The sequence below is a fragment of the Streptomyces sp. NPDC060035 genome, assembly GCF_042736635.1.
Taxonomy (GTDB): Bacteria; Actinomycetota; Actinomycetes; order Streptomycetales; family Streptomycetaceae; genus Streptomyces.
On the sequence record NZ_JBHWVO010000008.1, the window covers coordinates 1 to 56,503 of the forward strand.

Below are 56,503 nucleotides of genomic sequence, written 5' to 3' on the forward strand. Positions count from 1 at the left end.
GGGCGCGCGCATCGGGAGGTTCGGCAGTGGGGTTCTAAGCCAGAGCAGACGCAGGGCGGGCGACGGGGCTGGCTGTCGAAGGGTGGCGCTGTGACAGGCCACAGAGCAGTACGCAGGAGAGCAGAGCAGTACCTCGGTGAAGGCGTCGGCTGCAGGGCGCGCGCATCGGGAGGTTCGGCAGTGGGGTTCTAAGCCAGAGCAGACGCAGGGCGGGCGACGGGGCTGGCTGTCGAAGGGTGGCGCTGTGACAGGCCACAGGGCAGTACGCAGGAGAGCAGAGCAGTACCTCGGTGAAGGCGTCGGCTGCAGGGCGCGCGCATCGGGAGGTTCGGCAGTGGGGTTCTAAGCCAGAGCAGACGCAGGACGGGCGACGGGGCTGGCTGTCGAAGAGTGGCGCTGAGACAGGCCACAGAGCAGTACGCAGGAGAGCAGTACTAGCAGTAGGTAAGTGATTGATCCCAGAGGGAAGAACGGAGGAACCAGGCGCCATCAGGATCGCCCGGGCGGAATAACTGGGCCCGGGTACCGCAGGACATCGATAGTGAGGTGGTCTCCGGTCAAGCAACCGCGATCCCCGTACCCCCGACAGTCTTCAGGTCGGGTCTGCGGAAACAGAGGGCCGACGCAGTATCAGGGTCGGCAGATGGTGTAGCAGTTCCTTCGGGGCCCGGGTGCCATATGGCACCCGGGCCCCTCCACGCGTTCCACAGAGAGGTGCAAATGACAGCAGATGATTCGTTCGGCCGTCTCGACGACGACGACTACCCCGCCTACACCATGGGCCGGGCCGCCGAGATGCTCCACACCACCCAGGGCTTCCTCCGCGCCATCGGTGAAGCCCGCCTGATCACCCCGCTGCGCTCCGCCGGCGGCCACCGCCGCTACTCCCGCTACCAGCTGCGCATCGCCGCCCGCGCCCGCGAACTCGTCGACCAGGGCACCCCGATCGAGGCCGCCTGCCGCATCGTCATTCTCGAAGACCAGCTCGAAGAAGCTCAGCGCATCAACGCCGAATACCGCCATGCCGCCGAATCGGAGAACCCGACGACCACGGGCTGAGGGGGTGCGTGCCCGCCCCTACCTGACCTTTCCCAGCCACGCTCGGAGCGTATAGCTGCCCCGGGCAGGCTGCCCTCCGACGGGTTCGCCACGAACAGTCTCAAGGACCTCATCGACCGGGGCGACTGCCGGCTGGACCAGGTCGCGATCACCGTCCTGGACGAGGCCGACCAGATGGCCGACATGGGCTTCATGCCCCAGGTCACCGCACTCCTGGACCAGGTCCGGCCCGAGGGCCAGCGCATGCTGTTCTCCGCCACCCTCGACCGCAACGTCGACCTCCTGGTCCGCCGCTACCTCACTGACCCGGTCGTCCACTCCGTCGACCCGTCCGCAGGCGCGGTCACCACGATGGAACACCACGTCCTGCATGTCCACGGCGCCGACAAGCACCGGACGACGACCGAGATCGCGGCCCGCGAAGGCCGGGTAATCATGTTCCTGGACACCAAGCACGCCGTCGACCGGCTGACGCAGGACCTGCTGAACAGCGGGGTGCGGGCCGCCGCCCTGCACGGCGGGAAGTCGCAGCCGCAGCGCACCCGGACCCTGGCCCAGTTCAAGACCGGGCACGTCACTGTGCTTGTCGCGACGAACGTCGCGGCGCGCGGCATCCACGTCGACAACCTCGACCTCGTCGTCAACGTCGACCCGCCGACCGACCACAAGGACTACCTCCACCGCGGCGGCCGCACCGCGCGCGCCGGCGAGTCCGGCAGCGTCGTCACCCTGGTCACCCCCAACCAGCGCCGCGACATGACCCGCCTCATGGCAGCCGCCGGCATCATCCCCCAGACCACCCAGGTCCGCTCCGGCGAAGAGGCACTCAGCCGGATCACCGGCGCCCAGGCCCCCTCAGGCATTCCCGTGACGATCTCTGCGCCGGTGGCCGAGCGGCGTCCGCGCAGCCGCAGCGCGGCTTCCCGCGGCCGACGCAGCCCCGCATCAGCGGCCCGGCGCGTAACCGTGCGGCAGTCCTCCTTCGACGCGGCGGCCTAGAACGTTCATGATCAGGAAGCTGACCCGTCTCTGCAGGAGGCACATTTTGACGCTCGTTCAGATGCAACCCCGCCCGGAGAGTGCCGCTCCCGTGCACGGGACGGTGGCCGACACCATGGACGCGGCCGGACCGCAGGTCTGCGACGACATGACCATCGAGGTGGCCCTGTCCGTCATGGCCAGTGCCCGCACCGAGCACCTGCTCGTCTGCGACAACGACGGCCTGTGTACCGGTTTGGTCACCCAGGCCCAGCTCACCGCCATCCGTGGCAGCTCCGTGTATACGGACCGGGTCCAGCTGCGCAGCATCCTCGAGAACCACAGGCCGTTCACCTCGCCCGTGACCACGATGGCTGAAGCCAAGCTTGCAATGCGCCACCGCCGGCTCGGTGCCCTGCCGGTCGTCGACGAACAGGGCAGGGCTCTGGGCGTCCTCGCCCTTGCTCACTGAGCCGCCTCACCGCGGCAGAACCATCCCCTTCTTCTCCCTGTGAGGCTTCATGCGCTGTGTCATCGCCCGCTTCCCGTTCGACCTCACCAAGAGCGGCGTCCTGGAATCCATGAAGGGCGTCAAGCCCGAACAGGTCATCGGCGAGTCCGTGATCATCGGCCGCCGCACCTACCCGATCAAGCAGGTCGGGCAGGTCATCACACGCCAGGACCGCCGCGATTTCAGCGCCGGTGAAGTTCTCCGGGCCATGAGCCGACTCGGCTTCACCTGCCCCGGTGCTCTCCGCACCGTGGCGCCCAGGCGTGTCCTCAGCCCGTTCCAAAAGGCTTCCGCGATGCTCGGCGTCGCTGCTGCCGTCTGACCGACGGGCAGGCGCGAGCCGCCACCAAAGCAACAGTGAGGGTCCGACCGGCAGGTGCCGTTCGGACCCTCACCGCGTGCCGAGAGGTTCCTCAGCGCGCAGCGGTAAATTCAGAGGTCGGAGTAGCTGAAAGTCGCCCATGGTCCAAGCGCTGACGTCACGGATCGCCACGCGGTCCTACCGCCCGTCTCCGGGATTCCCACCGCGCCTTGCAGATTCCGCGCCACATGGTGCACTGAGAACGCAGGCCGAGGGCGCCATCGCTCGTCGTCTGGGTATGCCGATCGCAGAGTTGCTGACGGGCGTTAACGGTGCCCTGGCTGCACGTTCCCAGGTAGCGGGCCGTAGCCTCCTTCGGCCATGACTGACACACTGACGCCGCCCGATGACGCCTGGCCGATGCGCAGCTGTTCGCTTCCCGCGGCCCGAGCAGCGCTGCTGCCGTCGCAGGATGCAACCGACAGTAACCAGGTGCGCGTCATCGGGAGGGCCAGGTCAGAGCCGGACGACGATCAGGGCGATGTCGTCGCGTCCGCCGCTGGAGACGTCGAGGTGTGCCAGGACGGTGTCGGCGAGCTGTTCGGTGCCGAGTCGGCGGAACTCGCTGAGCACGTCGGTCAGACGGCCCAGGCCGGCGTCGATGTCCTCGCCTCGGCGCTCGATCAGTCCGTCGGTGTACAGCACCAGGGTGTCTTCGGGCTTGTAGGGCAGGGTCGCCTGCGGGCGGGCGACATGCTGCGGGCGGGCGCCGAGCGGTGGGTCGGTGGCCTGGTCCAGCAGTTCGCAGCTGCCGTCGCGGTGGACGAGCACCGGTGGGGGGTGCCCCGCGTTGCTGTAGCTGATCAGACGGCTGCGGGTGTCGACGATCGCTTGAAACGTGGTGGTGCCCAGAGCCGCCTCGACGGACCGGGCGTACAGGCCGAGGACCTCCAGGGCCTGGGCTGGGCGCTCCAGGGCGCGGATGGAGGCGGACAGGGCGCTGCGGAGCATGCCCATGACGGCTGCGGCCTCGAGGCCGTGGCCGATGACGTCGCCGACCGCGACGGCGAGCTGGTCGGGCGGGATGTCGACGACGTCGTACCAGTCGCCGCACACGTTGAGGGAGCCGGTGGCGGGCAGGTAGCGCACCGCGACATTGCCGTGATGGGCCAGGTCGGGGGCGTGCAGCATGGCTTCCTGCAGGGTGACGGCGACCTCGCGTTCGCGGGTGTGCGCGTGCCGCAGTTCCTCGTTCAGCCGCTGTAGCTCCCGCGCCCGTGCGTACAGCTCGGCCTCCAGTGCCTGGGCCTTCTCCAGGCGCTGGCCCACCTGGACGCTGGCGGGGTGGGCGGCCTGATGGGCTTTGACGAAGGCGGTGACGTCCTCGACCCGGTGGATGATGTAGGACACCTGCCCGTCCGGACCCGTGACCGGGGTGTTCACCGGGGACCACCAGCGCTCCTCGAACGCCCCTGGCCGGCCCATGACGGGGATGTCGTACTTCTGCAGAGCCATGGTGTCGGGTCTGCGGCTGGACAGGACCCGGTGCAGGGAAGTCTTGAGGTTGTGGACCCCGTCGGCCTCCGGGTCGGCGGGGTTGTTCGGGAACGCGGTGAAGATGTGCTCGCCGAGCAGGTCCTCCCGGGTGCGTCCGGTGGCCTCCAGATAAGCCCGGTTCACATCGACGATCACCAGGTCCGGGCCGAGCACCAGGTAAGGGCTCGGCGTAGCGGCGAACAGTGCCGCGTGGTCAACCCGTGATGCCACCGTGCCACTTCCCTTCACGCCCCCAAAGGCTTCCCCTCTTTCAAGCTACGGGCCACCCTCCGACTGCGCCCGCCGTCACGCCCTGTTGTCGGCATGTGAGACGCCGGTCACAGTCTGGAGCACCCTCGACGATGAGGAGCAGACCGATCGCCACCAGGACCAGCGCGGTGACGGTGCTGTTATGGGTCTCCAACCACGTCTTTGCCCTGCCCCGCGGAGTGAGGACGCGCTCCCCCGCCGCGACGTGAAGCAGCAGGGGAAGCGCAACGGTGAAGGTGGCGATCGCGGTGAGCACCGCCTCGTGGATCGGCCGCGGGCGGCCCGGGGCTGCACGGACGGAGGCGACACCGTCGCCGACGCGGTGTGAAGGGAGTCGGCCGCTTCGCGTAGGGCCGTGTCCGCCCTACCGAGCGCGCCGTCCATCACACGCACGGCCGCCTGCCGATCATCCTGGGCGTCGGGCTGGTCGCGGAGATGCGGTCCCTCCGCCACCCACCGTGTGGGCCGCGCCGGGTCGAGGCCGGCGGCCGCCAGTGCCGGGGACAGTGACCGGTCAGGTCGACCGGCACCTCCCGCCGCTCTCACCCCGGTGCGTAGCCGTCGCCGAGAAGACGCGCCTTGACGGCCAGCAACTCGGCGTGGTCGACCTCGTACAGGATCGTGCCCTGGGGCCGGGGAAGACGTGCCGTCCGGGTGTCCATCCCGGCCGCGACCACCACCTGCCCCACTTCGCGGCGTTTCCAGGGCGCGGAAGTTGTTGTCGGGGCTGATTCGTTCGCGGACTTTCAGCTCGCCGAGATCGCCGGGCAGGCCGGATCCGCCCGTACGCGATACCGGTACTGTGCGGTACGCGGCGAGCCCCCAGCCGTGCCCGTGACCAGGCGTTGGGGGGCTCGTCCCGGAGAAGACTGCAGGTGTCAGTCGCCGGCCTTCACCTTGGCGGCGGTGGCACCCGCGGCCGTCGGGGGCTTGAGCTGGACCCAGCCGGCCTTGCTCGGTGCGCCCTCCTCGTTGAGGAGGAAGAGCATGTAGTGGCCGGGCGGGGCCGCGGCGGCGGTCGGCGGGGCCTGAAGCTCCAGGAAGTTGCCGCTGCGGCTCTTGATACGCAGTTCGAGGTGACGCTGGCTGGTGTTGATCGAGTGGGTCGCGGTGGTCGGGGCCAGCAGCACGGCGCGGGTGACGTCGCCGGGCGTACTGGTGCTCACCGTGATCTTCTCGTTGTAGCCGACGCTGGGGTTGAAGATCAGACCGAGCGCGGGGCGGCTGCCCTGGTGGAGGTAGGCCGGTTCGTAGATCTCGATGCTGCCGTTGTTGTTGTCGGTGACGTCGGGGTCGTTGGCGAGCTGCTGGAGCTCGTCACCCGTGATCATGACTCGGCCGTCCGGCAGGACCACGCCGTTGGAGTGGTAGCCGCGTGGCAGCCGCTGGGCGGGGCCGAGCTTCCAGTCGCCGTTCTCGTCGCGCAGTTCGATCTGGCGGTACTTCAGGTCGGCGTTGGGGTTGTACGGTCCGTTGCCGTAGTCGCGGATGTCGAAGGCGCCGTTGACGGTGAGCAGGTTGCCGTTCGGCAGGAGCAGGGTGTCGTCCTGGGTACGGCCGAAGGCGCGGGGCTTCTCGGTGTTCCACTTGCCGCCGGCCAGACGGTAGGTGTTCGGGTCGTTGCGGTCGCCGCCGAGGACCAGGACCGAGTCGGGGCCTCTGAAGCCGGCCGGCAGGGGGACCGCGGAGCCGTAGTTGCGCCTCCACTCCCCGCCGTCCGGGCCGGGCTTGTCCTTGTTGGTGTCCGGGCGGTTCGGCAGGTCGGTCTTGGTGTCGGCGACGGTGTCGAAGAGCCATTGCTGGTCCGTGGAGCGGCCGAGACCGTAGATCTTCCCGTCGCGCAGCGAGAACAATTGCGGATAGTCCCACTTGAACGGAGCTTCGGTCTTGAGCGTGTCCACCCCCCAGCCGATCGGCTTGACCGACTTGTCGAAGGGCACCGGGTGGTTCGCGGCGGGGAAGCGCTCGACGATCGGGGTGGGGGTGCCCCAGCCGAGCTCCGACTGACCGGACATGATCACCTGGCGTCCGTCGGCGCCGGTGACCACGCTCGGGTACCACCGGCCGACGGACATGTCCTTGTTCAGGTACCACTCCTCCGCCCAGGGGTCGAAGACCAGGGACAGCTTGGCGCCGGAGCCTCCGTTGCCGCCGAGGTTGCCGCCGAACACGCCGAGCATGCCGTTGGGCAGGTAGGAGTGGCCGGCGCAGAAGAACGGTGCCGGGCGGGGCTCGTTCTTGCCGTCGGGCATGTTGATGACCGGCGGCTTCTTCTCGGAGAACGCGCTGGAGTCTGTCCCCTTGGCGGGGTCCCAGATCCAGGCGCGGCCGGCGTTCTCCTTGCCGATGGTGTCGGTGGGGGCGGGTTCCTTCTGCGGGTTGGTCTCGATCCGCTCGAAGGAGAACAGCAGGACCTTGCCGGTGGGCAGCAGTGCGATATGGGCCGCGAAGTCGGGGGACTGGAAGTACTCCCGGAATCGGCCGAACTCGGCGGCGTCGAAGGCTGCGTTGATCTTCTCCTGGGAGGTGGTCAGCGACTTGAGCCGCTCCGTACGGGTGGTCTGCGGGTACTCGCCGACGGCGGCCAGTGCTTTCCGGGTACGGGCGTGCTCCTCGGCGTGCTCCTTGCCGAGCGTCGCCGCCTCTGCCGGGTCGGCGATGACCGGTGCGGCCGCCGCCCGGGAGGCGGGGGCGTACGGAAACGCACCGTCCTGGTCTCCGTCACCGGTGTGGGCGAGTACGGGGCCTGCCGACGCCAGAACCACGGACGCGGCCATCGCGGTGGCGGCGCAGAGCGAGATCGCCGTGGCGAGCCTCCGGCGGGCGGGCAGGGGTGGATTACTGCGGGTCATGGGACTCCTTGCAGCAGAGAGGAGGGCGCAGCGGCGCCGACTGGGGATGCGTTGGGGGACGGGCTGCGCCGGGACTGCCACGCGTTCACACACGGTGACGAGATTCAGTGTTCCCGCGTGTCATGTGGCTGTCGCCCTGAGACATGCACGCGGGTGATCCGCCCCCGAAGGGCCCCTCGACGTGCCCCGTATGCCGCCGACCAGCAAAGTTGTGGACGATGATCGAGTGATGGTCGGACTCGTCGGCCAGTCGGCCAGTGAAAGGGTATGCGAACGCTGCATATTTTATTGACTACTCTGCGCAACATTGGCGTGGAGGTGTCGATCTTCTGGAGAGAACATGGTGGACGATCTCAAGCTGCGTGAGAGCGACGACATCCAGGGTGATGTGATCGCCGGCTTCAAGAAGGATCAGATGACCCTGCTGTTCCTCAAGTTCGAGGACCCGGCAAGGGCGCGCACCTGGGTCAAGGCCCTGGAACCGCAGATCTCCACGACGAGGCAGGTGGCGACCTTCAACGCCGCCTTCAGCCAGGCCAGGAAGGCGTCGGTCGGCGACGACCCGAAGGCGCTCAAGGCCACCTGGATCAACGTCGGGTTCACCTGCGCGGGCCTGCGGGAGCTGACCGGAAAGGACCCGCTGCCCTCCGTCGAGCCCGGCAGCGGCCTGGAAGCCTTCAAACAGGGCTCGGACAAGCGGGCGCTCGGGGACACCGGCGACAGCTCGCCGGAGATGTGGCTCTTCGGCAACGGCAAGGGCCAGGTCGTCCACGCTGTGCTCACCGTCGCCTCCGATACCGTCCAGGACCTCCAGGCGACGGTCAGACAGCAGCGCGAGGCGTGCGCCGCGGCCAAGATCGTGATCGTGTTCCAGCAGGACGCCGCCACACTCTCCGGCAGCCGGAGGGGCAAGGAGCACTTCGGCTTCAAGGACGGCGTCAGCGAGCCCGGCGTGATCGGCTTCGACGAGCCGGACCCCTTCAAGCCCGAGTACGTCAAGGGTCACCACGGCACCCGGCTGATCCCGCCCGGCGAGTTCGTCGTCGGCCACGACCGCGTCGGCGGCGTGCCGCACGAGACGCCCGACTGGGCCGACAACGGCACCTTCCAGGTGGTACGGCGGCTCGGCCAGGACGTCCCGGGCTTCTGGTCCCAGGTCGCCGGGCAGCTGAAGGTGCTCAAGGAGGCCAAGGTGGTGCCAGGCGAGGCCACCTCGGAGTGGCTGGCGGCCCGCCTCGTCGGCCGGTGGCGCTCGGGCACCCCCGTCGCCACGTGCCCCAACGCCGACAGGCCCTCCAACGCGCTGGCCGGCGACGACAACGACTTCGGCTACCGAAACGACCCCGAGGGCTTCATCACCCCGCTCTTCTCGCATCTGCGCAAGACCAACCCCCGGGACGGCCTGCAGGAGAAGCCCGGCGATCCGCCGTTCGACGAGAATCCGGTGATGGACCGCCGCCGGATCATCCGCCGCGGCGCCCCGTACGGTGCACCCTTCGACCCCGCCGCGGAGGGACCCGGCGGGCCCGACGAGAAGCGCGGCCTGCTCTTCGTCTGCTACCAGTCGGACCTTGTGCGGCAGTTCGAGTTCATCCAGAAGGCGTGGATCGACAGCCCGGAATTTCCGCCCAACCGGCCTGACAAGCCCGGCCCCGACGGAATGGTCGGCGCCGCCGGAAAGCTCAGCTACGAGACCCCCGGCAAGACCACTCAGCTGAGCCTGAGTCAGTTCGTCGTCACCGAGGGGTCCGTCTACGCCTTCGTACCCTCGCTGACCCTGCTGCGGCTGCTCGGTGACGGCCGCCTCACCGACAAGCCGCCCGCCGCCGTGCGGCCGACCGACGCCTTCCTGCCCATCCCCGACATGCAGCAGGACAAGGGCAAGAGCTGGTACTGGGCGTACGGGACAGGCAGCGACGGCGCCGTCTGCCGGACCGTCTCCATCGCCGACGGGGACGAGCACAAGGACGTCCGTGAACGCCCCGACCGACCGCTGACCACCTGGCCGTGCTACGTCGGGGTGAAGAAGGTCGACGCGATCCTGCCCGTCGCGGACGAGCAGCGGATCGACGGCCGCAGCCGGTTCTGGCTGTTCCACACCGTCGAAGGCCGGCAGGTCTACCGGAAGATCGCGATCGCCGACGGCGCCGAGTCCGGACTCCCGCCCGAGCAGACCGCCGCGATCGACCTCCCGGACCGCTCGCTCTCCGCCTGGGTCTCGTTCAACGGCATCGAGAGGGTGGACGCCTTCCTGCCCGTCCCCGACATGCAGCGGGTCGACGGCAAGAGCTGGTACTGGGTGTTCCATACCTTGATGGACCGTCAGATCTACCGTCTCGTCTCGGTCGCCGATGGCAGGATGCACCGGGACAACCTCGAACGCGGCGACCGCGGCCTCGACCTGTGGCGATCGCTGGACGGGCTCACGCGGGTCGACGAATTCCTCGCGGTACCGGACATGCAGCGGATCAACGGCATGAGTCTGTTCTGGGTGTTCCACCAGAACACGTACCGGATCATCGTGATCCGCGACGGCCATGGCCACGAGGACCAGGTCACGGTCGAGGACCGTCCGCTGACGATGTGGAGGTCCCTGACGGGCTGACCGCCCCTGACTCCGGCTTCGGCTTCGAGAGCAGCCAGTGGTGCTCGCCGCGGCCGCCCCCGGGGGGCCCGCCCGGCCGTAGCAGGGCCGGAGGGGCCGGCGTGGTCGCGGCGGGGGCCGACTCCGGCCCCGACACCCCTTCCGTTACGGAAGGTACCGCGCACGGCGGGAAGGGATGGGCCGGGACTTGTGAAGCCCATCGCAACCCAGGGGTGGACGATTCCGGCGGAGGCGGTGCGGGCAGCCGCAGGCATGTTGCCGAAGGGCCGGCGCCCTGGAGCCGGCAGGGAGCCGCCAGGCGCCGTGGCAGTTGCTCGCGATGCGCCAGGGGTCAGGGAATCTGCCGCCTGTGCGGAAGGAAGCGAGGAAGCTCGGCCGGGTGGAGTCCAGCCCGTTCCGGGCGGCGTCGCGTCACAGCGCTTCGGGGCAGCGGATGCTGCACCCACCGGCGAGGAGCTGACCCCCCACCGACGGCGAGGTCACCGACAGGCCGCCGACTGCTCGACCGCCTTGGTGTAGTCGGTGATCAGACTCTTCATGGCCGCCTGGTCGTCGATGCCGGAGCCCAGGACCTGGACCACCGCGTAGAGGTTCTGCTCCGGGTGCTCCGCCGACGTGCAGGAAGCAGTCCTGCCGACGCCGGCTTTCCCGGCGTAGACGAAGCGGCCGTCGTCCGACACCGTCCCGTCGTCCGTGTCGGCGTATCCCTGCGCGACCGTCGTCGCGGTCTGCCCCGCACTCCACCATGCCTGGGCGAGGCGCAGGGCCGCCTTGCCGTCCACGGACACGTCGCAGCGAGTCGTCCCGCCGTTCGGCTTCGAGAGTGCCGACGAGACGGAATCCCCGCCGGGCAGCGCGGCTTTCACCAGCGCGGGGTCGACGGCGACCCCGCACAGCGACGCGGGCACGGTGTACTTCTTCTCGGCCGAGTCGTCGCCGTCGCCGGAGCACGCCGACAGGCTGGAGGCGAGGACGACGGTGGCCGACAGGGAGACGGCCGCGCCGATGAACCGGTGACGCCGGAGAGATCCACGGACAGACAACGCAAGAAGCCTTTCGAGGTTCGGACGGGGACGGCGCGGCGGGCGCCGTCCCCGGACATTCGATCAGATGTCCGTCTTCAAGTGCGGGGACATGAAGTCGGTGTTCGTACCCGCGGCCCGGAACCCCTCCTGGGCGGCCGCGCGCGCCTTCTCGTCGATGCTGGCGTCCATCAGGTCGTCACGGTGGTGCGCCTTCGCCGCGTTCTCCACGGCCTTCTCGGTGTACCCCGCGTTCTGGTCGAGGCCGCTCTCCCACTTCTCGCCCATGACGGCGCCCGCGTCGTCCTTGGCGTGCCCCTCGGCGTCCTTGAAGAGGGCTTCGAGGACCATGCTGCTCGCCGTCCCCGCCACGCCGCCGGCCACCGCGCCGCCGACCGGGCTGGCGATGAACGACGTACCGACGCCGATACCCGTGCCGATGCCTCCGGAGACGGCGTTCTTCCACTGCCCCACGGACTGGTCGAACTTCTTGTCGGCTTCCTCGGCGGGGCCGGCGACCGCCTCCTGGCGGCCGATGGCCAGCGTGCCGGACACCTCGCCCGAACCGTGGGCGATCTGCTCGATGGTGAACTGCGTGTCCTTCGAGTAGCGCTCGTCGGCCGGCAGGTCCGGATTCATGTGGTAGTCCATGAGGTTGGCCATGTACGCCTTGTTGGCCACCTCCACGGCCGCGTACCCCTCGGGATTCTGTCCGACGGTCACCAACAGGGCGTTCACATCACGGTGGTTGAGCGTGGCGGAGCTGCCGGCGACGGGGAACAGGTTGTTCGTGTCCTGGTCCTCGTCGTCGGTCATGGCCCGGTTGATGTCCGGCAGGTACTCCGAGGTGATCTGTCCGATGCTGTCGGACATGTAACTGTGATCCGTGAGTCGTTCGTTGTCGTCCGAGACGGAGGACACGATGGACTCGAAGAGCTTGGTCTGCTCGTCGTTGTGGGCCGGAGTGTCCGCGGTCGGCAACTCGCCCGCCGGGTGCCCTGTCGTGGCGGCCTCCAGGGCGAGGGCGAGGTTGTTGCGGCCGGTGTTGTCGTCGTCGCCCTTGAGATTGCTCTCCTGCGGCCAGTCCCGCTCCTCGAACAGGTACTGGAAGTTGGAGAGCGGGACCTTCCCGTTCTTGCCGTTGCCGTCCGTGTCGCGCTCGAAGGGGGAGTCGTCCTTGGAGACGTACTCCTCGTTGAAGAAGTCGGTCGCCGCGTCCGGGCTGTTGGACAGACCCTTGAGGTAACCGGTCAGCGGGTCGTCGCCGCTGTCGTCACCGATCCGGTTGAGCCACGGGTCCATGCCCATGTGCTGCCACGCCATGTTGGCGTGCTCGCCGTCGCCGGTGAGCCTGCGTTCGGTCTCCATGAGCTTGGTGCCGTAGCTCTTGAGGAACTGGTCGTCGTAGTCGCCGGTCCGCATCAGGTTGCTCATGACCTGGAAGCCCATGGGGCCGCCGCCGTCCCGGCCGATGGGCTGGTCGCCGAGCTTGATCATGTTGCCCTTCCAACTCGTCATGTCGGCGGAGTCGCTCTGCGTGGCAGTGGCGAGCGTCAGACCGAGATTGCGCTGGAGGTCGTCGAGCTTGTCGAGCCGTTCGCGGCCCACGTTCGGGTTCACGGCCGGGTCGTTGATGCCCTGCCAGAACTCGAGGGTCTTCTTGGGCCCGAGCTGCGTGGCGAACCGCTCGGCGAACAGCGGGTCGTCCTTGTACTTGGTCAGACCGTCGTTGATCTTGTCGAAGTCGGCGGGTGTGAGGTCCTTGGGGTTCTTCGCCGCGATCTTGGCGAGGTCCTCCGCCGCCTGGACGGCCTCTGCCGCGGAGTCGCGATCCTTGTAGTTGGCGTCCGAGAAGCCCATCCTGGCCTGATCGGCTATCGCGGTCAGCACCTTGTTCGCCGAATCGTCGCTCTCCGAGGCCTTCTTGAGGATTCCCTGCACCTCGTCGCGCAGCGCGGTGACATCGCTCTCGCTGTGCTCCGGAACGGACGTGCCCTTCGCTGCCCGGTCCGGGTGGATGTTCATGGTGACGGTGAAACCGCCGTCGCCGTTGCTGGTGACGGTCAGATTCTTCTTGTTCCCGCGGCTGATGGCGGCCTCGAGATCCTTCTTGTACTGCCGCAGCTCGTCCCGGGTGTCGCCGAGGATCTTGTGAATGGTGTTGGCCTGCGTGTGGGCATCGGTGAACTCGCCGGCAGTCTTGCCGACGAACTTCTTGGTGACCTGAGCGTTCATGCCCGCCCAGTCGGCCGTGTTGGCGGCCTTGTGCAGCCCGTCCTCGGCCTGCTTCTTCAGATCCACGAGGTGTCGTACGAGCAGGTCCCAGTCGGAGACAGCTTCGTCGAGTGTCGTGAAGTTGGCGAAGCGCAGCGCGTCGAGATCCATGAGTTGTCGTTTCTCCTGTACGTCTGTGGTCGCGCCGCTACTTCTTCGGCTCGTACGCCGGGTTCTTCTTGCCCGGCTCGCCGACCCGCTCGTCGAATCCGGCATCCAGGGCGTCGATGCTGCTCACCTGCCGCTGGATGTAGTGCTCGTCACCGGCGTGCACCTTCTTGGTGACCTGCATGTGGTTGGAGATATGGGCGCACGCGTCCATGAGCGACTTCAGCTGTTCGTCCCACCGGTTCGACACGTGCTTGAGCCCGCCGCCCAGCGCGAAGCCCTGACCGCTCAGGTCACCGGCGGCCTTGTCGCTGCTGGGAATGGCCACCCGGGCCTTGTTCCAGAGGTCGTCGTAGAGGGTGTGCGCCTGGCTGCCGATTTTCGCCAGATCGCTGTGGTTCACCTTGAGATCGCCCGTCTGCCCGGGCAGAGCCGCGGAGCCGCCGCCCCCGGGTTCGAGCTGGTTCAACCGCATCCCGGTCGACTGCCGATCGGCGGCGTCCGCCTTCAGCTGCTCCCACTCGTCCCATGCCATGGACAACCCTTCCCCCGCGTACCTGTCCCGTCCCGCCGCGCCCGGTGGACGCCTCGGCTCCAGGCCAAGCTAGCAACTCGCCAAGATGTTCACATGAGGCGGAGTCCGGATCCTTGAACAGTGGTTGTGCACATCTCGTGGAGACTCCAGGAGCGACGCGGCTCGAATGTCTGAATTCATCCGGACGGGGTCGGTCTGTTCACTGGCGACCCACAGGATGGGGTGGTGAGCCGATCGACATTCGGCCGCGCGGAACTCTTCCGATTCGCACCAGAATTGTCACTCCATCGATCGCGTTCCACGCGGGCACGTCGTCGAAGGTGCGCGACCGTCCCGGCGTCACGTTCTCGCGAACCGGCAGCGGCCGCTGCGCGAAGATCTGCGGCACCAGGCCGGCGCAGCTCCGGCGGACGCTGCCCGACTCACGCCGGTCCACGTGGACCGGCAGGAACAGCCCGCCCATGGTGCGTAGGGGAGAAGCGGTCCGAGCGCACGGCGCAGCTTCCGTCGAGCAACGGGTGTCGCACGTGCGGCGGGTGGCTCGAGCCGAGCCGTCGCGAAAGATCGAGTCCGGCCGGCACTGCAGGGGTCGGTGTACGCCTCAAGTTCGAGAGAAGCCCCCGTCTCTCACGGTATTCGCCTCTAGCAGAGCCACTCGTGTTGAGGCAAGCGCGTGTATCAATTTTCACGGGGGGTAGCCGAAACTCTAGCTAGATTTTTACAGGAGGTGACCAATGGACACGCGAGCAGGCACGCAGATGCCGAGTGAGCAAAAGCGCCCCGACGGCGCGGTGCAAACGCATCAGCCGGCCCGAACAGCGATGCATCCGTCCCCCGAAGCCGAGGCGAGTATGGACGGACGGGGCGAGACCAACATCGTGCGAGGCGAGGACTGAGCGATTCGCGCACATGGCGGATCCGCTCGACGAAACCGGGCACGCGACGGCGGAGTGCTGTCGCCGTGGCCACAATGACCGGACGGAACGAGTTGTACCGCTGCGCGACGAAGCGTCTCGCGGATGGGCGGGGCCCATGCCGATCGGACATCATCAGTCATGTGTGCCCGCTGCCGTGGCCGACGGCCCGTCCGTCGGCGGCCCGTCCGCCGGCGCCGAGAAGTCCCGTAGGCGTGAGCGTGGTCCCTTGCTCGAGCCGGGGCAGTTCGCGCTGTGCGAACGACGTGACGACCGGGGGCATGGCAGCGCGGACCAGCTGCACGGCGCGTAGCCACGCCGGCACGTAGACGGCGGCGCTGCGGCGCTCCACGGCACGTGCGACGTGCGCTGCGACCGTCTTTGCCGGGTACACCTTTCGTGCCGGCTTCGGCATATGGGCCCGCAGTTCCCGAAGCACGACGTGCTCGTCCGCATCGCGAATCATGTCGGTGTCGATCCAGTTCAGATACGCGATGCCGACTCCGATGCGCTCGTGCGCGACCTCGGCGCGCAGCGAATGAGCGAACGACTCGACGCCGCTCTTGGAAGCGCAGTAGGCGCTCATCATGGGGGCCGCTCCGAAGGAGGCCAGTGAGGCGATCTGCAGGTAGTACCCGCGGTTCTCCCGCAGGTCCGGCAGGAAAGAACGTGCCGTGACAGCGCTGCCGATGAGGTTCACCTCGATCACACGACGCCAGAGCACCGGGTCGGACTCCGCAAAGGGACCGCCTTCGGCCACCCCTGCATTTGCCACCACGACAGAAACAGGCCCGAGGCGTCCCCGGATCTCCGTGGCCACCTCTTTCATCCGGGCGTCGTCGGTGACATCGACCTCCCAGGACCGGGCTCGACCTGAGAGCGTGTCTCTCACGTCGGCCAGTACCGGCCCCTCCAAGCCGAGCAATGCCACCGTGGCGCCGCGCCTGTCCAGTTCCCGTGCCGTTGCCGCTCCCAGCCCCCGAGCGGCCCCTGTGACCACAGCGACCCGGCCGTGCAGCGGATGTGCTGAGCCCGTCACGTTTCCTCCTCGGTCGAACGAGCGCTGCTCAAGGCCGTCCACTCCGTCGGTGCCCCTGGCGGCCTCCTCCTTCAACCATAGGCACCGCATGCAGCAGCCGCGCGGGGTCCGTTACGTAGTGCGCTTCCGCCTCTTCCGCGCCACCGCCGAGCCCCCGGGCCTCTGAGCTTGCGCGACACAGCTGCAATTCACTTCATGCGTACATGCGCTGAAGCCTCCCGGCGCGAATGCGGCTGCCCAGTCATGACCAAGTCGACCGCTGAGCGTATACGGGGCCATTGACGTACTGGCTCGCGTGCCGGCACGGAAACAGCGTCAAGCCTGACAGTCAAGGTTCAGGGGAGTGGGGTGCCGCCCGTCGCGTTCATGATTTCCCCGGTGATGAAGGAGGCGTTCGCGGAGGCCAGGAACACGTAAGCGGGCGCCATTTCGGCTGGTTGAGCGGGGCGGCCGAGTGGGCTCTGCTTCCCGAACTCCCTGGTGTCAGGCATCGTCGCAGGGATGAGAGGCGTCCACACTGGACCCGGCGCCACGGCGTTGACGCGAATTCCATCTGCCGCAAGCATCTGGGCCAGGCCTTGGGTGAAGGTCACGATGGCACCCTTGGTCATGGCGTAATCGAGCAGATGAGGACTCGGTTTGTATGCCTGGACCGAGGTGGTGTTGATGATTGAACCGCCCGCCGGGATGTGCGGGAGGGCCATTTTGCAGAGCCAGAACATTCCGTAGAGGTTGGTGCGCATCACCCGGTCGAACTGGTCGGTCGAGATCGCGGCGATGCCGTCGGGCTGCGACATCTGGTACGCAGCGTTGTTGATGAGGATGTCGATCCGGCCGAATTCCGAAACCGCCCTCTCGATCAGTGCGCGACACTGCTTCTCGTCGCGAATGTCGCACGTGACGGTTACCGCGTGCCTGCCTGCTTCCTCGACCAGGCGGGCGGTCTCCTGGGCCTCGTTCGCTTCAGGCTCCAGATGGGTGAGCAGGACGTCGGCGCCTTCACGGGCGTAGGCGATGGCAATCGCCCGGCCGATGCCGGAGTCCCCTCCGGTCACGATGGTTTTGCGGTCCAGGAGGAGCCCGCTGCCTTGGTAGGAGTCCTCACCGTGGTCCGGCGGGGGATCCATGGGCCCCGTCCATCCGGGATGCTCCTGCTCCTGCTGCGGAAAGTCAGGCTGCGGATATCGGCGTGTGGGGTTCTGCGGACCGTCGGCTTCAGCCATGGTTCATCTGCCCTCCGTTCGGACACCCTGACGATTCAGGGTCTGAACAGGACCTTGACGCTGCCGTCCTGCTTCTTCTGGAACATCTCGTATGCCTCTGGTGCCCTGTCCAGAGGCATACGATGAGTGGCGAAGTTGTCCACGCCCAACGGGTCCGCGTCGGTCAGGAGTGGCAGAAGATCGTCGACCCAGCGCCATACGTTGGCCTGGCCCATGCGAAGCTGTACCTGCTTGTCGAACATGGTCAGCAGCGGCAGGGGATCGGTCATCCCGCCGTAGACGCCGGACAGTGAGATCGTGCCGCCGCGGCGGACCAGGTCGATGGCCAGATACAGAGCGGAGAGCCGGTCCACGCCGGCCCGTAGCATCAGTTTGGCGGCCAGTGCGTCCGGTAGCAGCGTGGCCATGTGCTGCATTCCCTTGGCCACCGGTGCGCCGTGGGCTTCCATGCCGACGGCGTCGATGACCGAGTCGGGGCCACGGCCGTCGGTGAGGTCACGGACGGCATCACCGATCTGTTTGCCGTGTTCGTCGAGGTCGAGGGTGTGGACCCCGTGAGCCTGAGCCCGCCGCAGTCGCTCCGGCACCAGATCGATGCCGATGACTTTTTCCGCGCCGCGGTGAGCGGCAATGCGGGTGCACATGTCTCCGATCGGTCCGAGCCCCAGCACGGCCACGGTGCCCCCTGTAGGAACGGCCGCGTATGCGACTGCCTGCCATGCGGTCGGCAGGACATCCGAGAGGTAGACGAACCGGTCGTCTGCAGGCCCGGGCGGCACCGCAATGGGGAGGGTGTTCCCGAAAGGCACACGCAGGTACTCGGCCTGACCGCCGGGAACCTGACCATAGAGTTTGGTGTAGCCGAAAAGTGCTGCGCCATTGCCGTGTTCGCGGACCTGGGTGGTCTCACACTGGGAGTGCAAGCCCTGCCCGCAGGTGAAACACGTACCGCACGACACGTTGAAGGGGACAACGACTCGGTCGCCCGGCCGCGCAGCAGTCACCTCTGCGCCGATTTCTTCCACGATACCCATCGGTTCGTGGCCCAGAATGTCCCCGACATCGAGGAACGGCCCGAACATTTCGTACAGGTGCAGGTCCGATCCGCACAGTCCCGTCGTGGTCACCTTGATGATCACGTCCGTCGGGTCCTGAATTCTGGGGTCCGGCACGGTATCGACCCGTACATCACGCTTGCCGTGCCAGGTCAGTGCTCTCATGCTGCCTCCCTTGGTCGGTGCGCTCGTGTGCACTCGATCCGGGCTCGGTCACCTTCCGGTGGGCCTTGGCCGTGGGCAGAGCACATGCGAGCAAGCGCGATCAAGTGCACTGCACCGGGGCTCTGCGTGGGCTCAAAAAGGCGGTGTGTGCCTAGTCCGGCCAAAGGGCGGGTGGGGATCCATGGGAAGTCACCGAATCCCAGCAGAGCGGCCTCGGCCTTTCGGCAATCGCACCTGCCTTCTCAACCGTACCGAAAAGTGCGTCGATGGCACGATCAACCGTTTTGCCGGTGACTTCAGGTCCCGTCTCGGCACCCTAAGGGCTGTCCCGTAATCCCTGGCGGGCGCACGACGACAGCTACGGCACCTCGCCGCGTTGTCGGAACGCCCGAATACATCCAGTATGCGGACGTCCCTCCGCCTTGCGATGCACCGCATCCGACGCCGTGCGCTGATCCACCAGGGATTACGGGACAGCCCTTAGGTCAGGAGTTGCCCTCACCGGCTCACTCATATCCATCGACCGGGCGGCGTCCCTCGTGAAGTTCGATCTCGGCTCCCAGATGGTGACGGAGCTGTCGAGCCTGGCCGGAATCATGGCCAAGGAGTACGCGGCACGGGGAGGCGAGACCCCCGAAGTAGCCAGGGCGATCTTCGAGACGGAGCTTCCTCGGGCAGCGGGTGACGAACTGCCGACGTCCACAGCCGGGGTGCTGCTGGCCCTCGCGGACCGGTTCGACCTGCTCGCCGGGCTGTTCGCGATCGGCGCCGAGCCGACGGGCAGCTCCGATCCGTTCGGTCTGCGCCGCTCGGCAGTCGGGCTGCTCAACATTCTCCGGACCTCCCGGGCGGTGTCCGGGATCACCCTGGAGACGGGTCTCGCGCTCGCGGCCTCCCACCAGCGGGTGCCTGTTGAAGCGGCGGCGCTCGACAAGGCGTTGCAGTTCGTCGTGCGCCGCTTCGAGCAGCAACTGCTGGAGGCAGGGCACCCGGTGTCCGCCGTTCGCGCGGTGCTTGTGCTGAGTGGCACGCCGCAGCTCGCCGAGCAGACGCTCGGGGAACTGCTGGTGCTTCAGGAACAGCCTCACTTCGCTGCCCTGCTGGCCGCGGTTCAGCGGGTGCGGCGCATCGTCCCCGCAGACGTCACCGCCGGTTTCGATGTCGCACTCTTCACCGAAGCGGCCGAGGAAGAGCTCGCGGCCTCCGTGGCCAAGTTCCGTGAGCTGCTCGGTGACGAGCGCGGGCCCGCCCAGGTGGCGGCTCATTCGCCTGTTCTCGTCGCCTCGGTGAACAGGTTCTTCGACGAGGTGCTCGTGATGGACAAGGACCCGAAGATCAAGGCCAACAGGCTCGGCCTGCTGGCCTCAGCCAAATCGACGACGGACGGGGTCGTGGACTGGGACGCACTGGACTGACAGCCCGTCCTGCGGAGTCTCTGTGCAAGCCCCAGGTCCCCCCCGCCGGGCCTGGGGCTTCCCCCGTGATCCGGCGGGCCGTTTCGGTCGCTACCATCCCCTGTGACCGAAACGGCCGAACAACCTGTACCCCGCACGCGCATACTCGCCGACCTGACCCCCCTGCGGAGCTCGCCCGACTACCGGCGGCTCCTGTTCGGGAACACCGTCTCCTGGATCGGGCAGGGCATGACGGCGCTGGCCGTCTCGCTCCAGGTCTACGACATCACCGGGTCCGCGTTCTCCGTCGGACTCATCGGCCTCTGCTCGTTCGTCCCGCTGGTGCTGCTCGGGCTGTACAGCGGAGCCGTCGCGGACACCGTCGACCGGCGCAAGCTGGGCCTCTTCAGCGCGGCCGGGTCGTTCGTGCTCTCCGTAGGACTGGCCGCCGTCACCCTTGCCGGAGTGGAACACGTAGGGCTGCTGTACTTGGTCGTCGCCCTCCAGGCCGTGTGCTTCGCGCTCAACTCCCCGGCCCGCAGCTCCATGATCGCCCGGCTGCTGCCCGCCGAGCAGCTGCCCGCCGCCAACGCGCTCAGCGCCATGACCTCCACCACGGGCGGCCTGGTCGGGCCGATGCTCGGCGGCCTCATCGTCGGCTGGTGGGGCTACCGCGCCGCGTACACCGTCGACGCCGTCACCTTCACCGCCTCGCTGTACGCGATGTGGCGGCTGCCCTCGATGCTTCCCGACCGGGCGGAAGGCGACACGAGCACCAAGCGGGCCTCCGTCGCGGACGGGCTCCGCTTCCTCGGTACCCGGCCCAATCTGCGGATGACCTTCTTCACCGACCTGAGCGCCATGGTGCTCGCCCATCCGCGTGCTCTGTTCCCGGTGGTCGCCGTGGTCTGGTTCGGCGGCGACGCGAAGACCACCGGCTTGCTGGTCGCCGCCCCGGCGCTGGGGGCGCTCCTGGGGAGTGTGTTCTCCGGGTGGCTGGGGCGGGTCCACCGGCACGGGCTCGCGGTGCTCGTCGCGGTGGCCTGCTGGGGCAGCGCCATCGCCGTGTTCGGGCTGACCCGGCAGCTCTGGCTCGGGCTGGTCTTCCTGGCGCTCGCCGGGTGCGCGGACTCCATTTCGATGGTCTTCCGCAACACCATGCTCCAGACGGCGGTTCCGGACGAGATGCGGGGACGGCTGCAGGGCGTGTTCATCGTGGTCGTGGCGGGCGGGCCACGACTCGGCGACCTCGTGGCCGGCTCCGTCGCCGACCTGAGCTCACCGGCCGTTGCGGTGACCGGCGGGGGGATCGCGTGTGTGCTGGTGGTCTGCGTGCTGGGGCTGCGGTGGCGCGCGTTCGCGAGATACGACGCCCGGGACCCGCAGCCTTAGGGGCCTTCGTTCGGATCACGCAAACGAAAGCCCCCTCGGCTCTACTGCTCTGTGGGGCCGGAGCCCACGATCGAGCGGGCCATGCCCAGCTCCACCAGGTCCTGCGGGCGCAGCCGGAGCTGGTCGGCGGTGGAACGTACCTGTTCAGGGCCGCGCTTCAGGATCGCCGCCGCCAACTCCGGGGCGATCACCGAGAAGTAGCTGTCCGCGGTGACATGGGTGTTGTCCGGCGCGGCCAGGGCGAGCGCACCGCCCGAGCCGCCCTCGCCGATCACGAGGGTCGTCACCGGGACCCGGGCGGAGGCGATCGCCGCGAACGTGTCGGCGATGGCCGCGCCCGCACCCGTCCGTTCCGCCTCCGCGTCGTTGGCCGCGCCGGGGGTGTCGATCAGGGTCAGTACGGGAAGGCCGAGGCGGTCCGCGAGCCGGATCACCCGCGCAGCCGTGCGGTAGCCGGCCGGACGGGTCGCGGTGCCGCACTGGGCGACGTACGCCACGGGTTGCCCGCCGCGCTGCCCCACACCGCTGAGCAGCCCCGGATCCGTACCGCCGCAGCGGTCGCCGTTCAGCGGCAGCCGGTGGTCGAAGTACGCGTCCAGATACGCCTCGGCCCGTGGCCGCGCCGCCGAGCGGGCCTGCTCCACCGCATCCCAGCCGGTCTCCGGCAGCCCCGTGGCCGAGAGCGCGGCCGGTACCGGAGCCGCCTGCGCCGGGCCGGAGGCCGCCAGTGCCCGCAGCCAGCGGCTCAGGGTCCGGGGCAGTTCCTCGGGGGGCACGATCGCGTCGATCTGGCCCGCGTCCAGCTGGCCCTCGGCGGTGTACGCGTACGGGTCGGCGTCGGCGGGCCGCACCCGGGACCCGGCGAAACCGATCTGCGCGCCGGGCAGCGCCAGCACCACATCGGCGCCCGCACCCACCGTCGCCCAGCCGCCTCCGGTCGTCGGATCCCGCAGGACCGCGATCTGCGGCAGTCCGGCCGCCCGCAACAGAGCCGAGGCGCCGGCCACCCGCTGGAGCTGGACCAGCGCGACCATGCCCTCCTGCATCCGGCTGCCACCGGTCGCGACGAGCGAGACGAGCGGCAGCCGCTGTTCACCGGCCAGCGTGTACGCGGCCTCCAGCCGGTCACCGGTGCGTGCGCCCAACGAGCCGCCCAGAAAACCGAATTCGAAGGAGACCAGGACACAGGAGAGGCCCTCGACGGTGGCCACCCCGTAGAGAACCGATTCCTCCTCGCCGGTCCGGTCCGTGGCACGGGCCCTGGAGTCCGCGTAACCGGTCCAGCCGAGCGGGCCGTCCGAAGGCGCCGGGTCCATCGGCAGGTGGTGTTCGGTGAAGCTTCCGGTGACGGCGGCGATGGCCTCCCGCGCCGACATACGGCTTCCGCCGTGGGCGCTAGACACCGAGCGACCTCTTCATGATCTTGCCCAGCTCGTTGCGGGGCAGGACGTCCAGGTAGCGGACGACGCGCGGGCGCTTGTGCGGAGCGAGCAGGTCCGACACATGGTCGGCCAGCTCTCTCCCGCCGGGCGGTGACTCCGGGTCGGCCGGCACGACCCAGGCGACGATCCGCTCGCCGAGATCGTCGTCCGGTTCACCGGTGACGGCCGCCTCGCGCACACCGGGGTGCTCCAGCAGGGCGTTCTCGATCTCGCCCGCTCCGATCTTGTAGCCGCCGCTCTTGATCAGGTCGGTGGCCTTGCGCCCGACGATCCGCACATAGCCGTCGGGATCGATCGTGGCCATGTCGCCCGTACGGAACCAGCCGTCCTCGGTGAAGGCGCCGGCCGTCGCTTCGGGGCGGTTGAGATAGCCGGTGAAGAGGTTCGGGCCGCGCACCTGGATCTCGCCGATCGATGTGCTGTCCTCGAGTACGGTGCCGTCCTCCTCGACGAGCCTGAGGTCCACACCGGACAACGGCGGCCCGACCGTTCCGGGGCGCGGCTCACCGTCGGCGCGCACCCCCGTGTTCATCAGGGTCTCCGTCATTCCGTACCGCTCGATGACCCTGCGGCCGGTGGCCGCCGCGATCCGCTCGTGGTCGTTAACCGGCAGCGCCGCCGAACCCGAAACCAGCAGACGGGCGCCCGCCAGGGCCTTCGTGAGGCTCCCGGAGCCGGCGGGATCCCCCAGGGCCCCGGCCAGCCGGTGGTACATCGTGGGGACGCCGAACAGCATCGTGCCCCCGGAGAGCAGCTCCCGGGCCACCCCCTCGGTGGTGAACCGGCCGAGGTGGCGTACCGAACCGCCCCGGCGCAGCGGGCCGAGGACACCCAGGATCAGTCCGTGCACATGGAACAGCGGCAGGGCGTGCACGAGGACGTCGTCAGCGGTCCACTGCCAGGCGTCCTCCAGTGCGTCCAGCGACGCGGCGATCGCCCTGCGGGGCAGGACGGCGCCCTTGGGCGGGCCCGTGGTGCCGGAGGTGTAGACGATCAGGGCGGGCGACTCGGGGGAGGGCTCGGGCCGAGGTGCGTCCGTGGCCGCCGCGGCCGTATCGACGTCCAGCCGCTCCAGGCCGCCCAGGGCGGGCGGAAGGGCATCGTCCGCCCCGGCCAGCACCACCGAGGGCGCACTGTCGGCGACGATGTGCGCCAGCTCCCGCTCGCCCGTCTTCGGGTTGAGCGGTACGGCGGGCACCCCCGCCCGCAGCGCCGCCACCACCGCGACCACCGTCTCCGGGGTGGACGTGGCCCAGACGGCGACCCGCGTCGCCCCCGCGATCCGGCGCGCGAGAGCGGCGGATGCGCCGGCCAGCTGTGCGTAGGTCAGGACGTGTTCGCCGAACCGGACGGCTTCCCGGGAAGCCGTGGGGCCGGGCGTCTCGTACAGCGCAGGCAGAAGAGGGATCACGTTCCGAGCCTAGGGCCAACCTGCTCCGGCGCCGGGGGAATCGGAGTGGAGATGGCTGCACGGGGCACAGGGGCGGGATTCTGGGACGACCTTGCAGAGGTCGCACTTCGGCGGCATCGACACCTACGACGGCATCGCGGGTGCCACCGCGCCCGGCCGGCGCGGCGCGCGGCCGCACGCCGAGCGGGTGGACGGCTGGGCGCCGCCGTCCTCTTCCCCGAGCGCTCATTCCGTCGGCCGCAGGGTCCGCATCCGTCCGTACGCGTACACACAGCCGGCCAGCGCCAGGTCGGACAGCAGCATGAAGCCGATCGAGTACGAGCCCTTCGCGCTGTAGATCGCGCCCATCACCAGCGGCGGTACGAAACCGCCGAGACCGCCCATCGCACCGACGATGCCCGTCACGCTGCCCACCTTGGCCTGCGGTGTCACCTGCGAGACCAGGGCGAACACACTGCCGCTCGCGGTGCCGAGCCCCGCCGCCATGCAGAGCAGCGCGATCGTGCCGACCGGATCCAGGCCGGGGTCGAAGGCCTGGACGATCGCCATGAGGGCCGCGGTGAGCAGTGCCGCCGCCGTGACCAGGGCCGGGTGGATCCGGTCCGAGAGCCAGCCGCCGACCGGCCGGAAGATCACCGTGACCAGCGCGAACCCGGCCGCCTTGGTGCCCGCCTCGGTCGGCGACATGTCGTACCAGGTCTTCAGATACGTCGGCAGGTACACCCCGAACGCGACGATGCCGCCGAAGCCGATCGCGTACAGCGCGGACAGCTCCCAGGTGACCCGCAGCCGGCCCGCCTGCCCCAGCCTGTGGGCGAGCGAGTCCGTCGGCACCTGCCGGTCCGGGCGGTCCGTGATCAGGACGGCGGCGAGCAGCGAATACACCACGAGCGCCCCGGCGACGATCAGGAACGGCAGATTGTCACTGTGCTTCGCGATGCGCGGCGTGAAGTAGCCGGACAGTGCGACGCCGCCCATGCCCATCCCGAACACACCGAGGGCGAGCCCCCGCTTCGCGGGCGGGAACCACGAGTTGACCAGCGGGATACCGATCGCGAACGTCGTACCGCCCAGACCGAGCAGGAAGCCCACGGCGAGCATCGCCCCGTAGGAGTTCTTCGCCGGGATCAGCAGCAGTACGGGGATGATCGTCAGCGCCGACACCACGGGGAACATCAGCCGGGCGCCGAATCTGTCGGTCAGCGCGCCCACCGGGATCCGGCCCAGCGAACCCACGAGCACGGGCACCGCGACGAGGAACGATTGCTGGAACGAATCGAGCCCGAGCCGTTCCTTGTAGTCCCCGGACATCGGGGCGATCAGGTTCCACGCCCAGAAGGTGAGGGTGAAGCCGACGGTGGCCACGATCAGATTGCGGTACGCAGACGCGGACTGTTTCCGGTCCGGGGCGGGGGCCTGCTTGCCAGCTGTATCCACACGGTAAGTCAAGTGCGCACGGGCGGGGAGGGCCCGTGGGACTGCTCCATACGAGGAGACCTTCTCCCGGTAGGCGCCCCTTGGTGATGCGGCACTCCCGGGGCACTGCCCGGCACCGCTCGGCCGCCGCTTCCGGGCCGGTGCTGCGACAATCGCTGGTATGGACCGGCTGGACAGAGAGATCCTCGGCATCCTCCAGGAGGACGCCCGGATCTCGTACCGCGATCTGGGTGTACGCGTGGGGCTCAGCGCCAACGCTGCGGGCGACCGCGTACGCCACATGCGCCGTGACGGGGTGATCCGCGGCTTCACCGTCATCGTCGACCCGGCCGCCGACACCCGTTCGGGCCTCGTCGTCTTCATCGATGTGACCCTGCGCCTCGACACGACGAACGAGGAGTTCGAACGCTCCGTGCTCATGCTGCCCGGCATCACCGAGGTGGTGCACGTGACGGGCACCCACGACTATCTCGTACGGGCCACGGCCGCCGACCCCGGCTCCCTGGACGCGCTGCTGCGCCGGCTCAAACGGGACGCGGGTGTCGCCCACTCCAACACCCGGATCGCGCTCAGAGCGGCGCCTGCCAAATGACGGTCGGCGACCGCGTGCCGTCCTCGGCGCGCCCGTCGTCGGCCACCACCAGACGCACCGCCGCGCGCCCGTCGGGCTCCCGCGCCGTCGCATCCACCTCGACCTCGATGGCCGACACCCCCGCGCGCCGGTGCGCGGTGGCCAGCGCTCCGCGCAGCACGGTGAGCAGCTGCTGATCCACCGGTGCCGGCACCAGGGCGTCCACCGGCCCCGCGAAGTGCACCGACGGCTGGAAGCCGAGCACCGCCGCCGCACCTCCGGTCTCGCGCAGCACCTTGCCGCGAAAGGTGGTGGGGGCGTCGGCAGGCGGCTGCTGGAGCGCGAAGATCGCGGTCCTGACCTCCTGGATGGTGGAGTCCAGCTCGTCGACGGCCCTGCTGAGCAGCTCATCGGTCTCGCTGTCCCCCGACACGTTCTTGCGGCGGGTCGACTCCAGCATCATCTCGGTCGCGAACAGACGTTGTACGACGAGATCGTGGAGATCGCGGGCGATCCGGTCACGGTCCTCGTAGACCGCGAGCTGCTCCCGGTAGTGCTGGGCGTCCGCCATGACCAGGGCCAGCGCCGCCTGGGAGGCGAACTGTGAGGCCAACAACCGGTCCACCGCCGTGTACGGGCGGTCGCCGCGCCGCCGGGGGAGGGCCAGGGTGCCGATCAGCCGGCCGCCGCTCTGCAGCGGCAGCATCATGCTGGGTCCGAACCGGGAGCGTACGTGTGTCGTCATCCGCGGGTCGGTGGCCGAGTCCTCGATGAAGACCTCCTCGCCGCCCAGCAGCTGGACGAGGACGGGGGAGCCGGGCTCGATGACGGTGCCGACGAGGCCGGCCGGATCATCGAGCGTGGAAGCGGTGACGATCTCCATGCCGCCGTCCCCGGTCGGCTGGAGGATCACCCCGGCCGATGCCCCGGCGAGCATCCTGGCCCGTTCGGCGACCGTCATCAGGGCGTCCGTCGTAGCGGTGCCGGTCAGCAGTGCCCGGGTGACCGCGGCGGTTCCTTCGATCCAGCGCTCCCGCTGCCGCGCCGCCTCGTACAGATGGGCACCGCCGATCGCCGCACCGGCCTGGGAGGCGAGCAGCCTCAGCAGCGCCAGATCCGTGTCGGTGAAGCGTCCGGAGCGCCGCTCGGTGACGGCGAGACTGCCGAGGACCTCGGTGTGCACCCGGACGGGGGCCCCGAGGACGGAGTGCATCAAAGGGTGTCCGGGGGGCATGCCCGAGGAGCGCGGGTCGGTCGTCAGATCGTCGAGGCGCAGCGGCTGCGGGTCGTCGACGAGCACCCCCAGGACTCCCTCGTGCCCGTCCGGGAGAGGGCCGAGCCGCAGGCGTTCGGCGTCGGTCATGCCGGTGGTGAACAGGTCGGTGACGCGGCGGTTCTCCGGTTCGAGGATGGTCAGGGCGCCGTAGCGTGCCTCGGTCAGCGCCGTGGCGGTGTCCACGATGTGCTGGAGCGTGGTGCGCAGTTCGAGATCTGCCTCGGCCATACGGAAACCCGCCGGGGCTCAGCCGGCGATCGGGGCGAGGACCAGCGGCTGCACCTTGCCGTCGAGCATGGCGCCGAGCCCGAGCACGGAACACACGTCGGGCCGCTCGGCGATGTGTACGGGCACCCCGGTGGCGTCGCGCAGCATCTGGTCGAGCCCGGGAAGCAGGGCGCTGCCGCCGACCATCATGATCCCGGAGTCCGCGATGTCGGCCACCAGATCGGGCGGGCAGTCGCGCAGCACCTTGCCCAGACCGTCCAGCACGGCGGTGAGCGGGGTGTGGATCGCCTTCCGTACGGCAGCGGTGTCGACCTGTACCGAACGGGCCAGGCCGGTGGCCACGTCACGGCCGTGGATCTCCGTCATCGCCGGACCGTTCAGTGTCAGACCGTTGCCGCTGAGCGCCAGCTGCAGGGGCCGCACGGACTGGCTGGGCAGCATCAGCTCGTGGTGCTGGCGAAGATGCTGGATCACCGCGTGGTCGATGGCCTCGCCGCCGATCGGGATGCGTACGGCCGTCACGATCGAGCCGAGCGAGAGCACCGCGATCTGGGTGGTGGCCGCCCCGCACACCATGATCATGGTGGCGGTGGGCTGTTCCACCGGCAGCCCGCAGCCGACGGCCGCCGCGATCAGGGTGTCGACCAGCTCCACCCGGCGCGCGCCGAGCCCGACGAGGGTCTCGACGGTCGCCCGCTGGGCCAGCGGATCGCTGTCGTGCGGGGTGCAGGCGGCCGCGCGCAGCCGGGGCTTGCGGCGCAGCTGGCGGCGGAGCTTCTCGCCGAGGAGATGGCGCAGCATGCGCTGGGCCATGTCGATGTCGACGACGGTTCCGCCGGAGACCGGGCGGACCACCCGGATGTACGCGGGCGTGCGGCCGGTCATCTGTTCGGCGAGGGCGCCGACGGCGATGAGCGAACCGGTACGGGTGTTAACGGCGGCGACACTGGGCTCGTCGACGACGAGCCCCACCCCCTTGATGTACACGCGGGTCCTCGCGGCCCCGAGATCGACGGCGACATGGCAACGGCGCAACTGCTCAAGACTGACGGTCACGGCAGGTTCTCCCGAGAGCGCTGACGGGGGGTACCGGCGGCAGCCGGCTCTCCTGGCATCGTCGCGCCGGTGAAGGCGCCGCGCACGCTGGGTGAGCCGTAGGAGGGACCCGGTGCTGACGGGGCGCCAGTTATCGGACGGGGCGCCGGATCTCGGACGGGGCGCCGGATCTCAGACCGTGCCGGGGAGCAGCCGCTGGAACAGGCCCCAGGTGAACTCGGCGACGTACGGCCGGTGGTCGGCCGGGTCGGTGAGGGCCAGCGCCCACCGGGTCGGCGCGCTGCCCTCCATCGGGCGGGCCGGTGCGAAGGCGCGGGCCACCTCGTCCACCGTGCACGACCAGGGGTGCAGGTCCCCGGTCGTACGGAGCTCGGGACCGGCCGCCCCCGGGGCCCTGACCAGCCACTCGTTCCATACGGCCCCGCCGGGGCCGGCCATCACCTCGAACCGCAGACCGGGCCAGAGCGGCAGCGGCCACAGCAGCGCGTCGCACTCCAGGTCGCCGACCTTGCGGCGTACCGAGCTCTCGGGCTCGCCGAGTACGGAGCGGTAGCGGCGCAGTGCGCCCCGGCCGCGGGGGGCGCGGAGCATGGCCTGCCAGCGCCGGTTCGCCTCCCGCATCTCGGCGAGCGAGGCGCTCAGTTCGTGGCGGGCGTCCTCCACCAGATCCGGCTGATGATCGGCCATCCGGCGCAGCAGGACGAGCTGGAACTGGAGGGGCCCGAACGGGGCGGGAGCGGTCATGGCGCCCATCCTGCCGCTTCTCACGCGTATCGGACGGCGCGCTTCGGAATCGGTGCTTCCACACAGGATCCTCACCTGAGCGGCTTCCTCCGTTGTTCCTTGCGCGTCTAGTCTGCGGGCGCCATGGATTACTGCCACCCGTGCCGACGGCACCTCAACGGCGCCCTGGCCTGCGCCGGTTGCGGAACGCCCGCCGATGCGCTGGCCCCCTACGCCGATCCGGCATTCTCCGGTCACGAGCCGGAACTGCTGGGCGAAACGCTCGTGCCCTCCGGGTCCGGAGGGCACCGCCGTCGTGCCCGGATCGCCGCTGCCCAAGGGCGTGGGCGCGGCCGTCGTGCACGCCGCCGCCGCGGTCGCGGGATCCTGCTGGCGGGGATCGGCGTCGTGCTCGCCGTCGGCGCGCTGAGCCTGGCCGAGCTGGCCATCGAACCGGACGGCGACGACGGCGCCGCCGACTACGTGAGCGAGTCGACGACGGCCGCGGCCGACCCTGTGCCGGACCTTTCGGCGAGTGCGGTGCCCGACGACCCGGCGCCGGTGGACGGTTCCCCCGTGGTCCCCGCCGCCGACTCCCACAGCTCCGGAACCGGTGAGGGGCCGAGCGGCTCGGCCGCGCCGGAGGAGTCTGCGTCGGCCTCCGCTCCGGCGGACGCCTCGCCCTCCCCGTCGCCCACGGATCCGGACGACACCGAGGCACCGGCCGAGCCGTCGAGCCCTGGGGAGCCGACATCCGGCCCGACGCAGTCGGAACCCCCGAGGGACCCCGACCCGACTCCGTCGCCGACCGAGACGTGCACGTGGTGGCTGTTCATCTGCGTGTGAGAGGCGTGAGAGCGCGGGGTGCCCGCCGGCGGTAGCTACGCCGCGGCCTCGGCGTCCCCGCTCGCGTCCGCGCCGAGCATCCGGCGCAGCAGGTCCCGCAGCACCGACCGCTCCGCGTCCGACAGCTCGGCGAGCGGCTCCCGGGCGAAGTCGAGCGCGTCCCGCAGCTGCCGGGCCGTCCGGATGCCATCCTTTGTCGGGGCGGCCAGCTTCACCCGTCGGTCGCCCGGGTCGGGGCGGCGCTCCACCAGACCGCGGAGCTCCAGGCGGTCGACGATGCCCGTGACGTTCGACGGTTCGCACTTGAGCTTCTGGGCGATCCTGCGCATGGGCATCGGCTGGAGCGAGAGCAGTCCGAGGACCCTGGCCTGCGCACCGGTCAGAGCGTGCGTCGCCGCAGCCCGGTCGTACTCCTCGTGGTAGCGCGCCACGACGCCACCGATGAGTTCGATGACTTCGAGGGTCAGAGGGTCCGTATGTGAGGTGGCCATGACGTTCAGGATACCCAATTACTTGACAAGGTGAAATATCTGGGCGCATGGTTGTTTCATGTCATGAAGCATTTCTTGCTTCCGCCCTGTGAGACGCCGAGGAGAACCCGAGCCCATGTCTGCAGCACTTCCCACGTCCAGCCGTGAATGGCACCTTGTCGCCCGCCCGCACGGCTGGCCCGAGGCCAAGGATTTCGCGCTGCGCGAGGCACCGGTGACCGCTCCCGGTGAGGGTCGCGTCCTCGTCCGCAACCTGCACTTCTCGGTCGACCCGTACATGCGGGGCCGGATGAACGACGTGAAGTCGTACACCCCGCCCTTCAAGCTCGACCACCCCATGGACGGCGGCGCGGTCGGTGAGGTCATCGCCTCCGAGGCCGAGGGCTTCGCCGTGGGCGACCACGTCCTGCACGGTCTCGGCTGGCGCGAGTACGCCTCGGTCCCCGCCAAGCACGCGGTGAAGGTCGACGCCTCGCTCGCCCCGCTCTCCGCCTACCTCGGCGTGCTCGGCATGCCCGGGCTCACCGCCTACGCGGGCCTGTTCGAGGTCGCCTCCTTCAAGGAGGGCGACGCCGTGTTCGTCTCCGGCGCTGCCGGTGCGGTCGGCAGCCAGGTCGGTCAGATGGCGAAGCTCAAGGGTGCCTCGCGGGTCATCGGTTCGGCCGGCTCCGACGAGAAGGTCAAGCTCCTCGTCGAGGAGTACGGCTTCGACGCGGCCTTCAACTACAAGAACGGCCCCGTCAGGGACCAGCTCCGCGAGGCCGCTCCGGACGGCATCGACGTCTACTTCGACAACGTCGGCGGCGAGCACCTGGAGGCCGCGCTCTCCTCGTTCAACGTGCACGGCCGCGCGACCATCTGCGGAATGATCGCGCAGTACAACGCCACCGAGCCCACCCCCGCCCCGCGCAACCTCGCGCTCGTCATCGGCAAGCGGCTGCGCCTGCAGGGCGTGCTCGTCGGCGATCACGCCGCGCTCCAGCCGCAGTTCGTCCAGGAGGTGGCCGGCTGGCTCGCCTCCGGTGAGCTCAAGTACAACGAGACGAAGGTCGAGGGCATCGAGCACGGTTTCGACGCGTTCCTCGGCCTCCTGCGCGGCGAGAACACCGGCAAGATGATCGTCTCGCTCGACCCCACCCGTTAGGCTCGGTGCCCGGCCGTCGCGGTCCGTGGGCGCGAGTCGCGGCGCATCAGCAGGAGGATTCCCGGCATGACCATTGAGCACATAGACGTGGCCTACACCGCTGTCGCCACCGCGGACAACGGCCGTGACGGCCGCGTCTCCTCCGACGACGGCAACCTCGACGTCGTCGTCAACCCGCCGAAGGCGATGGGCGGCAGCGGTGCGGGCACCAACCCCGAGCAGCTCTTCGCGGCCGGCTACAGCGCCTGCTTCCAGGGCGCGCTCGGTGTGGTCGCCCGCAAGGAGAAGGCGGACATCACCGGCTCGACGGTGACCGCGTCGGTCTCCATCGGCAAGACCGGGGCCGGCGGTTTCGGTCTGGAGGTGGCCATCACCGCCTCCATCCCGAACGTCGACCGGGCCACCGCCCAGTCGCTCATCGAGAAGGCGCACCAGGTGTGCCCGTACTCGAACGCCACCCGTGGCAACATCAAGGTCGAGCTGTCGGTCGCCTGACCGGGCACCGCGTACGTCCGAGGGCCGCACCCCATGGCAGGGGTGCGGCCCTCGGCCGTGTCCGGGGGTGAAAATGCGCAAGAGCATTGACCTTCGCGGAGGTTGGACCCTACGGTCCGTTCGAAGTGACGAGCAACATTCGATATATCGAACAGGACCGGTCGACCCGTGAGGAAGTCATGACCCGCACCGCGCGCTTCACCCTCGACCCCGCCTTCACCGTCGGCGACGTCGACCCCCGGCTCTACGGATCCTTTGTCGAGCACCTCGGCCGCTGCGTCTACGACGGCATTTACGAACCCGGCCACCCGTCCGCCGACGAGGCCGGGCTGCGCACCGACGTCCTGGACCTCGTCCGCGAGCTCGGCGTCACCGCCATCCGCTACCCGGGCGGCAACTTCGTCTCCGGCTACCGCTGGGAGGACAGCGTCGGCCCCGTCGACGAGCGCCCCCGCCGCCTCGACCTGGCCTGGCGCTCCACCGAGACGAACCGTTTCGGCCTCTCCGAGTACATCGACTTCCTCCGGAAGATCGGCCCGCAGGCCGAGCCGATGCTCGCCGTCAACCTCGGCACCCGCGGCGTGCAGGAAGCCATTCAGCTCCAGGAGTACGCCAACCACCCGGCCGGCACGGAACTCTCCGACCGCCGCATCGCGCACGGCGACAAGGACCCCTTCGGGATCAAGCTGTGGTGCCTGGGCAACGAGATGGACGGCCCCTGGCAGACCGGCCACAAGACCGCGGAGGAGTACGGGCGCCTCGCCGCCGAGACGGCCCGCGCGATGCGCCAGATCGACCCGTCCGTCGAACTCGTCGCCTGCGGCTCCTCCAGCCGCGGCATGCCGACGTTCGCCGCGTGGGAGGCGACGGTGCTCGCCGAGACGTACGACCTCGTCGACTACGTCTCCCTGCACGCCTACTACGAGGAGACCGACGGCGACCGCGGCTCGTTCCTCGCCTCGGCCGTGGACATGGAGTCCTTCATCGAGAGCGTCGTCGCCACCTGCGACCACATCGGCGCCCGCCTGAAGTCCACCAAGAAGATCAACCTCTCCTTCGACGAGTGGAACGTCTGGTACATGGCCCGCCACCAGCAGGACACGGCGGAGAGTCCGCTCGACTGGCCCGAGGCCCCGCGGCTGCTGGAGGACAACTACAGCGTCACGGACGCCGTCGTCTTCGGCAGTCTGCTCATCGCGCTGCTGCGCCACGCCGACCGGGTCACCGTCGCCTGCCTCGCCCAGCTGGTCAACGTGATCGCGCCGATCATGACCGAGCCCGGCGGTCCCGCCTGGCGGCAGACGACCTTCTTCCCCTTCGCCCAGGCCGCGCGCTACGGGCGGGGCCAGGTCCTGGACGTACGGGTGGACTCACCCACGTACGGGACGGCGAAGTACGGCGAGGCCGATCTGCTGCACGCCACCGCCGTACGTGACCCGGAGTCGGGGGCGGTCACCGTCTTCGCGGTCAACCGCAGCCAGAACGACGCACTGCCGCTCGAAGTGGCTCTGCACGGGCTGGACCTGAGCGCGGTGGCCGAGCATCAGGTCGTCGCCGACGCCGACCCCGAGGCCCGCAACACCCTCACCGAGCCCGAGCGGGTCGCCCCGCACGCCGCCGAGGGCACCGTGCTGGCCGACGGCACGCTCAGGGCCACCCTGGAACCGATGTCCTGGAACATGATCCGGCTGGTCTGACAGCAAGGAGCGGCGCCCCCCAGCCAGGGGGGCGCCGCTCCAGGGGCCGCGGTCAGCGCGTCGAGAACGCGTGCACCGTCGTCGAGCGGTACGTGTCACCGGGGCGCAGCACCGTCGAGGGGAACGACGGCTGGTTGGGGGAGTCCGGGAAGTGCTGGGACTCCAGGCAGAACGCGTCGCCCTGGCGGTAGACCCGGCCCGAGGTCCCGGTCAGCGTGCCGTCCAGGAAGTTGCCGGAGTAGAACTGCATACCCGGCTCCGTCGTGTACATCTTCATCACCCGGCCCGAGCCCGGCTCCGTGACGGTCAGCGCGTACTCGGGGCGGCTCGTGAGCCCCTTGTCCAGTACGTAGTTGTGGTCGATGCCCTGCCCGTATCCGATCTGCTCGTGGGGCGTGCGGACGGCCTCGCCGATCACCCCGGCCCGCCGGAAGTCGAAGGGCGTACGGGCGACCTTCGCGAGTTCGCCCGTCGGAATGAGGGTCGAGCCCACCGGTGTGTAGTGCGAGGCGGCCAGTTCCAGGACGTGGCCGTCGATGCTGCCGCTGCCCTCGCCCGCCAGGTTGAAGTAGGTGTGGCTGGTGAGGTTGAGAACGGTGGCCTTGTCGGTGGTGGCGGAGTAGTCGATCCGCCACTCGCCGCGCGCCGTGAGTGCGTAGACGACGCGGACGGCGAGCGTCCCCGGGTAGCCCGCCTCCCCGTCCGGGCTGGTCCGGCTCAGGACCAGACCGACCTCTCCGTGCGCGGTGAACGGCTCGATGTCCCAGACCCGCTTGTCGAAGCCCCGGTCGCCGCCGTGCAGGCTGTTCGGCCCGTCGTTGACGGGCAGTTGGTGCGTGACGCCGTCGAGCGTGAAGCGTCCCTCCGCGATGCGGTTGCCGAACCGCCCGATCAGACCGCCGAAGTACGGAGACTTCGCCGGGTAGTCCGGGAGGTTGTCGAAGCCGAGCGACACGTTCGCCGTACGGCCCCGCCGGTCGGGTATCTCGAGTGACTGGACGACCCCTCCGTACGACAGGACCTTCAGCCGGGTCCCTCCGTTGGAGAGCGTCCAGCGGTACACCTTCGTACCGTCGGCGAGCGTGCCGAACAGTTCCCTGGACGGGGTGCGTCCGGCCGTCGTGGCGTGGGCGGGGGCGCCCGCCGCGACGGCCAGCCCGGCAGCGGCCGTGGCCGCCAGGACGGTGCGTCTACTGGTTCCGGTCATTGAAACAACTCCTGTTGTCAGAAGGGGTGTTACGAACCGACCTTGCGCTTGTTCCAGACGTCGAAGCCGACCGCGGCCAGCAGGACGAAGCCCTTGATGACCTGCTGGTAGTCGGTGCCGATACCGACGAGGTTCATACCGTTGTTCAGCACACCCAGGACCACGCCACCGATGATCGCGCCGAGGACCGTGCCGACGCCGCCGCTCATCGACGCGCCGCCGATGAACGAGGCGGCGATGGCCTCCAGCTCGAAGTTGAGGCCCGCCTTGGGCGAGGCCGCGTTGAAGCGGGCGGCGAAGACCAGACCCGCCAGGGCCGCGAGCATGCCCATGTTCAGGAAGACCAGGAAGGTGACCTTCTTGTCCCTCACGCCCGACAGCTTGGCCGCGGGCAGGTTGCCGCCGATGGCGTAGATGTGGCGGCCGATGATCGCGTTGCGCATCAGGTAGCCGAACCCGACGACCAGCACGCCGAGGATGAGCAGCACGACCGGGGCGCCCTTGTAGCTGGCGAGCAGCAGCGTGACAGTGAGGACGGCCGAGACCAGTGCGACCAGTTTCAGCAGGAACAGCTTGGCCGGCGGCACGTCGAGGGCGAACTCCTGCTGGCGCTTGCGGTCGCGGACCTCCTGGAACACCACGAAGACGATCAGGGCGAGGCCCAGCAGCAGGGTGAGGTTGTGGTAGTTGGTGGTGGGGCCGACCTCGGGCAGGAACCCGTTGGCGATCTTCTGCAGGCCCTTCGGGAAGGGGCCGAGGGTCTGGCCCTTCAGGAAGATCTCCGTCAGGCCGCGGAAGAGCAGCATGCCCGCGAGGGTCACGATGAACGACGGTATGCCGAGGTAGGCGATGAAGAACCCCTGCACCGCGCCCGCTACGGCTCCGATGGCCAGGCACAGCACCACCGCGAGTGGCCAGGGGAGATCGTGTTCGACCATCAGTACGGCGGCCATCGCGCCGATGAACGCGGTCAGCGAGCCGACCGAGAGGTCGATGTGGCCCGCGATGATGACGAGCATCATGCCGATCGCGAGGATCAGGATGTAGCTGTTCTGCAGCACCAGGTTGGAGACGTTGCGCGGCAGCAGCAGGTCGCCGTTCGACCACACCGCGAACAGCACCACGATCAGGCCGAGAGCCATCAGCATGCCGTACTGGCGCATGTTGCGGCGCATGCCGCCGAGTATCAGCTGCAGCAGGCTGTCGTCGGAGGCCGAACCGCCTCTGCCGGGCGGCGCGGGGGCCGGGGTCTTGGCGGTCACGTCCGTGCTCATCGGGTTACCTCTTTGTCCTTCGTCATCTGACGCATCAGCGCTTCCTGCGAGGCCTCGGCCCGCGAGAACTCACCCGTCAGCCGTCCCGCGGCCATCGTGTAGATGCGGTCGCACATGCCGAGCAGCTCCGGCAGTTCGGAGGATATGAAGACGACCGCCTTGCCCTGGGCGGCCAGCCGGTCGATGACCGTGTAGATCTCGTACTTGGCGCCCACGTCGATGCCGCGGGTGGGCTCGTCCAGGATCAGCACCTCGGGACCCGCGAAGATCCACTTGCTGAGGACGACCTTCTGCTGGTTGCCGCCGGACAGCTTGCCCACCGGCTCGAAGACGGTCGGCGCCTTGATGTTCATGGACGTGCGGAAGCCCTCGGCCACCTGCCGTTCCCCGTGCTCGTCGACCACACCTCGCTTGGCGACCTTGCCCAGTGCGGTCAGCGAGATGTTCCGGTTGATGGTGTCGATGAGGTTGAGGCCGTAGTGCTTGCGGTCCTCGGTGGCGTACGCGATGCCGTGCTTGACCGCCTCCGGGACGGACTTCGTGCGGATCTCGGTGCCGTCCCTGAGGACGGTGCCGCCCGCGTACCGGCCGTAGGAGCGGCCGAAGACGCTCATCGCCAGCTCGGTGCGGCCGGCGCCCATGAGCCCGGCAATACCTACGATCTCGCCGCGCCGCACCTCGATCGAGACGTCGTCGACGACCTTGCGGTGCTGGTCGATGGGGTGGTGCACGGTCCAGTTGCGGATCTCCAGGGCGGGCGCGGTCCCCTCCTCCGGGTGGTGCGGGGTCCGCTCCGGGAAGCGGTTCTCCAGCTCGCGGCCGACCATCCCGCTGATGATCCGGTCCTCGGTCGTCTCCGTAGCCTTCACGTCGAGCGTCTCGATGGAGCGCCCGTCGCGGATGATCGTGACCGAGTCGGCGACCCGGCGGATCTCGTTCAGCTTGTGCGAGATGATGATCGAGGTCATGCCCTGTTCCTTCAGCTGGAGGATCAGGTCGAGGAGTTTGCCGCTGTCCGCGTCGTTGAGCGCCGCCGTCGGCTCGTCGAGGATGAGCAGCTTCACCTTCTTCGACAGCGCCTTGGCGATCTCCACCAGCTGCTGCTTGCCGACGCCGATGTCGGCGACACGGGTTTCCGGGTGCTCGTCGAGACCGACCCGGCGCAGCAGTTCGCCGGCATGCCTGAGGGTGTCGTTCCAGTTGATCAGTCCGCGCTTGGCGTGCTCGTTGCCGAGGAAGATGTTCTCCGCGATGGAGAGGTACGGCACCAGCGTCAGCTCCTGGTGGATGATCACGATGCCGTGCTGTTCGCTCGCCCGGATGTCCTTGAACCGGCAGGTCTCGCTCTCGAAGAGGACGTCCCCTTCGTAGCTGCCGTGCGGATGGACACCGGAGAGCACCTTCATCAGGGTCGACTTGCCGGCGCCGTTCTCTCCGCAGATGGCGTGGACCTCGCCCTGACGGACAGCCAGCGTGACGTCCGAGAGCGCTTTGACACCGGGAAAGGTCTTGACGATCGAGCGCATTTCCAGGACGGGTCCCGCCATGGTCTTGTCTTCCAATCCTTGAGGGAGCCCGGTTACTTGAGGTCGTTCTCGGTGTAGTAGCCGTCGTCGATGAGGGCTTCCTTGTAGTTGGACTTGTCGACGCTGACCGGCTGCAGCAGGAAGGCGGGGACGACCTTGACGCCGTTGTCGTAGGACTTGGTGTCGTTGGTCTCGGGCTTCTTGTCGTTCAGGGCGGCGTCGACCATGGCCGAGGCGACCTTGGCGAGCTCGCGCAGGTCCTTGTAGACGGTCTGGGTCTGCTCACCCGCGATGATCGACTTCACGGAGGCGAGCTCCGCGTCCTGACCCGTGACCACCGGCACGGGCTTGGCCTTGGTGCCGTAGCCGTCCGACTTCAGGGCGGAGAGGATGCCGACGGAGATGCCGTCGTACGGCGAGAGCACCGCGTCGATCCGGGCGCTGCGGTAGCCGGACGTCAGCAGGTCGTCCATGCGCTTTTGGGCGGTGCCGCCGTCCCAGCGCAGGGTTGTTACCTGGTTGAGGGCGGTCTGCTTGGACTGGACGACCAGTTCGCCCTTGTCCATGTACGGCTTGAGGACCTTCATCGCGCCGTTGAAGAAGTACTTGGTGTTGTTGTCGTCGTTGGAGCCGGCGAACAGCTCGATGTTGAAGGGGCCCTTCTTGCCGTCCTTCAGACCGAGCTTGTCCACGATGTACGTGCCCTGCAGCTCGCCGACCTTCTCGTTGTCGAACGAGGCGTAGTAGTCGACGTTCTCCGTGCCGAGGATCAGCCGGTCGTAGGAGATCACCGGGATGTCGGCGTCCTTGGCCTGCTGCAGCACGTTGCCGAGGGACTTGTTGTCGATCGCGGCGATGATCAGGGCGTCCACGCCCTGCGTGATCATGTTCTCGATCTGCGAGACCTGCTGGTCCGGGTCGTCCTCGCCGTAGACGAGCTTGGTCTTGTAGCCCTTGGCCTTCAGCTCCTTCTCGACGTTGGCGCCGTCGGAGATCCAGCGCTCGGAGGACTTGGTCGGCATCGCGACGCCGATGGTGGCGCCGTCGGAGCCACTCTTGTCCTCCTTGCTGCCGCCGTCGCCGCCCTGGCCGCAGGCGGTCAGAGTGAGGGCGAGGGAGGCAGCGGAGGCTATGGCGGCGAGTGCGGCTCTGCGGTTGCGCATAGTCATCATCCTTGATGTGGGTCCGGGCTCGGTCCGGTGGTGCCGGTACGCCCAGAAAGCTGAGGGCAAGGCGACCGAGAATTGATGTGTGGGATTGTGCGCGGCTGTGTCTTCTTTTGTGGAATGAGTTTCCGGAACGTTACGACGAGATTCCGAACCGGTTGAGCGAGCCCGGCATCCGGGTGCCGAGCGGAGCCATGCCCCCGTCCGCCCCGTGCCGCGCGAGCAGGTCCAGCGCGAGCCGGCCGCGCCGTACCCGCTCCTTGGCGGTGGCCAGCGCCAGCTCCCGCAGGTGCTGGCCGTACGGGTAGATCCCGGGCGACTTCGAGAGGCCGAACTTCAGGTACAGCGGCGCGCCGCGCCGGATCAGTTCGGCGACCTCGTACATCCGCACATAGCCGCCGAGGTCGTCCGGCGCCTCGATGTAGAGGTCCATCGGGGCCCGGGAGACCCGGCGGATCTCGGTGAGCTGGGCGAGCGTCAGGTCGGAGGGAATGTTGATCGAGTCGGCACCGAGCTGCTCGAACACGGAGTACGAGGCGGGGTTCACCGGTCCGATCAGCGCCGACACCTTGAAGGTGGTTCCGGCCGGCAGGAGACCCTGCTCACGCAGCCGGTGCAGGGTCCACAGGACCCCCTCGTCGGCCACGAGCAGGCACGTGACGCCCAGCCCGGTGGCGCGCAGGGCATCCTCGACGCAGCCGGCCAGGGCGTCGTGGCCCCGGGAACGCAGCCCGGCACCGCCGGAGTCGGTACGGACCGAGGCGCCGGTGTCCCAGGTCCCTCGCGGACCGGTGAACAGGCAGAGCTCGATGTCGCGTTCGGCGCAGCCCTCCACCATCTCGGTGATCTCCGCGTCCGTCAGCATCCAGATGCCGCTGCCCTGGCTGATGCGGTGCACGGGGACATCGAGGCGGGCGGATTCCTTCAGGACGACACCGAGGGCCTCCGGCCCCTCCACGGACGGCACCTCGGTGCGCCAGCTCCCGCCGTCGGGGAAGGAGTGCGGGGAGGCGTCGGCGGTGGACAGGGGCGCGGCGCCGAGTCCGAGCGCGGTGAGCACGGCGTCGCCGGGACGGCGGGGGCCGATGGCACCAGGGGAAGAGACTGAGACGTCGTTCACGGCTGGTCCTTCATGTTCGGTATTTCGGACGAGGTTCGGATCATGGGGTGTGCGCCGGTACGCGCGGGTGCGGAGAATCTCAGGGCGGACCCGTCACGGGCGCAGCAGCACCTTCCCGGTCCCCGGGCCCCCGGCGCCGACCAGCGCCACCGCCTCGGCGAACCGCTCCAGCGGGAACTCATGGGTGATCAGCGGTGCCGGATCGAGCAGCCCGGCCGTGAACGCCCGCACCGCGTAGGACCAGGCCGCCGACGGTGCCCCGAAGACGCTGCGCACGGTGAGCTGGCTCAGCGACAGATGCACCGGATCGATGCCCACGGCCCCCGGGGTGAACATCCCGGTGAGCACCACCCGCCCGCCGCGCCGCGCGAGCAGACACGCGTCGGCCGCGGTGGACGGGGCGCCGGCGGTCTCCACGACCAGGTCGTAGCGGCCCCGTACCTCCTGTGCCTCCTTCGGGGTACGGGCCTCGCTCGCCCCGAAGTCCAGTGCCAGGGACGCCCGTTCCTCCCGCGGGTCGATCACGGTCAGCTCCGCGGGCGACACCGCCGCCAGCAGCTGGACCGCGAGCAGCCCCAGCGTCCCCGCCCCCAGTACCGCGACCCGCTCGCCGGGCTCGGGCGCCCCGGCCCGCACCGCCGCCGCGATCACCGCGGCGGGCTCCAGCAGGGCGGCGGCCCGCAGGTCGGCGTCGTCGGCGAGCAGGTGCAGCAGCCGGGCCGGGACCACCACATGGTCGGCGAACGCGCCGGGCCGGGTGAAGCCCGTCTCGTCGTACCCCGCCGTGCACAGGGAGGTCTCCCCGCACCGGCACCGCTCACAGCGTCCGCAGGCCCGGAAGCCCTCGGCGACCGTACGCCGCCCCCGCAGCGCGGGATCGACACCCTCGCCCACGGCGTCGACGGTCCCCGACCATTCGTGACCCGGCACGACGGGATAACGCACATAGGCCGGGTCCCGGTGGCCGTCGTACACCTCGCGGTCGCTCATGCAGATCCCGGCCGCGGCGACGTGCACCCGGACCTCGCCGGGACCCGGCTCCGGGAGCGGCCCCTCGGAGAGCCGGTGGCTGCCCGGCCGGTCGATGGTCAACGAACGCGAGAACGTGCTCACTTGGGCTGCCTCTTCTCCCAGCCGTCCGCCCACAGGTCGAACCGCGCCTGCTGCTGCGGGAATTCGGCGGCGGCGTCCACATCCAGCTCCACGCCGAGCCCGGGGGCGTGGGAGAGCTCGAAGCAGCCGGTGGCGGGATCGACGTGCGGCGCGCCCTTGACGACCTTCTTGATGTCGGCGTCCGCGAAGTCGTTGAAGTGCTCGAGAATCTTGAAGTTGGGCGTGCAGCCCGCGAGCTGGAGACTGGCCGCCGTCAGGACCGAACCGCCCACATTGTGCGGGGCGATCAGCATGTAGTGGGTCTCCGCGGTCGCGGCGAGCTTGCGGGCCTCCAGGATGCCGCCGATGTGGCCGACGTCCGGCTGGATGATGTCGACGGCCTGCGACTCGAAGAGCTCACGGAACTCGATCCGGTCGTGGATGCGCTCCCCGGTCGCGATCGGCAGATCGACCTTCTCCGCCACCTTGCTCAGCGCCTTGAGGTTCTCCGGCGGCACCGGCTCCTCCAGCCAGGCAGGCTTGAAGGGTGCCATCTCGCGGGCGATCCGCACCGCCGTCGACGGGCTGAACCGCCCGTGCATCTCCAGCATCAGCTCGGTGTCGGGCCCGATGGCGTCCCGTACGGCCTCGATGAGGGACACCGCGTACCGGGTCTCCTCCTGGCCGAGCTCGAAGTGCCCCGTACCGAAGGGGTCGATCTTCAGCGCCCGGTAGCCACGCTCCACGACCGCCTGCGCCGCCTTGTGGTACGCCTCCGGCGTGCGCTCGGTGGTGTACCAGCCGTTGGCGTACGCCTTGACCCGGTCGGTGACCTTCCCGCCGAGCAGCTGCCAGACCGGGACCCCGAGGGCCTTGCCCTTGATGTCCCAGCACGCCATCTCGACGACCGCGATGCCGGACATCACGATCTCCCCGGCCCGCCCGTAGTCGCCGTACTTCATCCGGCGTACGAGGTCCTCCACCGCGAACGGATCGGAGCCTTCGATGTGGTTGGCCGAGGCTTCCCGCAGATAGCCGACCAGCGCATCGGTGCGCCCCAGCATCCGCGTCTCGCCGACTCCGGTGAGACCCTCATCAGTATGAACCTGGACATAGGTGAGGTTGCGCCAGGGCGTGCCGACGACATGCGTGCTGATTCCGGTGATACGCACGGCTGTTACCTCTCGACTGTTCGGTATTTCGTCACTCGTTCGAAATGCTGGCGTGACGGTAATGACGGGCCCGGGGCAGTGTCAATGGTTCGCGCAAGTACGCTGACGCGCATGAGTGATCTCGGGGCGGGTTTCGGCTACTTGATAAAGGGACAGCGCTGGGCCTTCGGGCACGGCCGGTGGTTCGGATTCGGCCTGCTCCCGGGCCTTGTGACACTCGTCGTGTACGCGGGCGCCCTCATCGGACTCGGCTACGGCGGCGACGACTTCGTCGCCTGGGCCACCCCCTTCGCCGACGACTGGTCCTCGCCCTGGCTGGGGCTGCTGCGGAACACCCTGGTCGTCCTGGTCTTCGTCCTCGGGCTGTTCGTGGCGGTCATCACCTTCACCGCGGTGACCCTCCTGGTCGGCCAGCCGTTCTACGAGTCGCTCTCCGAGGAGGTCGACCGCAGCGAGGGCGGCGAGGTGCCCGAGTCGGGGCTGCCGCTCATGCGCGAGCTGTGGATCTCCGCCCGCGACTCCGTCCGCATCCTGCTGCGCGTCGCGCTGTACGGGGTGCTGCTCTTCGCCCTCGGATTCATTCCGGTCATCGGGCAGACCGTGATCCCCGCTATAGGTTTCTGCGTCACCGGCTACTTCCTTGCCGAGGAGCTCACCGCCGTGGCACTCCAGCGTCGCGGCATGGTCCTGAAGGACCGGCTCGTCATGCTGCGCGGTCGCCGCCTGATGGCCCTCGGCTTCGGCGTCCCGCTCGCACTCTCCTTCCTGGTCCCGTTCGTCGCCGTCTTCCTGATGCCCGGAGCCGTCGCCGGGGCCACACTGCTGGCCCGCGACCTCACCGCACCGCCTGCTCCGGACCCGGCCCCTTCGCCGTTCACCCTGCACAAGGACTGAGGAGCGCCCGGTCATGACCGAGATCCTTGCCGTTGCCCTCATCACCGTGCTCGCGGTCATCAGCCCGGGCGCGGACTTCGCGATGGTCGTCCGCAACAGCTACCTCTACGGCCGCGCGACCGGCCTGCTCGCGGCCACCGGAGTGGCCGCGGGCGTCCTGGTCCACGTCACGTACACCATGCTCGGTGTCGGCCTGCTGATCGCCTCGTCCACCGCCCTGTTCACCGCGATCAAGCTGGCGGGGGCCGCCTACCTCGTCTACATCGGCGTACGCACCTTCCTCGACCGCGGCGACCTCACCGTCGACCTCGGCGAGAAGCGCAGCCTGAGCGGGCTCGGGGCCCTGCGCACCGGCTTCCTCACCAATGTGCTGAACCCCAAGACCACGCTCTTCGTCGTGTCCACCTTCACCCAGGTCGTCGGGCCGGACACGGCCCTGTGGCAGCAGGCGGGCTACGGGATGTTCATGTCGCTCGCCCACTTCGGGTGGTTCGGCCTGGTGGCCCTGTTCTTCTCCCACTCACACCTGCGCACCGCGATGCTGCGCCGCCAGAAGGCCCTCAACCGCACGATCGGCTCGGTCCTGGTCGGCCTCGGCCTCACCCTGGGCCTGGCCCGCTGAGCCGTTTCCGAGCCGCCCGGCGGCCGTCAGCCGCCGTGGACCTCCAGCGCCGTCCTGACGGCCGACTCCAGCGCTCCCTCGATCCAGGCCGGCTTGACGGACGTGTGGCAGCCGGCGAAGTGCAGCGGCCCCTCCGGGGTGCGCACATCGGGGAACAGCTCGGTGTGCTGGCCGGGCAGGAGCACCGAGGCCTCGCCGTACGCGTACGGGTCGCGCATCCAGGACTGGGTGCGGCCCACGCCCGTGTAGAACCCCTCGATCCGCTGCCCGTACACGTCCTGGACTCCGCCCAGGGTGCGCGGGTAGCGCTCGTCGTCGTCCAGCGAGTCCCACTTCAGCGCGTCGTCGGCCCAGCTGTACGAGGCGAGCAGGACGCCGCCCGCGCTGCCCTCGACCGGGTGCGAGGGCTGATACATGAAGCGGTTGGCGTTGTCCGTCACCGAGCCGCCGCCGATGATGTGGGCCGCCTCGGGCTGGTTGCGGGCGGTGGCCCGGCAGGCCGCGTAGTGCACCCGCTGGCCGGGCGGAATGTGGCCCCTGGGCACGGACGGGTGGGCACCCAGCAGTGAACCGTCGGCCGGTGCCTTGCCCAGCCGGTAGTCGTCGTACAGGCCGGGACGGACCGCGTCCAGCTCCCGCTTCCAGTCCGCCTCGTCGAACTCCCACCAGCGGCGGCTGAATTCGAGCAGCACCTTCGTCGCCGCGTCGTAGTGGATCTCGGTGATGGCGCGCCGCTTGCCGTACGAGAGCGCGGGCGTGACAGGGATGTGCCGCAGCCCGGAGAAGGGCACGGTGATGATCGCCCGGTCTCCGGTGAACGTCTCCCGGACGACGGGACCGCCCCGGCCCTCCGAGACGGTCTCGACGCTCACCCCGTCCGCGGTGTGGCTGATCCGCGTGGCCCGGCGATCCAGCCGCACCAGGTCCTCGACCTGCGCGTACATGGCGTCGGCCAGGGTTGCGGTGCCGTCGGGCAGCTCGAGGAAGGAGGTGGCCGGGCTGATCAGCGAAGCCCCGATGAAGCTGTGCAGGAACGCGAGATGGAGACGCGAGGTCATGTTCTCGACGGTGCCGATGAGGTCGACGGTCCGCTCGTCGAGCTTGGCCGCCTCGGTCAGGTACCGGTACATCGACCAGTGCCCGTACCGCTGGAGCACTGTCGCCCAGCCCTCGACCAGGGCGGTTCCCTCCTTGCCGTCGATCTCCTTGCGCACGGGAGCGAACGCGTCCCGGACGATCTGCGAGGCGGGGATGTTCTCGTGACTCGCGGGCACCCCGAAGGAGCGGTTCACCGCCTGGGGCTTCTCGGCGTAGTCGGCGCGACGGACCCGGATGCCGTTGACGTGGATCCAGGTGCGGTTGGCGGGACGGCCCTCGCCGTCCACGTCGACCAGGTGGAAGCGGCGGGTCTTCAGCCCGAGGCCGGCCATCAGCCCGGTGACCAGCGGGTGGCTGTCCGGGATGCGCATCGCGCCGGCCTCGGCGTACTGCTTCGGATCGGCGAAGGGCTGCTCCGACTTCTCGTGGCCGCCCGCCCGGAAGGTCTTGATGCGGCCGCCGACCCGGTTGCCGTTGGCCTCGATCACGGTGACGGTGTGACCGGCCTCGTGGAGCAGCCGTGCCGCGGTGAGCCCGGCCGGTCCCGCGCCGACGACCAGCACCTTCCTGCGCGCGGCACGGGTGCGGGGCAGGCCCTTCTCCAGCAGGACCTCGCGGTAACCGGGCACCAGGTCACGGTTGTTCTCGTCCCGTACGAGGATGGCGCGGGCGACGGTGAGGCAGGCGTCCCAGTCGGATCCGGGCGCGGCTGCGGGCGCGGCAGCGGTGGTCCGGGACACCGCGGCACCTGCGGACGGGGTGGCCGCGGTCACGGCGAGGGCCGCGGCACCGGCAGTGGCGCCGGCGATCAGGGAACGACGGGAAGGCAGGACGGACGACGGTTCATCAGCTGGTGAAGTCATGTTGATCACCCTGCTGCGCGGGACTGCCGGGGCCGTCGCGGACGCGCCCCCGCCGCCCTGATTCACCCGCCGGTGATCTTGCTGAATCGGTGTTGACGCAGGTCACCGCAGGGGGAGTTGCGTGTCAGCGCACCGAGAATCCGTACACCGTCGTCGACATGAACTCCTCGCCCGGCCGCAGCACCGTGCTCGGGAACTCCGGACGGTTCGGGGAGTCGGGGAAGTGCTGCGTCTCCAGCGCGATCCCGGCGCACGGCACGAACGGCCGCCCCTCGAAGTGATCGGCGGTGTACAGCTGCAGACCCGGCTCCGTCGTACGGACCGTCAGCAGTCGCCCCGAGGCGGCGTCGTACAGCTCGGCGACCGGCCCCTCGCCGGTCTCGTCGAGCACGTAGTTGGTGTCGTACCCCGCGCCCACCGGCTTCGGCTCCCGGAAGTCGAACCGGGTTCCGTCCACCGGCGCGAACTCGCCCGTCGGAACGGACTCGGCGTCCGAAGGGGTGATCCGCCCGGCCGCGAGCCGCAGTTCGTGCCCGAGCGCGCTCCCGCTGTCCGCGCCGGCCAGATTCCAGTACGTGTGATTCGTCAGGTTCACCACGGTCGGCGCATCCGTCGTCGCCCGGTAGGCGATCCGCAGTGCCCCGCCCTCGTCCAGGGTGTACGTCGCCGAAACCGCCAGCCGGCCCGGGAAGCCCTCCTCGCCGTCCTCGGCGACCAGGGAGAGCCGCACACCGCCCGGCACCTCCTCGGCGTCCCACACCCGCTTGTCGAAGCCGCGCGTCCCGCCGTGCACATGGTTACGGCCCTCGTTCGGCGTCACCCGGTGCGTCTGCCCGTCGAGTACGAAGGAGGCGCCCCCGATCCGGTTCGCGTACCGCCCGACCAGGGCGCCGAAGTAGGGACCCGTGTACTTCTCGTACTCCGCGACATCCGGCAGCCCGAGGGCCACCCCGGCCCGTGTACCGTCCCGGCCGGGCACCTCCACCGACTGCACGACGGCGCCGTACGTCAGCACGCGCACCCGTGTGCCGTCCCGCTCCAGGGTCCAGCGCCGGACGGCGGTGCCGTCCGCGAGAGTGGAGAAGTCTTCGCCGTGTGTCGCTGTACCCGTCGTCATGATCACGAACTTTACGCGGGGGGCCCGGCCGCCGTGACATTGCGGTAAGCGATTTCTGCCAGCCGGGCCTGGCCGTCACGGCCGGGATGGAACCAGTCCCACTGACTGAGCTGCTCGCCGGTGAACCGGTAGTCGAACACCGCCCCACCGTCGTACCGGCAGCGCAGATCCTTCGCGCAGACATCCCTCAGGACCTCGTTGTACGCGACGACCCGCTCCTGCACCGCGTCGCGCCGGGCGACGGCCGCCGCGCCCATGTCGTCCGCGTCGCCCAGCATCGACGCGCAGATCCCGAGCTTCCAGATCTGCTTGCCCAGCGCGTTGCCGCGCCCGGTCGACCAGAGCCGCTTCAGGTCCGGCACGCTCGACACGTACACCTGGGCCTTCGGCGCCGTACTGCGCAACTGCCGCATCGACGCCTGGAACGAGGTCCGGAAGTCCGCGACCGGAGTCATGATCCGCACCGAGTCCCGGCAGGCGTCATTGGCGCCGATCATCACCGTCACCAGATCCGGCTTCTCCTTCGCGGCCAGCGCCATCTGCTCCGGCAGCTGAGCCATCCGGGCTCCCGACGCGGCGTGGTTCCAGCTGTGCGAAGGCGCCTTCGATGCGCCGAGCAGCCGTACCGCGAGGCTGCGGACCGCTTCGTCCGTGCCGGTGGCCCACGACACCTCGGGACAGTCCGCCAGCACCGAGCAGGCGTCGAAGCCCCGGGTGATGGAGTCCCCCACGGCGGCGATGGACGCCGGGCTCGCATCCCACACCGGGGGCGGCGAGGGAGACGGGCTCTGCGGCCCGGCCGCGCTCCTCGTGGTCGCGGACGAGCCCCCGGTGCAGCCTGTGAGTGCGGCGGCACCGAGGAACGCAAGAGCCGTCAGCGCGGCGGCGACGCCGCGGACACTGCGGCGTGACGAACACTCAGGCATCCCAGTTTCCCCTCGGGTCACACAGGTGATTGTGCCCCTGGCACACCCCGACAGCCCCAGGTGGGGGGCTCGCGCGCCCTCACGGGTGAATGCTGGGGGAATCATGGGCCCGGGACCGACGGTACGTCACACGCCCGGCCCCGGCGCACGGTAGCTTTTCCCCGTCGAACCAGTGACGCCTTGCCGGCCCGTGCACAAATGGGCAGCTCCGGTAAGTTACCTCACGTCACATACTGTCCCTTTTCAGGAGATTCACTCCCGATGCTGTTTACTGATGACAACCTCGGGAGCCGACCGGGAAGAGGCGGTACGGGCGCGAGGCCGCTGGGGAAGGCGAACCTCGTCCCACACTGGAGGTCCCGGTGACGACACATGGAGTCCTGTACGTCCACTCCGCACCGCGCGCGCTGTGCCCACACATCGAATGGGCGGTAGCGGGTGTTCTCGGTGTGCGGGTCCAGCTCGACTGGATCAGACAGCCGGCCGCCCCCGGTACCTGGCGGTCCGAATTCTCCTGGAAGGGCAGCGCCGGCACCGCGTCCCAGCTCGCCTCGGCACTCCGGGGCTGGGACCTGTTGCGCTTCGAGGTGACGGCCGAGCCGTGCCCCACGGCGGAGGGCGAGCGCTACAGCTCCACGCCCGGCCTCGGCATCTTCCACGCCGTCACCGGCATGAACGGCGACATCCTGATCCCCGAGGACCGGCTGCGGGCCGCGCTGGCCAGGTCCCTGAGCGGCGACACGGACCTGGAGGCGGAGGTCGCCACGCTCCTGGGCAAGCCCTGGGACGACGAGCTGGAGTCCTTCCGCCACGCGGGCGAGGGCGCCCCGGTCCGCTGGCTCCACCAGGTCGTGTGACCGGAGCCCGCCCCACCCCGGACCTGGGCCTCACGGCAAGGCAGGGCTGAAACGTTGCCCTCGAGCGGCCTGCTCGAACGCGGCTCGGAGGGCACGATCACCTGCGCGTCGGCCGGCCGGAAGCGGGATGGGGAAACCTCGGACGAAGGGCACGTCCGGACCCGCCGGGTACACCACCTGGATGTCGCCGAACTCCGGAGAAGCGCCCTGCCTGCCGAACTCGGTGCGCCCGTGGGGCTGTTTCTCCTTGCGACGAGCGAGCGTGAACGGACTGATGGTCGTGTGCCTGTCTTCACCTCGCTGGTCGAACGGGTCGAGGGCGCTTCCCGGCTTCTTCACCCCGTCGGCGACGCCGACCCCGATGTCCGAGTTCCTGTCGCCCACCCGGTCGGCGGCCTCCTCGATGCCTTTGCCGGCGAACGTCGAGGGGGCCTTGATCCCATCCGCGTCGTAGGTGGCCTGGTTCGCCACACGTAGGCGGTCGCCGCGACGCCGCCGACGACACCCCGTGCCCCGGATCCATCCGGCGGCCGTCCCGGTAACGGCCCGTGCGCATGCAGGAGGCCCGCCTCCCGGGGAGGGAAGCGGGCCTCTCGGCAGTAGCAGGTCAGACCGAGCGGAACGCCAGCACCACGTTGTGGCCACCGAAACCGAACGAGTTGTTGATCGCGGCGATCGACCCCTGCGGCAGAGCCCTCGGCTCATCGCGGACGATGTCCGCCTCGACCGCCTCGTCGAGGTTGTCGACGTTGATGGTCGGCGGCGCCAGCCGGTGGTGCAGCGCCAGCACCGTCGCCACGGTCTCGATGCCGCCCGCGCCACCCAGCAGGTGACCGGTCATCGACTTCGTGGCAGAGATCGCGACATGGTTCAGGTCGTCGCCCAGCACCGCACGCAGCGCCTTGATCTCCGCGATGTCACCCTGCGGCGTGGACGTGGCGTGCGCGTTCAGGTGCACGACCTCCGACGGCTTCAGGTCCGTGGAGTCCAGCAGGTTCTGCATCGCGGCGGCGATCCCGCGCCCCGTGGGCTCGGGCTGCGCGATGTGGTGGGCGTCCGCGGACAGGCCCTGGCCCAGCACCTCGCAGTAGACCCTGGCGCCTCGCGCGGCGGCGTGCTCCGCGGATTCCAGGATCACGACTCCCGCGCCCTCGCCGAGGACGAAGCCGTCACGGCCCGTGTCGTACGGACGCGAGGCCTTCTCGGGCTCGTCGTTGCTCTTGGACATCGCCATCATGTTGGCGAACGCCGCGATCGGCAGCGGGTGGATGGCCGCCTCGGTGCCACCGGCGACGACCACATCGGCACGGCCGGTGCGGATCATCTCGACGGCGTACCCGATGGCCTCGGCACCCGACGCGCAGGCGGACACCGGGGTGTGGACACCGGCCTGGGCGTTGACCTCCAGGCCGACGTTGGCCGCCGGGCCGTTGGGCATGAGCATGGGAACGGTGTGCGGGGAGACGCGGCGCACGCCCTTCTCCTTCAGCACGTCGTACTGGTCGAGCAGGGTGATCACGCCGCCGATACCGGAGGCGATGACCGAGCCCAGGCGCTCGGGCTGGATCTTCTCGTCCTCACCGGCCTTGCCGGTGAAACCGGCGTCCGCCCAGGCCTCACGGGCCGCGATCAGCGCGAACTGCGCCGAGCGGTCCAGCTTGCGGGCGAGCGGACGGGGCAGGACGTCGCCCGGGTCGACAGCCGCGAGGGCAGCGATCCGGACAGGCAGTTCGGCGAAACGTTCGCCCTCGAGGGGCTTGACGCCGGAACGACCGGCCATCAGACCTTCCCAGGTCGATGCGGAGTCGCCACCCAGCGGAGTGGTTGCGCCGATACCGGTGACGACCACGGTGCGATTGGTCGGGCTCACTGGAAAATCTTCTCCACGTGTAGAGGGTCGTGAATCAGCGGCGCCACCGCCGGGTGGCGACACACGGGACGGGCTCGGATCAGCCCTGGTGCTTCAGGATGTAGTCGGCAGCGTCGCCGACCGTCTTGAGGTTCTTGACGTCCTCGTCGGGGATCTTGACGTCGAAGCGCTCCTCGGCGGCGACGACGACCTCGACCATGGACAGCGAGTCGACGTCCAGGTCGTCGGTGAAGGACTTGTCCAGCTGGACGTCCTCGACCGGGATACCGGCGATCTCGTTGACGATCTCGGCGAGACCGGTGACGATCTCTTCCTGAGTGGCGGCCATGTTGGCGCTCCTTCGATGTGTTTCTGCAGGGTTCGGGCGTGCGGACCGAAAGGTCCGGTGTCCTAGGGGAGGGTAACGACCGTCGCGGCGTAGACGAGACCCGCCCCGAAGCCGATGACGAGCGCCGTGTCGCCGCTCTTGGCCTGACCGGTCGCCAGGAGCCGCTCCATTGCGAGCGGGATCGAGGCGGCGGACGTATTGCCGGTGGTCTCCACGTCACGGGCGACCGTAACGTGCTCCGGCAGCTTGAGCGTCTTCACCATCGAGTCGATGATCCGCATGTTGGCCTGGTGCGGAATGAAGACATCCAGGTCTTCCGGGGTGATCCCGGCCGCTTCCAGCGCCTGCTGGGCGACCTTGGCCATCTCGAAGACGGCCCAGCGGAAGACCGCCTGACCCTCCTGCGTGATCGCCGGGAACTTCTCGGGACGGTCGGCGTGGAAGACGTCCCACGCCACGGTCTGCTTGATCGTTCCGGACTTGTCGCCCTCGGAGCCCCAGACCGTGGGGCCTATGGCCGGCTCCTTGGAGGGGCCGACGACGACCGCGCCCGCACCGTCGCCGAAGAGGAAGGCCGTCGCGCGGTCCTCCAGGTCGGTGAGGTCGCTGAGGCGCTCGACGCCGATGACGAGGACGTACTCCGCGGAGCCCTCGACGATCATGCCCTTGGCGAGGGTGAGGCCGTAGCCGAAGCCCGCGCAGCCGGCCGAGATGTCGAAGGCGGCGGGCTTGCCCGCGCCGATCTTGTGGGCGATGTCGGTCGCGATGGCCGGGGTCTGCTGGAAGTGCGAGACGGTGGAGACGACCACTGCGCCGATCTGCTCGGGAGTGATCCCGGCGTCGGCGATCGCCTTGCCGGAGGCCTCCACGGACATCGCCGACACGGTCTCCTCGTCGGAGGCCCAGTGGCGGGTGGCGATACCGGAGCGGGAGCGGATCCACTCGTCGGACGAGTCGATCGTCTCGAGGATCACCTCGTTCGGCACGACACGGGTCGGGCGGTAGCCGCCGACACCCATGATCCGTGCGTACGGGGCGCCCTTGCTGGGCTTGATCTTCGACATGCTCTCGGGCTCCTTATGCGCCTGCGTGCTCGGAGATGAGCGCGCGGGCCGCGTCGAGGTCGTCGGGGGTCTTGAGTGCGAGGGTCTTCACGCCGGGCAGCGCGCGCTTGGCGAGGCCCACGAGGGTGCCGCCGGGGGCGGCCTCGATGATGGCCGTGACCCCGAGCTCCTTGAAGGTCTCCATGCACAGGTCCCAGCGGACCGGGTTGGCGACCTGTCCGACGAGCCGCGAGATGACCTCGGCGCCGTCGGCGACCGTCTTCCCGTCGGCGTTCGACACGTACGTGATCTTCGGGTCGGCGACCGTCAGGGCGTCGGCGGCTGCACGCAGCTTCTCCACGGCCGGAGCCATGTGGTGCGTGTGGAACGCGCCGGCCACCTTGAGCGTGACCACGCGGCGCACGCCCTCGGGCATGTCCTCGGCCAGTGCGGCGATCTGTGCCGCGGTGCCCGCTGCGACGACCTGTCCGCCACCGTTGACGTTGGCCGGGGTGAGCCCCAGCTTCTCCAGGTGAGGGACCGTTACGGCAGGGTCGCCACCGAGCAGCGCGGCCATGCCCGTCTCGGTGACCGCGGCGGCCTCGGCCATGCCGAGCCCCCGGGTCCGTACGAAACGGAGCGCGGCCTCGTCGTCGATGACGCCGGCGAACGCGGCGGCGGTGATCTCACCGACGCTGTGGCCGGCGACGACGCCGGGCGAGGCGTCGAGGGCAGCTGCGGACAGGAGACCCGCGGCGACCAGCAGCGGCTGAGCCACCGCCGTATCGCGGATCTCGTCCGCATCGGCCTTCGTGCCGTAGTGGGCAAGGTCGAGCCCGATGGCGTCGGACCAGGCCGCGATGCGGTCGGTGGCACCAGGGAGTTCGAGCCAGGGGGTCAGGAAGCCGGGCGTCTGAGCGCCTTGGCCGGGAGCGACGAGTACGAGCACCCTCACACTCTCTCTTGTGGACGGCTCTTCACGCCCGTGGGGACAGGGACGAAGAACCGTCAGGGGAATTGTTGAAGTCCGACAAAAGTCTAGGTTTGAGGATCGCCGGCGGCCAAGCGCCCCAGGATGAGGGCGATCCGCAGAGTGAACGCGGAGCGGACGTCGGACGGCGACCAGCCGGTGACGTCGGTCACACGTCGTAGCCGGTAGCGCACGGTATTGGGGTGCACGAACAGCATCCGGGCGGCGCCCTCAAGGCTGCTCGCCTGCTCCAGATAGACACTCAGCGTCTCCAGTAGCGCCGAACCGGCTTCTTCGAGCGGTCTGTAGATCTCCTCCACCAACTGATCCCGCGCGGCGGGGTCGCCCGCCATCGCGCGCTCCGGAAGGAGATCGTCGGACAGTACCGGCCGCGGCGCGTCCTGCCACGCCGAGCACGCCTTGAGTCCTGCGGCGGCGGCCTGCGCGGACCGGGTGGCTGCGAGCAGGTCGGGCACCACGGGACCGGCGACGACGGGACCGGCCGCATACGGGCCGATCAGCGACTTCGCGACGTTCAGCGGGTTGTCGCTGCCGCCCGCGATGACGACCAGGCGGTTGCCCAGCACTCCCGTCAGGACCTGGAGCTTGGCGTGCCGGGCGGCCCGCCGGATCGCCTCCACGGTGAGCTCGCTGTCCCCGTCCGGAGCGGTGCCGAGGAGAACGCACACATGCTCGGGCGAGTTCCAGCCGAGTGCGGCGGCCCGCGACACGGCCCCCTCGTCGGCCTCGCCGGACAGCACCGCGTTCACCACGAGCGACTCCAGCCGGGCGTCCCACGCGCCGCGTGCCTCGGCGGCCTGCGCGTACACCTGGGCGGTCGCGAAGGCGATCTCCCGGGCGTAGACGAGAAGCGCTTCGCGCAGCACCGACTCGTCGCCGGGCGCCGCCACCTCCTCGATCGCGGTCTCCATCACCTCGATCGTCGTCCGCACCATCTCGACGGTCTGCCGCAGTGTGATCGCCCGGGTCAGCTCGCGCGGAGCCGTACCGAACACATCGGTGGAGATGGCCTGCGGTGTCTCCGGGTGCCGGAACCACTCGGTGAACGCGGCGATTCCGGCCTGGGCGACCAGACCGATCCAGGAACGGTTCTCCGGTGGCATCGCCCGGTACCACGGCAGCGTCTCGTCCATGCGGGCGATGGCGTTGGCGGCAAGCCGGCCGGAGGCCTGCTCGAGCCGCTTCAGGGTCGCGGCATGAAGGTGGGCGGCGTTCGCAGCGGGCTGCTCAGGATCGGGTCGGGGCACGGACACAAGACTGCCTTATCGGGGCAAGGACACGGAGGGGCGGGGCCGCGGGGCGCCCCGCAGGGCTACCGTGGAACCGTGATGGACGTACGCCGCTCCGGCGACCGCTACCGCGGAGGGGACCCGGCCCCGGGTGTCTCCGAGGGCATCGAGACACTGCACGCTTTCTCCTTCGGGCGCTTCTACGACCCCGAAAACCTACGCTTCGGGCCGATCCTGGCCTGCAACGAGGAGCGTCTCGCCCCGGGCGCCGGCTTCGGCGAGCATCCGCACAGCCACACCGAGATCGTCACCTGGGTGGTGGATGGCGAACTCACCCACCGGGACTCGGAGGGCCACACCACCGTCGTACGGGCCGGTGACGTCCAGCGCCTCAGCGCGGCAGCCGGGGTGCGCCACGTCGAACGCAACGACGGCGAGCACCCACTGACCTTCGTTCAGATGTGGCTGGCCCCGCTGTCACCCGGCGGCGAACCGTCGTACGAGCACGTCCCCGGCATCGCCGACTCCACCCCGTACGCCCTCCCGGCGGCAGGAGCGATGCTCCACGTACGCAGACTGACCGAGGGCGAACGCACCGCCGTGCCCGATGCGGCGGGCGTCTACGTCCACGTCGTGCGGGGCGAGGTGCGGCTCGGCGGTGAGGAGCTGGGGTCGGGCGACTCGGCACGGATCACGGAGTCCCGGGGGCTGGAGCTGCTGGCGCTGCGAGCCTCCGAGGTGCTGCTCTGGGAGCTCGGCGGCGTGTGAGACGGCGGCGTGTGAGACGGCGGATCTACCGGCGTCTGTCCAGCAGCCCGAGTTCAAGGGCCTTGACCACCGCGTGCGTACGGTCGCTGACGTCGAGCTCGGCGAAGACCCGCAACAGATGCGTCTTCACCGTCGCCTCCGACCGGTCTGCTCCACCACGAGGTCCGGGTGGCTCGGGCCGACCCGTGCCGTCCGCTCGAGGACCGGCATCCGCTCCGCGACGTCCCGGGCCGCGGAGCCGGCCGCTGCCATGTCCAGCGGTCCGGGCCTGGCCCGGATCATGATCCGCTCGGTGGGTTCGGGCTGCAGGCCTCCTTCGGTCGCCATCACCTCGGCGCGCCCCGCCTCACCGACCCAGAAGTCCTCGGTGGTGGCTTCGTTGCTGCCGACCGTGCTGCCGGCTCCGAGGCACAGGACGACGAACGCGAACCAGCCGACGATCGCCGGCCATGCGTGCCGGGTGCTTCATCGGGCTATCCGTACAGGTAGCTGTCTCGCACCGGAAATCCTGGTCGGCGGAGGACCCTGCGCGACACGCCCGGCCGGTTGAACCTGTTGTCCACCGGCCGGTGGACAACAGGGCCGGGGCCACCCCTGCCTGTGGGGGACCTAGGCCTTCGTGTCCGTGAGCTTGTCCAGCTCACGCATCGCCTCGCCGTGGGCGCTCATCCGGCGCGTCACCGTGCCGGTGGTGAAGAGCGCCGCGCCGACGACCGACACCGGCAGGGACAGACCGAGCAGGGCCACGGCCTCCGGCCAGTCCCGCTCGTCGGCACAGTAATCCCCATGGAACAAACCCTCGTTGGCGGTGCCGCGGTCGGTGAACAGCCGCGACTCGCACTCCCGGGGATATTCGTCGTCGGGTTCCTCGTCGACCGTGAACGGCGTGAGCAGCAGCACGGCACACCACACCCACAGCAGCGCAGCCAAGGACAGCAGACCGAGTCCCCAACTGCGTATGCGCGTGGCCCGGTCGCGGAAATCCTGGTCGTACTCGCCTGATCGTGATCGCATGGCGGCCGAATCTATCGGAGCCCGTCCAGGCATGCCTGCCCCGGTGGTTGCCCACCGGCAGAAAGGGCTCCAGGCGGCGGCACGGGCGCGGTCAGCACCGGCGGTGCCACCACGCCAACTCCGCGTCAGCTGTGGGCTCGTGGTGCGTTCGCCCGAGCAGCACCTCGTCCAGGCGCTCGATGTGCACCCGGAGTTCCGCCGCGGCCCTCGGCGGCAGCAGGGACAGAGCCTCCTGGAGCTTGTCCCGGGCCCAGCCCTCGCCGCAGCACGGGCAGG

The 56,503-nt window shown here is 69.4% G+C and carries 50 protein-coding genes and 3 pseudogenes (1 of these 53 cut by a window edge); 16 read left to right on the plus strand and 37 right to left on the minus strand.

Annotated features, from left to right (window positions below):
• Window positions 1-720 precede the first annotated feature (720 nt).
• The 4 genes and pseudogenes from ACFWBQ_RS14635 to ACFWBQ_RS14650 all read left to right on the plus strand — a co-directional run bounded on the left by ACFWBQ_RS14635 (window position 721) and on the right by ACFWBQ_RS14650 (window position 2,870).
• A complete protein-coding gene (locus ACFWBQ_RS14635; protein WP_385487788.1) occupies window positions 721-1,059 on the plus strand; it encodes a MerR family transcriptional regulator in 339 nt (112 codons plus the stop codon).
• Window positions 1,060-1,110: 51 nt separating this feature from the next.
• Window positions 1,111-2,058: pseudogene (locus tag ACFWBQ_RS14640) on the plus strand (DEAD/DEAH box helicase); the annotation flags it as partial.
• Window positions 2,059-2,104: 46 nt separating this feature from the next.
• Window positions 2,105-2,509, plus strand: a complete 405-nt coding sequence (locus ACFWBQ_RS14645) for a CBS domain-containing protein (RefSeq protein ID WP_385487790.1) — start codon at window positions 2,105-2,107, stop codon at window positions 2,507-2,509.
• Window positions 2,510-2,558: 49 nt separating this feature from the next.
• A complete protein-coding gene (locus ACFWBQ_RS14650) occupies window positions 2,559-2,870 on the plus strand; it encodes an SCO5918 family protein (RefSeq protein ID WP_385487792.1) in 312 nt (103 codons plus the stop codon).
• Between the two features lie 495 nt (window positions 2,871-3,365).
• Here the strand turns inward: ACFWBQ_RS14650 and ACFWBQ_RS14655 are convergent, their stop codons facing one another.
• The 3 genes from ACFWBQ_RS14655 to ACFWBQ_RS14665 form a co-directional block, all read right to left on the minus strand.
• Window positions 3,366-4,616, minus strand: coding sequence for a PP2C family protein-serine/threonine phosphatase (locus ACFWBQ_RS14655; protein ID WP_385487794.1), 1,251 nt, complete (start codon window positions 4,614-4,616; stop codon window positions 3,366-3,368).
• Between the two features lie 581 nt (window positions 4,617-5,197).
• Window positions 5,198-5,344 carry a class I SAM-dependent methyltransferase gene (locus ACFWBQ_RS14660; protein ID WP_385487796.1) on the minus strand — a complete coding sequence of 49 codons (147 nt, stop codon included), beginning with the start codon at window positions 5,342-5,344 and terminating at the stop codon, window positions 5,198-5,200.
• Window positions 5,345-5,533: 189 nt separating this feature from the next.
• On the minus strand, window positions 5,534-7,507 hold the full coding sequence (locus ACFWBQ_RS14665; RefSeq protein ID WP_385487798.1) for a galactose oxidase-like domain-containing protein: 1,974 nt from the start codon (window positions 7,505-7,507) through the stop codon (window positions 5,534-5,536).
• 340 nt (window positions 7,508-7,847) lie between these two features.
• Here ACFWBQ_RS14665 and ACFWBQ_RS14670 point away from each other — a divergent pair, with 340 nt between their 5' ends.
• Entirely contained in the window at window positions 7,848-10,112 is a 2,265-nt protein-coding gene (locus tag ACFWBQ_RS14670) for a Dyp-type peroxidase (protein WP_385487800.1), read from the plus strand.
• 479 nt (window positions 10,113-10,591) lie between these two features.
• Here the strand turns inward: ACFWBQ_RS14670 and ACFWBQ_RS14675 are convergent, their stop codons facing one another.
• The 7 genes from ACFWBQ_RS14675 to ACFWBQ_RS14705 form a co-directional block, all read right to left on the minus strand.
• Window positions 10,592-11,155, minus strand: a complete 564-nt coding sequence (locus ACFWBQ_RS14675; RefSeq protein WP_385487802.1) for a hypothetical protein — start codon at window positions 11,153-11,155, stop codon at window positions 10,592-10,594.
• A gap of 63 nt (window positions 11,156-11,218) precedes the next feature.
• Entirely contained in the window at window positions 11,219-13,519 is a 2,301-nt protein-coding gene (locus tag ACFWBQ_RS14680; protein WP_385487804.1) for a hypothetical protein, read from the minus strand.
• A 37-nt stretch (window positions 13,520-13,556) separates the two neighbouring features.
• The gene (locus ACFWBQ_RS14685) at window positions 13,557-14,051 is read right to left on the minus strand and encodes a hypothetical protein (RefSeq protein ID WP_385487806.1); all 495 of its coding nucleotides are present in this window, start codon (window positions 14,049-14,051) and stop codon (window positions 13,557-13,559) included.
• Window positions 14,052-14,250: 199 nt separating this feature from the next.
• On the minus strand, window positions 14,251-14,514 hold the full coding sequence (locus ACFWBQ_RS14690; protein ID WP_385487808.1) for a hypothetical protein: 264 nt from the start codon (window positions 14,512-14,514) through the stop codon (window positions 14,251-14,253).
• Window positions 14,515-15,104: 590 nt separating this feature from the next.
• Window positions 15,105-16,004, minus strand: coding sequence for an SDR family oxidoreductase (locus tag ACFWBQ_RS14695; RefSeq protein WP_385487810.1), 900 nt, complete (start codon window positions 16,002-16,004; stop codon window positions 15,105-15,107).
• Between the two features lie 335 nt (window positions 16,005-16,339).
• Window positions 16,340-17,227 (minus strand): glucose 1-dehydrogenase, encoded by an 888-nt coding sequence (locus ACFWBQ_RS14700; RefSeq protein WP_385487812.1) that lies wholly within the window; start codon window positions 17,225-17,227, stop codon window positions 16,340-16,342.
• Window positions 17,228-17,262: 35 nt separating this feature from the next.
• Complete coding sequence (locus tag ACFWBQ_RS14705) at window positions 17,263-18,447, minus strand: zinc-dependent alcohol dehydrogenase (RefSeq protein ID WP_385487814.1); 1,185 nt, start codon at window positions 18,445-18,447, stop codon at window positions 17,263-17,265.
• Window positions 18,448-18,965: 518 nt separating this feature from the next.
• On the opposite strand from ACFWBQ_RS14705, the gene ACFWBQ_RS14710 reads away from it, so the two are divergent.
• The gene (locus ACFWBQ_RS14710) at window positions 18,966-19,862 is read left to right on the plus strand and encodes a glycine--tRNA ligase subunit beta (RefSeq protein WP_385488546.1); all 897 of its coding nucleotides are present in this window, start codon (window positions 18,966-18,968) and stop codon (window positions 19,860-19,862) included.
• 102 nt (window positions 19,863-19,964) lie between these two features.
• The gene (locus ACFWBQ_RS14715; protein WP_385487816.1) at window positions 19,965-21,233 is read left to right on the plus strand and encodes an MFS transporter; all 1,269 of its coding nucleotides are present in this window, start codon (window positions 19,965-19,967) and stop codon (window positions 21,231-21,233) included.
• A gap of 41 nt (window positions 21,234-21,274) precedes the next feature.
• On the opposite strand, the gene ACFWBQ_RS14720 is transcribed toward ACFWBQ_RS14715, so the two are convergent.
• The 3 genes from ACFWBQ_RS14720 to ACFWBQ_RS14730 form a co-directional block, all read right to left on the minus strand.
• Window positions 21,275-22,609 (minus strand): carboxyl transferase domain-containing protein, encoded by a 1,335-nt coding sequence (locus tag ACFWBQ_RS14720; RefSeq protein WP_385487818.1) that lies wholly within the window; start codon window positions 22,607-22,609, stop codon window positions 21,275-21,277.
• A 19-nt stretch (window positions 22,610-22,628) separates the two neighbouring features.
• The gene (locus tag ACFWBQ_RS14725; RefSeq protein ID WP_385487820.1) at window positions 22,629-24,086 is read right to left on the minus strand and encodes an acyl-CoA synthetase; all 1,458 of its coding nucleotides are present in this window, start codon (window positions 24,084-24,086) and stop codon (window positions 22,629-22,631) included.
• Window positions 24,087-24,311: 225 nt separating this feature from the next.
• A complete protein-coding gene (locus ACFWBQ_RS14730; protein ID WP_385487822.1) occupies window positions 24,312-25,523 on the minus strand; it encodes a nitrate/nitrite transporter in 1,212 nt (403 codons plus the stop codon).
• 160 nt (window positions 25,524-25,683) lie between these two features.
• Between ACFWBQ_RS14730 and ACFWBQ_RS14735 the strand changes: the two genes are divergently transcribed.
• Window positions 25,684-26,115 (plus strand): Lrp/AsnC family transcriptional regulator, encoded by a 432-nt coding sequence (locus ACFWBQ_RS14735; RefSeq protein ID WP_385487824.1) that lies wholly within the window; start codon window positions 25,684-25,686, stop codon window positions 26,113-26,115.
• Here the strand turns inward: ACFWBQ_RS14735 and ACFWBQ_RS14740 are convergent.
• The 3 genes from ACFWBQ_RS14740 to ACFWBQ_RS14750 all read right to left on the minus strand — a co-directional run bounded on the left by ACFWBQ_RS14740 (window position 26,093) and on the right by ACFWBQ_RS14750 (window position 29,398).
• Window positions 26,093-27,598: a GAF domain-containing protein gene (locus ACFWBQ_RS14740; protein ID WP_385487826.1), complete on the minus strand. Its 1,506-nt coding sequence runs from the start codon at window positions 27,596-27,598 to the stop codon at window positions 26,093-26,095. The two genes, ACFWBQ_RS14735 and ACFWBQ_RS14740, sit on opposite strands and share 23 nt — an antisense overlap.
• 18 nt (window positions 27,599-27,616) lie before the next feature.
• The gene (locus ACFWBQ_RS14745; RefSeq protein WP_385487828.1) at window positions 27,617-28,654 is read right to left on the minus strand and encodes a rod shape-determining protein; all 1,038 of its coding nucleotides are present in this window, start codon (window positions 28,652-28,654) and stop codon (window positions 27,617-27,619) included.
• Between the two features lie 171 nt (window positions 28,655-28,825).
• The gene (locus ACFWBQ_RS14750; protein ID WP_385487830.1) at window positions 28,826-29,398 is read right to left on the minus strand and encodes a hypothetical protein; all 573 of its coding nucleotides are present in this window, start codon (window positions 29,396-29,398) and stop codon (window positions 28,826-28,828) included.
• A 123-nt stretch (window positions 29,399-29,521) separates the two neighbouring features.
• Between ACFWBQ_RS14750 and ACFWBQ_RS14755 the strand changes: the two genes are divergently transcribed.
• Complete coding sequence (locus ACFWBQ_RS14755; RefSeq protein ID WP_385487832.1) at window positions 29,522-30,223, plus strand: hypothetical protein; 702 nt, start codon at window positions 29,522-29,524, stop codon at window positions 30,221-30,223.
• A gap of 35 nt (window positions 30,224-30,258) precedes the next feature.
• Here the strand turns inward: ACFWBQ_RS14755 and ACFWBQ_RS14760 are convergent, their stop codons facing one another.
• Window positions 30,259-30,714, minus strand: coding sequence for a MarR family winged helix-turn-helix transcriptional regulator (locus ACFWBQ_RS14760; protein ID WP_385487834.1), 456 nt, complete (start codon window positions 30,712-30,714; stop codon window positions 30,259-30,261).
• A gap of 115 nt (window positions 30,715-30,829) precedes the next feature.
• Between ACFWBQ_RS14760 and ACFWBQ_RS14765 the strand changes: the two genes are divergently transcribed.
• From ACFWBQ_RS14765 to ACFWBQ_RS14775, 3 genes are all read left to right on the plus strand, one after another.
• Entirely contained in the window at window positions 30,830-31,858 is a 1,029-nt protein-coding gene (locus tag ACFWBQ_RS14765; RefSeq protein ID WP_385487836.1) for an NADP-dependent oxidoreductase, read from the plus strand.
• Window positions 31,859-31,924: 66 nt separating this feature from the next.
• A complete protein-coding gene (locus ACFWBQ_RS14770; RefSeq protein WP_385487838.1) occupies window positions 31,925-32,353 on the plus strand; it encodes an organic hydroperoxide resistance protein in 429 nt (142 codons plus the stop codon).
• A 179-nt stretch (window positions 32,354-32,532) separates the two neighbouring features.
• Window positions 32,533-34,050, plus strand: coding sequence for an alpha-N-arabinofuranosidase (locus ACFWBQ_RS14775; protein ID WP_385487840.1), 1,518 nt, complete (start codon window positions 32,533-32,535; stop codon window positions 34,048-34,050).
• A 52-nt stretch (window positions 34,051-34,102) separates the two neighbouring features.
• Here the strand turns inward: ACFWBQ_RS14775 and ACFWBQ_RS14780 are convergent, their stop codons facing one another.
• The 7 genes from ACFWBQ_RS14780 to ACFWBQ_RS14810 all read right to left on the minus strand — a co-directional run bounded on the left by ACFWBQ_RS14780 (window position 34,103) and on the right by ACFWBQ_RS14810 (window position 42,607).
• Window positions 34,103-35,257, minus strand: coding sequence for an aldose epimerase family protein (locus tag ACFWBQ_RS14780; protein ID WP_385487842.1), 1,155 nt, complete (start codon window positions 35,255-35,257; stop codon window positions 34,103-34,105).
• Between the two features lie 29 nt (window positions 35,258-35,286).
• Window positions 35,287-36,531, minus strand: a complete 1,245-nt coding sequence (gene mmsB / locus ACFWBQ_RS14785; RefSeq protein ID WP_385487844.1) for a multiple monosaccharide ABC transporter permease — start codon at window positions 36,529-36,531, stop codon at window positions 35,287-35,289.
• Window positions 36,528-38,078, minus strand: a complete 1,551-nt coding sequence (gene mmsA / locus ACFWBQ_RS14790; protein WP_385487846.1) for a multiple monosaccharide ABC transporter ATP-binding protein — start codon at window positions 38,076-38,078, stop codon at window positions 36,528-36,530. Before mmsA ends, mmsB begins: the two co-directional genes overlap by 4 nt.
• Window positions 38,079-38,110: 32 nt before the next feature.
• Window positions 38,111-39,220, minus strand: coding sequence for a multiple monosaccharide ABC transporter substrate-binding protein (gene chvE / locus ACFWBQ_RS14795; protein ID WP_385487848.1), 1,110 nt, complete (start codon window positions 39,218-39,220; stop codon window positions 38,111-38,113).
• A gap of 139 nt (window positions 39,221-39,359) precedes the next feature.
• Window positions 39,360-40,343 carry a hypothetical protein gene (locus tag ACFWBQ_RS14800; RefSeq protein WP_385487850.1) on the minus strand — a complete coding sequence of 328 codons (984 nt, stop codon included), beginning with the start codon at window positions 40,341-40,343 and terminating at the stop codon, window positions 39,360-39,362.
• A gap of 93 nt (window positions 40,344-40,436) precedes the next feature.
• Entirely contained in the window at window positions 40,437-41,456 is a 1,020-nt protein-coding gene (locus ACFWBQ_RS14805; RefSeq protein ID WP_385487852.1) for a zinc-binding dehydrogenase, read from the minus strand.
• Window positions 41,453-42,607, minus strand: a complete 1,155-nt coding sequence (locus ACFWBQ_RS14810; protein WP_385487854.1) for a mandelate racemase/muconate lactonizing enzyme family protein — start codon at window positions 42,605-42,607, stop codon at window positions 41,453-41,455. The genes ACFWBQ_RS14805 and ACFWBQ_RS14810 overlap by 4 nt, the downstream gene beginning before the upstream one ends.
• A gap of 111 nt (window positions 42,608-42,718) precedes the next feature.
• On the opposite strand from ACFWBQ_RS14810, the gene ACFWBQ_RS14815 reads away from it, so the two are divergent.
• The gene (locus tag ACFWBQ_RS14815; protein WP_385487856.1) at window positions 42,719-43,501 is read left to right on the plus strand and encodes an EI24 domain-containing protein; all 783 of its coding nucleotides are present in this window, start codon (window positions 42,719-42,721) and stop codon (window positions 43,499-43,501) included.
• A gap of 13 nt (window positions 43,502-43,514) precedes the next feature.
• Window positions 43,515-44,123, plus strand: coding sequence for a LysE family translocator (locus ACFWBQ_RS14820; RefSeq protein ID WP_385487858.1), 609 nt, complete (start codon window positions 43,515-43,517; stop codon window positions 44,121-44,123).
• Between the two features lie 26 nt (window positions 44,124-44,149).
• Here the strand turns inward: ACFWBQ_RS14820 and ACFWBQ_RS14825 are convergent, their stop codons facing one another.
• From ACFWBQ_RS14825 to ACFWBQ_RS14835, 3 genes are all read right to left on the minus strand, one after another.
• Window positions 44,150-46,084, minus strand: coding sequence for a flavin monoamine oxidase family protein (locus ACFWBQ_RS14825; RefSeq protein ID WP_385487860.1), 1,935 nt, complete (start codon window positions 46,082-46,084; stop codon window positions 44,150-44,152).
• A gap of 124 nt (window positions 46,085-46,208) precedes the next feature.
• Entirely contained in the window at window positions 46,209-47,201 is a 993-nt protein-coding gene (locus tag ACFWBQ_RS14830) for an aldose epimerase family protein (RefSeq protein ID WP_385487862.1), read from the minus strand.
• A gap of 11 nt (window positions 47,202-47,212) precedes the next feature.
• Window positions 47,213-48,127, minus strand: coding sequence for an SGNH/GDSL hydrolase family protein (locus tag ACFWBQ_RS14835; protein WP_385487864.1), 915 nt, complete (start codon window positions 48,125-48,127; stop codon window positions 47,213-47,215).
• 362 nt (window positions 48,128-48,489) lie between these two features.
• On the opposite strand from ACFWBQ_RS14835, the gene ACFWBQ_RS14840 reads away from it, so the two are divergent.
• The gene (locus ACFWBQ_RS14840) at window positions 48,490-48,984 is read left to right on the plus strand and encodes a DUF3145 domain-containing protein (protein WP_385487866.1); all 495 of its coding nucleotides are present in this window, start codon (window positions 48,490-48,492) and stop codon (window positions 48,982-48,984) included.
• A 30-nt stretch (window positions 48,985-49,014) separates the two neighbouring features.
• On the opposite strand, the gene ACFWBQ_RS14845 is transcribed toward ACFWBQ_RS14840, so the two are convergent.
• The 6 genes from ACFWBQ_RS14845 to ACFWBQ_RS14870 all read right to left on the minus strand — a co-directional run bounded on the left by ACFWBQ_RS14845 (window position 49,015) and on the right by ACFWBQ_RS14870 (window position 54,463).
• Window positions 49,015-49,455 carry a hypothetical protein gene (locus tag ACFWBQ_RS14845; RefSeq protein ID WP_385487868.1) on the minus strand — a complete coding sequence of 147 codons (441 nt, stop codon included), beginning with the start codon at window positions 49,453-49,455 and terminating at the stop codon, window positions 49,015-49,017.
• Window positions 49,456-49,591: 136 nt separating this feature from the next.
• A complete protein-coding gene (gene fabF / locus ACFWBQ_RS14850) occupies window positions 49,592-50,854 on the minus strand; it encodes a beta-ketoacyl-ACP synthase II (protein WP_385487870.1) in 1,263 nt (420 codons plus the stop codon).
• Window positions 50,855-50,933: 79 nt separating this feature from the next.
• Entirely contained in the window at window positions 50,934-51,182 is a 249-nt protein-coding gene (locus ACFWBQ_RS14855) for an acyl carrier protein (protein WP_014045780.1), read from the minus strand.
• Between the two features lie 62 nt (window positions 51,183-51,244).
• Window positions 51,245-52,246, minus strand: a complete 1,002-nt coding sequence (locus tag ACFWBQ_RS14860; RefSeq protein ID WP_385487872.1) for a ketoacyl-ACP synthase III — start codon at window positions 52,244-52,246, stop codon at window positions 51,245-51,247.
• 13 nt (window positions 52,247-52,259) lie between these two features.
• Window positions 52,260-53,174: an ACP S-malonyltransferase gene (locus ACFWBQ_RS14865; protein WP_385487874.1), complete on the minus strand. Its 915-nt coding sequence runs from the start codon at window positions 53,172-53,174 to the stop codon at window positions 52,260-52,262.
• 89 nt (window positions 53,175-53,263) lie between these two features.
• Window positions 53,264-54,463, minus strand: coding sequence for a PucR family transcriptional regulator (locus ACFWBQ_RS14870; RefSeq protein ID WP_385487876.1), 1,200 nt, complete (start codon window positions 54,461-54,463; stop codon window positions 53,264-53,266).
• Between the two features lie 81 nt (window positions 54,464-54,544).
• Between ACFWBQ_RS14870 and ACFWBQ_RS14875 the strand changes: the two genes are divergently transcribed.
• Window positions 54,545-55,213, plus strand: a complete 669-nt coding sequence (locus ACFWBQ_RS14875) for a pirin family protein (RefSeq protein ID WP_385488549.1) — start codon at window positions 54,545-54,547, stop codon at window positions 55,211-55,213.
• 25 nt (window positions 55,214-55,238) lie between these two features.
• Here ACFWBQ_RS14875 and ACFWBQ_RS14880 read toward each other — a convergent pair.
• From ACFWBQ_RS14880 to ACFWBQ_RS14895, 4 genes and pseudogenes are all read right to left on the minus strand, one after another.
• A pseudogene (locus ACFWBQ_RS14880) lies at window positions 55,239-55,355 on the minus strand (DNA-binding response regulator); the annotation flags it as partial.
• Window positions 55,355-55,654, minus strand: a pseudogene (locus ACFWBQ_RS14885) (MMPL family transporter); the annotation flags it as partial. The pseudogenes ACFWBQ_RS14880 and ACFWBQ_RS14885, both read right to left, overlap by 1 nt.
• Before the next feature lie 168 nt (window positions 55,655-55,822).
• The gene (locus ACFWBQ_RS14890) at window positions 55,823-56,227 is read right to left on the minus strand and encodes a hypothetical protein (protein ID WP_385487878.1); all 405 of its coding nucleotides are present in this window, start codon (window positions 56,225-56,227) and stop codon (window positions 55,823-55,825) included.
• A 91-nt stretch (window positions 56,228-56,318) separates the two neighbouring features.
• Window positions 56,319-56,503 carry the 3' portion of a hypothetical protein gene (locus ACFWBQ_RS14895; protein WP_385487880.1) on the minus strand. 166 nt of this gene lie beyond the right edge of the window, so the window shows 185 of its 351 coding nt (coding positions 167-351); its start codon lies beyond the right edge, outside the window; its stop codon occupies window positions 56,319-56,321.

Bases quoted from the DNA above. Each gene is read 5' to 3' on its own strand.
- ACFWBQ_RS14635 (WP_385487788.1), top strand. From the start codon at position 721: ATGACAGCAGATGATTCGTTCGGCCGTCTCGACGACGACGACTACCCC.
- ACFWBQ_RS14650 (WP_385487792.1), top strand. From the start codon at position 2,559: ATGCGCTGTGTCATCGCCCGCTTCCCGTTCGACCTCACCAAGAGCGGC.
- ACFWBQ_RS14665 (WP_385487798.1), bottom strand. From the start codon at position 7,507: ATGACCCGCAGTAATCCACCCCTGCCCGCCCGCCGGAGGCTCGCCACG.
- ACFWBQ_RS14670 (WP_385487800.1), top strand. From the start codon at position 7,848: ATGGTGGACGATCTCAAGCTGCGTGAGAGCGACGACATCCAGGGTGAT.
- ACFWBQ_RS14680 (WP_385487804.1), bottom strand. From the start codon at position 13,519: ATGGATCTCGACGCGCTGCGCTTCGCCAACTTCACGACACTCGACGAA.
- ACFWBQ_RS14685 (WP_385487806.1), bottom strand. From the start codon at position 14,051: ATGGCATGGGACGAGTGGGAGCAGCTGAAGGCGGACGCCGCCGATCGG.
- ACFWBQ_RS14690 (WP_385487808.1), bottom strand. From the start codon at position 14,514: ATGGGCGGGCTGTTCCTGCCGGTCCACGTGGACCGGCGTGAGTCGGGC.
- ACFWBQ_RS14700 (WP_385487812.1), bottom strand. From the start codon at position 17,227: ATGGCTGAAGCCGACGGTCCGCAGAACCCCACACGCCGATATCCGCAG.
- ACFWBQ_RS14705 (WP_385487814.1), bottom strand. From the start codon at position 18,447: ATGAGAGCACTGACCTGGCACGGCAAGCGTGATGTACGGGTCGATACC.
- ACFWBQ_RS14720 (WP_385487818.1), bottom strand. From the start codon at position 22,609: ATGTCGGCGCGGGAGGCCATCGCCGCCGTCACCGGAAGCTTCACCGAA.
- ACFWBQ_RS14735 (WP_385487824.1), top strand. From the start codon at position 25,684: ATGGACCGGCTGGACAGAGAGATCCTCGGCATCCTCCAGGAGGACGCC.
- ACFWBQ_RS14740 (WP_385487826.1), bottom strand. From the start codon at position 27,598: ATGGCCGAGGCAGATCTCGAACTGCGCACCACGCTCCAGCACATCGTG.
- ACFWBQ_RS14750 (WP_385487830.1), bottom strand. From the start codon at position 29,398: ATGACCGCTCCCGCCCCGTTCGGGCCCCTCCAGTTCCAGCTCGTCCTG.
- ACFWBQ_RS14755 (WP_385487832.1), top strand. From the start codon at position 29,522: ATGGATTACTGCCACCCGTGCCGACGGCACCTCAACGGCGCCCTGGCC.
- ACFWBQ_RS14760 (WP_385487834.1), bottom strand. From the start codon at position 30,714: ATGGCCACCTCACATACGGACCCTCTGACCCTCGAAGTCATCGAACTC.
- ACFWBQ_RS14765 (WP_385487836.1), top strand. From the start codon at position 30,830: ATGTCTGCAGCACTTCCCACGTCCAGCCGTGAATGGCACCTTGTCGCC.
- ACFWBQ_RS14770 (WP_385487838.1), top strand. From the start codon at position 31,925: ATGACCATTGAGCACATAGACGTGGCCTACACCGCTGTCGCCACCGCG.
- ACFWBQ_RS14775 (WP_385487840.1), top strand. From the start codon at position 32,533: ATGACCCGCACCGCGCGCTTCACCCTCGACCCCGCCTTCACCGTCGGC.
- ACFWBQ_RS14780 (WP_385487842.1), bottom strand. From the start codon at position 35,257: ATGACCGGAACCAGTAGACGCACCGTCCTGGCGGCCACGGCCGCTGCC.
- mmsB (WP_385487844.1), bottom strand. From the start codon at position 36,531: ATGAGCACGGACGTGACCGCCAAGACCCCGGCCCCCGCGCCGCCCGGC.
- mmsA (WP_385487846.1), bottom strand. From the start codon at position 38,078: ATGGCGGGACCCGTCCTGGAAATGCGCTCGATCGTCAAGACCTTTCCC.
- chvE (WP_385487848.1), bottom strand. From the start codon at position 39,220: ATGCGCAACCGCAGAGCCGCACTCGCCGCCATAGCCTCCGCTGCCTCC.
- ACFWBQ_RS14815 (WP_385487856.1), top strand. From the start codon at position 42,719: ATGAGTGATCTCGGGGCGGGTTTCGGCTACTTGATAAAGGGACAGCGC.
- ACFWBQ_RS14820 (WP_385487858.1), top strand. From the start codon at position 43,515: ATGACCGAGATCCTTGCCGTTGCCCTCATCACCGTGCTCGCGGTCATC.
- ACFWBQ_RS14825 (WP_385487860.1), bottom strand. From the start codon at position 46,084: ATGACTTCACCAGCTGATGAACCGTCGTCCGTCCTGCCTTCCCGTCGT.
- ACFWBQ_RS14830 (WP_385487862.1), bottom strand. From the start codon at position 47,201: ATGACGACGGGTACAGCGACACACGGCGAAGACTTCTCCACTCTCGCG.
- ACFWBQ_RS14835 (WP_385487864.1), bottom strand. From the start codon at position 48,127: ATGCCTGAGTGTTCGTCACGCCGCAGTGTCCGCGGCGTCGCCGCCGCG.
- ACFWBQ_RS14855 (WP_014045780.1), bottom strand. From the start codon at position 51,182: ATGGCCGCCACTCAGGAAGAGATCGTCACCGGTCTCGCCGAGATCGTC.
- ACFWBQ_RS14860 (WP_385487872.1), bottom strand. From the start codon at position 52,246: ATGTCGAAGATCAAGCCCAGCAAGGGCGCCCCGTACGCACGGATCATG.
- ACFWBQ_RS14875 (WP_385488549.1), top strand. From the start codon at position 54,545: ATGGACGTACGCCGCTCCGGCGACCGCTACCGCGGAGGGGACCCGGCC.
- ACFWBQ_RS14890 (WP_385487878.1), bottom strand. From the start codon at position 56,227: ATGCGATCACGATCAGGCGAGTACGACCAGGATTTCCGCGACCGGGCC.